Source organism: Neobacillus sp. BP17, from assembly GCF_059579525.1.
The window spans coordinates 97,501-154,642 of the sequence record NZ_CM184198.1 but is presented as its reverse complement, the minus strand read 5'-3'; the positions used below and the strand labels follow the sequence as shown (position 1 = coordinate 154,642).

Here is a 57,142-nt window from a genome sequence, read left to right as displayed (position 1 = left end):
ATTTTCAATCGCTTCTACTGCGTTCGCGACTAAATTGTTGATAAAAGACAGCATAAGGTAAATGTGATAATTTGGATGCTCTCCCCTAATCTGCGAAATAAATTTGATTTTCTTCCCTAACAGCTCTGCATATTTCTGATTGATTCGAACTATTATGTACGCTAATTCATGTACATTCATATATTCCGGCAGACTTTCGCTTGATATGAGCTTTGAAAGTCCCGCAAAGATTCTTTGGTTATCCTTTTTTATTTCATGCACCTCTCCGGCTATCCGTAAAGCTTTTTTCCCCCAATTTTCAATGGGAAGTCCTTGGTCTTGTTTAAAATCAATCATGTTTCGATATAGATTGTAGGATTCTTTTGTGATGGTTTCTGCATTTTGCAGCGTCTTTTTCAAATAAACAGACTCTACATACAAATTGGAAAGGTGCATGAGCATATTCTCATTCTCCCTCCGAGTTTGCGATTCTTTCAGTCGTAGTTCGTACAGTTTCATCATATTGATGAAGGCCAAAACAAAGAAGCTTCGAAACACTGCGATAATAATGATTTTATTCAATGCCCCTATCGTCACAGCCGTTCCCAATACAAAAAGATGAAAAAGCATTAGTTCAATAAGACTGGATGTGATTTCAATTGTAATACCGAAACATCCAATCAGCAAAGGATGTTGAAAACGATTCACCCTCATCAAATAAAACAGGAAGGCATATGTAAAATAGTAGAAAAACGTCGGATAACGTTCGGTAAGAGATACTGCCAGGCTAAAGTCTGCCGACGCCATCCAATCCAATAAAACCCGGAACGCCGATACTGACATTCCTACTAGCAGCCCCATGACTACAGGTGAAATTTTACGAAAGAACAATAAAGAAAAGAAGAAAATAGGTGTTCCGAAACTGACACGAAATACATTATCGAATGGATGAAAGTTCAATTCACCCGCGATTGGTACTATAACCATAAGAGCAATAACGATCCAGGTATCTTTGCTTTGCAGTTGATCCGTTCTCAAATCTGCCACTTCCTGATTTTTGCTACTAACAAACCGCCGCCTTGTAGTTATAAACACAATTGACCCCCATACACTACTAGTTATATAAGAAAATACAGCTTGTTTATCAAAACAAGCTGTATTTTCGCCCATTATACCATAACTGTTTCTTTCGCCGCTTTTATAGGCCGATACACCGGTTCCCACATTGAATTTCGAACTGCTTGCTTAATATCGTCATGTTTTATTCGTGCCACACCATCGGCAACAGCCGCCTTTGCCACTTCTATCGCGACAATTTCTGAAATGGCACGAAGATTCTCAATCTGCGGAAGTAAAGGCGCACCTGGATTGCTTACATCGATCATTCCCGCCACAGCTTCTGCTGCTGCAGCAAACATGCCGTCAGTGATGATACTGGCACGGGAGACGTTTGTTCCAAGTCCAAGCCCCGGGAAAATAAGAGCGTTATTGGATTGTCCGATTTCATATACTGTTCCGTTATATGTAACAGGAGAAAACGGACTTCCTGTTGCTACGAGTGCTCTTCCCTCTGTCCAATGGATTAGATCAGCAGGCTTTGCTTCCGCAAGCGGAGTCGGATTGGACATAGGTAATATTACCGGTCTTTCAACGTGCGCTGCCATGTCTTTCACAATATCCTCAGTGAATGCCCCCGCAACCGTTGAAGTTCCGATCAAAATAGTTGGATGTACTTGATGAACGACTTCAGCTAAGCCTGATCCTGCATTTTTTTCCTCAGCAGGACGCGCATATGGGCGCTGGAAGTCGTACAATTCGTCCATATCATCTGCCAGTAAACCATTCCGGTCAATGCACCAAAATCTTCGGTTCGCCGATTCCCATGAAAGCCCCTCCCGTACCATGGCATCACGAACCTGATCAGCAATTCCAATACCGGCTGTACCCGCCCCGAATACGACTACACGATGCCCACTGAGCGGAATACCGGAAGCGCGCACTGCCGCCAGCACAGCAGCAAGCGATACGGCCCCTGTTCCTTGTATATCATCATTGAATGTACACACTTTATCTCGATACGTTTCTAAAATGCTTCGCGCATTTTGGGAACTGAAATCCTCCCAATGCAGCAAAGCATTAGGAAACATTCTCGCCACCGTACTTACAAACTGCTCAATGAATTCATCATACCGCCCATACCGAACACGGGGATGGCAATTACCGATGTAGAACGGGTTGTTCAGAAGCTCTTCACGATCTGTGCCCACATCTAAGATTACAGGCATGACACGTGCGGGATCGATTCCTGCTGCGGCTGTATAAACAGCTAATTTACCAATCGCGATATTAATACCGCCAACCCCCCAGTCACCGATCCCTAAAATGCCTTCCCCATCGGTAATAACGATTAAATCGATATCTTCCGCACTCGCCCCGAAGTTTTCAAATGCTTGTTCAATGCCGCTTGCATCATTAATAGATAAATACACCCCGCGCGGCCGGCGGTATTCGATGCTGTAACGCTGGATTGCTAACCCGACTGTCGGTGTATATATGATTGGAAGCATTTCTGGTAAATGGTCCGTCAGCACCCGGTAAAACAATACCTCGTTTCGGTCATGCAGTGCCGATAACGCAACATTTTTATGCAAATCGTTCGGCTGCGAGCAGAATTGTTCATAAGCGCGGCGTGCCTGCTCATCGAGCGTTAGTACTGCCGGCGGCAATAATCCTGTTAAATTCAGCTCCTGTCTCTCCTCCTCCGTGAAGGCAACCCCCTTATTCAACAACGGTATAGCCATTAATTCCGCACCTTGTAAGGCAGTTTCCACATCCCCATTCGGACCAACCTTGAATTTATACATATAATCCCTTCCTTTTCCAATCAACCTCTGCTATTGATTCTCAATAAAAATAAGGCAGCCTCGAAGTTCTATCCCTTATGTCAAACAAAAAAGGGCCGCTCCGCCCTCCTTTGCTTGCCATGTACAAGTTTACTGTCTATTTAAAAGAACTGCACCTGCGATACCAGGGTGAGTCATTTCATAAGGGTCTAAAATTAGATCAAGCTCTTCTTTTGATAATACGTCATATTTCAAGCATAATTCGCGAATCGGCTGACCGGTTAAAATCGCTTCTCTCGCTATACGTGCAGCAACCTCATAGCCTATATGCGGATTTACCGCCGTAATAATCCCGGCACTCTTTTCTACATATTCCTTCATTCTTTCTTCATTTGCTTCAATTCCCTTTAAACAATAGTCTGTAAATGCACGAAATGCATTATTCATAATACTGATGGATTGAAGTAAATTAAATACGAGAACAGGCTCCATAACATTCAGTTCCAGCTGCCCTGCTTCAGATGCAAGACAAATCGTATGGTCGTTTCCAATAACTTGAAACGCCACTTGATTAATGACCTCAGCCATTACAGGGTTGACTTTCCCCGGCATAATGGAAGAACCAGGCTGACGGGAAGGCAATGTTATCTCGCCTAATCCCGCGCGAGGACCGGAGGCCATCAATCTCAAATCATTGGCAATTTTGGACATGTTCATCATGCATACTTTAAGTGCTGCCGATACTTCCGTGTAAACATCTGTGTTTTGGGTTGCATCCACAAGGTGCTCAGCACCCACGAGCGATAAGCCGCTAATATCGGCAAGATGCTCCACTACACGCTCAATATAGCGAGGGTCTGCGTTCAAGCCCGTTCCCACTGCCGTAGCGCCCATGTTCACCTCATATAAATGCTGGCGTGATTGTTTGATGCGCTTGATATCGCGGGCAATTACGCGGGAGTATGCTTCAAACTCTTGACCTAATCGAATCGGTACAGCATCCTGCAGATGAGTACGGCCCATTTTGATGACCCGGTCAAATTCCTTTGCTTTTTGCTCGAATACGCCATGCATAGATTCCATTGTGTCTAATAATTTTTCTAACATATTCAATGTTGCGATGTGAATCGCAGTCGGAAAAGCATCATTCGTAGACTGAGCCATATTCACATGGCTGTTCGGACTAATATGGAAGTAGTCTCCTCTTTCTTTCCCAATTAATTCAAGCGCACGATTGGCAATGACCTCATTCGCATTCATGTTCATTGATGTACCTGCGCCGCCTTGAATCGGGTCGACAATGAAATGATCATGCCACTTGCCGTCGATGATTTCTTGAGCGGCCTCTATTATGGCTTTGCCCACCCCTTCATACAGGCGCTTTGTTTCCATATTGGCAAGAGCCGCCGCTTTCTTGACAACGGCCAAAGCTTTAATTAGTTCTTCATGAATTGTATATCCTGTAATAGGGAAGTTCTCGACAGCGCGCAATGTTTGGATGCCGTAATAGGCATTTACAGGCACCTCTTTTTCCCCTAAAAAATCCTTTTCAATCCGAACATTTCCTTTTATTTCAGTTACTGTCATTACATTTCTCCTCCTATCCCTTTATGCAGCCTTTGTTTCTTTAACAGAATCCAAATAGTCCTGAGCTTTTTCTTTATCAAATTCGCCCTCCCATTTCGCCATTGAGATGGCAGCCAATGAGTTTCCTAAAACGTTTACAGCTGAGCGAATCATATCTAAAATACGATCGATTCCAGCAATCAAAGCAATTCCCTCTAACGGTAATCCCATAGATCCGAGTGTCGCCAGTACAACGACAAACGATGCACCTGGGACCCCGGCCATACCTTTTGAAGTCATCATAAGTACAAATAACAATGTGATTTGCTCCATCAATGACATGTGTACGTTATACATTTGCGCAACAAACAGCGAAGCAAGGGCCTGATAAATAGCTGATCCTGTCAGATTGAATGTGTATCCTGTCGGAATGACGAAAGAAACAATCGCCTTAGGACAACCGAATTGCTCCATCTTTTTCATGATGTTCGGGAGAACTGCCTCAGAACTCGCTGTTGTAAAAGAAATGATAAGTTCTTCCTTTAAAATCTTAATAAGTGTAAAAATATTTGTTCCTGTCATTTTCGCGTTTATACCTAAAATCACAATAGCGAAAAACAATACTGTTACATACACAGCCAATACAAGTTTTCCAAGCGGAAGCAATGTGCTCACTCCAAAATGGGCCACCGTCACTGCAATAAGAGCGAATACTCCGAACGGAGCAGCCTTCATTACTTGATTTGTTACCCAAAACATTGCTTCTAATACACCTTCAAAGAAATGAAGCACCGGCTTTCCTTTGTCACCGATTGCCGCAACCCCTAGACCGAATAGAACACTGAAGAAAATAATCGGCAATAGATCCCCTTGCGCCATTGATTCAAACACATTTTTTGGAACGATGTGAACAATTGTTTCCGCAAAGCCTTTGTTTTGTGTAGCGCTTGCTGTTTGTTCGTATGCTGAGATATCTCCTTTTGCCAGATGGCTCATATCTACACCAGAACCTGGATGGAACACATTTGCAGCCAGCAATCCAATCCCCAGCGCAATCGTTGTAATGATTTCAAAATAAAGTATCGTCTTGCCGCCAAGCTTACCTAATTTTTTTATATCACCTACACCCGCCACCGCAACAACAAGTGCGGCTATTACAATCGGCATAACGATCATTTTAATTAAATGAATGAAAATATCACCGATTGGTGCAATGTAGGCAATTGCTGTGTTGTTCCCATAAGTAGCAGCCCCAACCACTATACCTAAAATAAGTGCAATAAAAATTTGCGCAGCTAATCCAAATTTTTTCATGTCCATCCCCCTTGTTACCGCTTCCAATTTTGAATACTTAAATAATTTTAAAAGTAAAACAACAAAACCCTACAAAAATCTACAAAACGATTAAAAAAAAATTTAAAAGAACAAACTGCTGCGAGAATCCATAATTTCCTATACAAAAAAAGACCCCCAACCAATTCGGTTGAGAGTCTTTGAAACGTAAAAATTAACGTTTTGAGAACTGAGGCGCACGACGAGCACCTTTAAGACCGTATTTCTTACGTTCTTTCATACGTGGATCACGAGTTAATAATCCAGCGCGTTTTAATGTTGGGCGGAATTCAGGGTCAGCTTGTAATAATGCACGAGCAACACCATGACGGATTGCTCCAGCTTGACCAGTGTATCCACCACCGCTTACGTTTACAAGAACATCGTAGCTTCCAACAGTTTCAGTAGCTACTAATGGTTGTCTTACAACAACACGTAATGCTTCAAATGGGATATAATCTTCGATTTCACGACCATTAACAATAATTTTACCTGTGCCTGGTACTAAACGCACACGTGCGACAGAACTCTTACGGCGACCTGTACCGATATATTGAACTTGTGCCAAGTTAATTCCCTCCCTCTTTATTAACCGCGAAGTTCGTAAACTTCAGGTTGTTGTGCTTGGTGCGGATGTTCGCTGCCAGCATATACGTGTAATTTTTTGATGATTTGACGGCCAAGAGAATTCTTTGGAAGCATACCTTTAACAGCAAGCTCGATCATTTTCTCAGCATAGTTAGTACGCATTTCTAGGGCAGTTCTTTGTTTTAAACCACCTGGGTGATTTGTGTGACGGTAGTAAATTTTGTCAGTTAATTTCTTACCAGTAAGTTCTACTTTAGAAGCGTTAAGAATGATTACATTATCACCAGTGTCAACATGTGGTGTAAAAGTTGGTTTGTTTTTACCACGTAAAATTGATGCTACTTCAGAAGCAAGACGTCCAAGAGTTTTGCCCTCAGCATCAATTACGTACCATTTACGCTCGATAGTGTTGGCATTTGCCATAAACGTTGTACGCATGAGTTTCCCTCCTAATTTAAATCCAAAAAGATTATTGTCTTCGCACTTTTAAAGCAATTAATGTTCAATTCTGTTCCGGGAATGAACATCTACTACCCTTGTGCGGTTAAGTTTGTATTCATATATTTTCAATCACGATGAAGACTTTCCGGGGCTTTATCGTGGGATTAAAAACACGCACATATAATATAATAAATACTTCAGGGCTATATGTCAAGAAAATGTTACACCAGGTTGTGTTGTATTAAAAATTATTTACTCATAATATACTTCCCAAAGGTATAAACCGTGGCCAGGGGCTGTTTTTCCAGACAAAGTCCGATCATTCTGAGCCAATATATTCGGGATCTCTTCTGGGCTTCGATCACCAGATCCAACTTCTAATAATGTTCCTACTAAAATACGGACCATATTATATAAAAAGCCATTTCCAACAAAACGGATGGTTAACATCTCATTCTCGCGTGAAAAATCAATCGCTTTAATCGTTCGCACTTTGTCTTCCACTTCTGTCTTCGCAGCACAGAAGCTAGAAAAGTCATGTGTACCTAGGAAAAAATTACTTGCCTGTTCCATTGCATTCAAATCGAGACGATATGGATATTGGTAAGCAAATTTCCGCAAAAAAGGATCCCTATTTGAAGATAAATGGAGCTTATAGCGGTATTCCTTCCCTTTAGCATCAAAGCGGGCATGAAACGAATCGTCGACCGTCACAGCAGAAAGGACAGAAATATCGCCTGGAAGCATTGAATTCAACGCTCTTCCCCACTTTTCTTCCGGAATATGGAGCGGCGAATCAAAATGAATGACTTGTCCTTTTGCATGTACGCCGGCATCCGTTCGTCCAGAAGCGAATACCTTCACCGGTTCACCCTTATGCATTTTTGTTAATACAGCTTCTAAAACAGATTGAACGGTCCGCTTATTAGGCTGAACCTGATAACCTGAAAATCCAGAACCATCATAAGAAATGATACATTTATACCTTGGCATAGCTTCGCTCCATTATGAACGTAATAAGAATAATAAGATCGTTACAAGAACTAAAAGAACCATCTGAAAGGAATCAGCTTTTTTCCAAGATAACTCCCGATACTTTGTTCTGCCTTCTCCGCCTCGGTAACCCCTTGCTTCCATCGCGACGGCTAATTCTTCTGCCCGTTTAAATGAACTGACAAACAAAGGGATTAGCAGTGGAATGACGGCTTTAATGCGTTCCTTAAACGGTCCGCTCGCAAACTCTACGCCCCTGGCGATTTGCGCCTTCATAATTTTATCCGTTTCCTGCATAAGCGTGGGAATAAATCGCAGTGAAATGGACATCATTAACGCCATCTCATGGACAGGAAAACGAACCTTATTTAAAGGATGTAAAAGTGTTTCCAAACCATCCGTAATTTCAATCGGAGTGGTTGTCAGTGTCAACAAAGACGTCATTAGAATTAGGAAGAAGAATCGTAACGAAATAAAAATCCCTTGTCTTAACCCTTCCTCATAAATCTTAACTGGCCCTAGTTCATATAAAAGGGCACCTTCTTTAGTAAAAAACAACTGTAGAATAAATGTAAAAAGGACGAGCCAAATAACCGGCTTCAAGCCGCCATACAAAAAGCGCACGGGGACTCGCGACAATCCGAGCATAAAAAAAGTATAAATACCAATAAGTGCATAAGTCACCACATTATTTGCCAGAAAAATAATACAGACAAAAAGAAAGATAATCAATATTTTAGAGCGAGGGTCCATCTTATGAAGAACCGAATCGGCCGGAACATAGCGCCCAAAAATCATTTTATCCATCATAAGCGAACACCTCTACTTAACACCTTAGTGACAGCAGCAGACAGTTCATCAATGGTTAGGAACATTTTCTCTAATTTAATCCCTAATTTGTCCTCAAGTTTCAGTTGAAAACGAACCACTTCGGGTACATCCAGTCCCATTTCAACAAGTTCACCCGGTGCTGAGAAAATCTCTTCCGGTGTCCCTCTTTGAACAACCTTCCCTTGCTGCATTATGACAATTTGGTCTGCATATCTTGCAGCATCCTCCATACTATGTGTGACAAGTATGGTAGAAAGCTTTCTTTCTTTATGAAGATCGTAAAACATATCCATGACCTCTTTACGGCCTCTAGGGTCTAACCCTGCAGTAGGCTCGTCCAGGACAATAACATCAGGTTCCATAGCGAGGACACCTGCAATAGCCACGCGGCGCATTTGGCCCCCAGAGAGATCAAATGGGGATTTTTGAAGGACTTCTTCGCCTAAGCCCACTTGATGTAAGGCAATCCGTGCCCGTTCCTTTGCATCACTCTCAGAAACGTCAAAATTCATGGGCCCGAACATAATATCCTTTTCAACGGTTTCTTCAAACAATTGATGTTCAGGGAATTGAAAAACGATCCCAACTTTTTGACGGATCTTCTTCAAATTTTTATTTTTCAGTCCAGCCTTAATTTCTTGATCACCAATCGAAACTGATCCTTTTGTTGGCTGCAAAAGTGCGTTTAAATGTTGGAGAACGGTGGACTTTCCTGAGCCAGTATGGCCAATTATAGCCAAATACACCCCTGTCGGAATATCAATCGAAACGTCCGCAATGGCCAATCGTTCAAAAGGAGTATTTGCTTGATATCGATAATCTACATGTTTGAGCGAGATGTCCATAGCTCTGTCACCAACTCTTCTTCCGATAAATAATGTCTCGATAGTTGAACACCCTTGTCCCGAAATGATTTCGCCATTTTTACTGAAAAGGGAATATCCAAACCCAGTTGAACTAATTGTTCATCCATAGAGAAAATTTCTTCAGGTGTCCCTTCACGAAAAACTTCTCCTTTGTTCATCACAATAATCCGATCCGCTTTGGCTGCTTCATCTAAGTCATGAGTAATAGATATAACAGTTAAAGATTTCTCTTCTTTTAATAAACGAACCGTCTCCAATACCTCTTCCCGGCCTTTGGGATCAAGCATTGATGTTGCCTCATCTAATATGATAATTGACGGCCTTAGCGCAAGAACACCTGCTATTGCCACACGCTGCTTTTGGCCTCCAGATAGATGGTGGGGCTCTTGATGTAGAAACTTATCCATCTTGACCCTCTTTAACGAATCCTCGACTCTTTTGACCATTTCCTCTCTAGGAATGCCATTATTTTCTAAACCAAAAGCCACATCATCCTGTACAGTTGTACCGACAAATTGATTATCAGGATTTTGAAAAACCATCCCAATTTTTTTTCGGATATCCCATATTGATTCTTCATCAAGTTTAATACCACAAACCTGTAGTTCACCTGATTGAGGAAATTGAAGCCCATTTAGTAGTTTGGCCATTGTCGACTTCCCAGAACCATTATGACCGACGATCGCCAGCCATTCCCCCTCATATATATCAAAAGATACATTATTCAGAGCATAGCGTTCTTGTGTATCGTATTGAAAAGAAATTCCATCAAGAGTCACAATTGGATTTTTCATCAGGATATGCCTCCTCTCAGCTAGACTATTCTCTGCTCAGATGTTTTTACATATAAAAAAAAGCCTGCACCTCGTCCCTATGCAGTTACGTCTTAACTGCAAAAAAGGAATTTCATCAAAGAAATGGGAGGAGGTGCATGAGCTAGACGAGTCGTAATTCAAATCACACATCCATAGATGCGGCAGAAAAAAGCTTATTTAAAACAGTCCACAAAAAGAGGACAATTAAACTTTTTAATTCTCCAACTAATTGGAGTTACGCTCATCATAACACTCTTTTGGGCTTGGGTCTAACATGATATAGAGTTCATTTACAGAAAAAGGGCAAAGAACAAGTTTGTTACAAAACTGTCCAGCGCCCTTGTTGTCTGTTGATAGCTATTAAACTAACTCGATAATAACCATTGGTGCACCGTCACCGCGGCGTGGTCCAATTTTCATAATACGAGTATATCCACCTTGACGCTCAGTATAACGTGGAGCGATATCAGCGAAAAGTTTTTGTAATGCACTTGTATTGTTTTCAGCATCAGCAACTTCGTTACGTACATATGAAGCAGCTTGACGACGAGCATGTAAATCACCGCGTTTACCTAAAGTGATCATTTTTTCAACAGTCACACGAATTTCTTTCGCACGAGTTTCTGTTGTTTCAATGCGCTCGTTGATAATTAAATCTGTAGTTAAATCACGTAGCATAGCTTTACGCTGTGCACTTGTGCGTCCTAACTTTCTGTATGCCATGAAGGGTTCCCTCCTTTGTTGAAGTCATAAGTAGGAATAATTGCTTAACGAAAGACTAGTCGTCTTTACGTAAGCCTAATCCAAGCTCTTCTAGTTTTGCCTTCACTTCTTCAAGTGATTTACGGCCTAAGTTACGAACTTTCATCATATCTTCTTCAGTCTTATTTGCTAATTCCTGAACAGTGTTGATTCCAGCACGTTTTAAGCAGTTATAAGAACGAACAGAAAGATCGAGTTCCTCAATAGTCATTTCAAGAACTTTTTCCTTTTGGTCTTCTTCTTTTTCGATCATAATTTCAGCATTTTGAGCTTCATCAGTTAAACCAACGAAAATATTCAAATGCTCAGTCAAAATTTTCGAACCAAGAGCTATTGCTTCTTTTGGTCCAGTGCTTCCATCTGTCCACACATCAAGTGTCAATTTATCAAAATTGGACATTTGACCAACACGTGTATTTTCTACGTGGAACATTACACGTGAAACTGGTGTAAAGATAGAATCAATTGGAATCACACCAATTGGCTGGTCTTCTCTTTTGTTTTGAACAGCTGGAGTGTAACCACGTCCACGTTTCGCCGTTAAACGCATGCGAAGATGACCATTTGACGCTAAAGTTGCAATATGAAGATCTGGATTTAACACTTCAACATCACTATCATGAGTGATATTGCCAGCTAAAACAGGTCCCTCACCTTGCACATCAAATTCTAGCGTCTTCTCTTCATCAGAGTAGATTTTTAAAGCTAGTTTTTTAATGTTTAAAATGATGGATGTTACATCCTCCACGACGCCTTCAATTGTTGAGAACTCATGAAGTACCCCATCGATTTGAATCGATGTAACCGCGGCACCTGGGAGTGAAGATAATAGGATACGACGTAAGGAGTTACCCAAAGTGGTACCATATCCACGCTCAAGTGGCTCTACGATAAATTTGCCGTACTTGGCATCGTCGTTGATCTCAATCGTTTCGATTTTTGGTTTTTCTATTTCGATCATCAAATAACCCTCCTTCAAAACGTCGAAACTTCAAATTAGCTTGTAAACTAATTAAAGTCCCCATGTATATGTTCCCGTTTTGTGCACAACAACTGGAATAAATCTTCTGTAAGAGTGCAAAAAATTAATATCATATCCCATTATAGACATATGATACAAAATCTATACAGAAAAATTAAACACGACGACGTTTTGGTGGACGGCATCCATTATGAGGAACAGGTGTAACGTCTTTGATAGCAGTTACTTCAAGACCAGCAGCTTGAAGAGCACGGATTGCAGCTTCACGTCCTGCACCCGGTCCTTTAACAGTAACTTCAAGAGTTTTCATCCCATGTTCAATAGAAGTCTTAGCTGCTGTTTCAGCCGCCATTTGTGCTGCAAATGGTGTAGATTTACGAGAACCTCTAAATCCAAGCGCACCTGCACTTGACCATGAAATTGCATTACCATGAACATCAGTAATAGTTACAATCGTATTGTTAAAAGTTGAACGAATATGAGCAATACCAGATTCAATATTCTTTTTAACACGACGTTTACGTGTATTTGTTTTACGTGCCATTTAAATTACCTCCTTTGCCGATTACTTCTTCTTGTTCGCTACAGTCTTACGAGGACCTTTGCGAGTACGAGCGTTGTTTTTCGTATTTTGTCCACGAACTGGTAAACCACGACGATGACGTAATCCGCGGTAGCAGCCGATTTCCATTAAACGCTTAATGTTAAGAGAAATTTCACGGCGAAGGTCACCTTCAACTTTTAACTTGTCGATGATGTCACGGATTTTGTTTAATTCGTCTTCTGTTAAATCACGTACACGTGTATCTTCAGAAACACCAGCTTCTGCTAATACTTTTTGTGCAGTGTTTTTACCAATTCCATAAATGTATGTTAAAGAGATAACTACACGTTTTTCACGTGGAATATCTACACCAGCAATACGTGCCATAGAAAATGCGCACCTCCTTCAAAATTAACCTTGTTTTTGTTTATGTTTAGGGTTTTCACAGATAACCATAACTTTGCCGCGTCTACGGATAACTTTACACTTTTCGCAGATGGGTTTAACAGATGGTCTTACTTTCATTATTATCCTAACCTCCTTAGTAGTACGGAGTGCAAGCATTATTTAAAGCGGTAAGTAATTCTTCCGCGTGTTAAGTCATATGGAGAAAGCTCAACAGTCACTTTGTCACCCGGAAGGATCCGAATGAAATGCATTCGTATTTTACCAGAAACATGCGCTAGCACGGTATGACCATTTTCTAATTCTACCTTAAACATTGCATTTGGCAATGTTTCAATGACTTTACCTTCAATTTCAATTACATCATCTTTGGCCATCGATCTCGTCTCCCTTCTCAATTCAAAAATTGTGAATACAAAACAATATAACTCTTCTTATTCGTACACAAATAGCAACCTTATAATAGTAACATATTGTTCTTCTTCTGTCCGCAAGTAAATACTACATATTTAGGAATAAATTAGTTCCACATGTAAGTCTTACCCAACTCTCGGTCCTACATACTCCGTACAATAGAAAAGCGATATGCTTTCACATATTTTTGAATCAAAATGAAGAGATGGTCGAGAGCCGTTCGTACGGATTTACTTACGGTCATTAATGTAAGTCCCCAAGTAAATGCTCGATATCAGCGAATACCTTATTAATATCCTGCTGTCCATCGATTGTACGAAGATATCCTTTAGTTTCATAAAAAGTTAATAATGGTTCTTGTTGTTTAATATTTACGTCTAAACGATTTTGAACTGTTTCTTCATTATCATCCGCTCTTTGGTATAACTCACCGCCGCAGCGATCGCATACACCCTCTTGTTTAGGAGGATTAAACTCTAAATGATACGTAGATCCACATTCTTTACAGATACGACGTCCAGTCAAACGGGCCATTAATAATTCTTTATCTACATTAATATTAATTACATAGTTGATTTTTTTATTTAAATCAACTAATAGATTTTCCAACGCATCTGCTTGAGGTACAGTTCTAGGGAAGCCATCTAAAAGGAATCCTTTTTGACAATCTTCCTTGCTTAATCGCTCACGAACAATGCCGATTGTTACTTCATCAGGAACAAGTTCGCCTTTATCCATGAATGATTTCGCTTGTAAACCTAGTTCTGTTCCTTCTTTCATCGCTGCACGGAACATATCGCCAGTAGAGATATGAGGGATGCCGTATTGCTCGACGATTCTTTCAGCTTGAGTACCTTTACCGGCACCTGGTAGCCCCATTAATACTAAATTCACACGTGTTCCCCCCTCGTGCTATAAATGGGTTTTAGGGAGCTATGGCCCCTAAAACCATTACTTAATAAATCCTTTATAATGACGTTTAACTAGTTGCGCTTCAAGTTGTTTCATCGTATCAAGTGCAACACCGACAACGATTAACAAACTTGTTCCACCAATTTGCGCTGATTGCGGAAGGTTAGCTATTGAAATAAATAACATTGGCAATACCGCAATAACAGCAAGGAAGATCGCACCAACAAAAGTTAAACGATATAAGACACGCGTTAAGTATTCTTGCGTACTCTTTCCTGGTCGAATACCAGGAATATAGCCGCTTTGCTTTTGTAGGTTCTCCGCTGCTTGTTCAGGGTTAACTTGAATAAAAGCATAGAAATAAGTGAACGCGATAATTAATGCTGCATATAAAGTCATCCCGATTGGATGAGAATAGTCAAAGACCTTAGTAATCCAAAGAGTTACATCATTCGTTGGGAAGAATGACGCAACTGTTCTAGGCGTTACAATAAATGAAACGGCAAAGATAACAGGAATAACACCCGCAGCATTAACTTTTAATGGCATGTGAGTAGATTGTCCTCCAACTGGATTACGTCCAGCAACAACGCGCTTTGCATATTGAATAGGTATCTTACGATTTGCCTGTTGGATAAAGATAACACCAACTACGATAGCAACAACCGCAAGTGCGATTAGAATTACCGTAACAATACGTAAGAATAATGCTTCCCCAGCATTCTCAAATTGTTGAACATAAATTTGATTAATAGTGGATGGCATACCAGCCACGATCCCGGCAAAGATGATAATAGAAATTCCATTACCAACACCTTTTTCGGTAATCTGTTCCCCTAACCACATTAAAAATGCTGTTCCAGCGGTTAATACAACCGCAATCAATAAATAAGTACCAATTCCAGGATTTTCAATCAACTGGCCGCTAGCTAAGTTATTAAAACCGTAGGACATTCCTAATGCCTGGATAAATCCAAGCACGATTGTAAAATAACGAGTAAATTGGGCAATCTTACGACGGCCTGATTCACCTTGCTTAGACCATTCTGTAAACTTCGGTACAACATCCATTTGAAGGAGTTGAATAATGATAGAGGCTGTAATGTACGGCATGATACCCATTGCAAAGATGGAGAATTGTTTTAATGCTCCACCGCCAAAAGTATTTAATATACCGAAAACACTGAGCTTATCTTGGTTTGCTAGAACATCAGCATTTACATTGGGTACTGGGATAAATGTACCTAATCGGAATACGACTAACATTAAAAGGGTGAATATGATCTTACGTCTTATCTCACCCACGCGCATAAAATTGGAGAATGTCTGGAACATTAGATCACCTCAGTGTTTCCACCAGCAGCTTCGATAGCTTCCTTAGCAGCAGAGGAGAATTTGTGAGCTTTTACAGTCAACTTTTTCTCTAGTGTCCCTTTTGCAAGAACCTTGATTCCTGCTTTTTCGTTACTTACTACGCCTGATTCGATAAGAAGTTCTGGAGTAACTTCTGTACCTTCAACAAAGCGATTTAACGTATCAAGATTTACAATTGCATATTCCTTACGGCTGATGTTTGTAAATCCACGTTTTGGTAAACGACGGTATAAAGGTGTTTGACCACCTTCAAAACCTAGACGTACACCGCCACCAGAACGAGCATTTTGACCTTTGTGACCTTTACCAGCAGTTTTACCTTGACCAGATCCGATACCACGACCTAAACGCTTGCGCTCTTTACGAGAACCTTCAGCAGGTTTTAATTCATGAAGTTTCATATTGGCACCTCCTTATGAAAGAAAACAATCAATTATTGTTCTTTTACTGTAACAAGGTGAGCAACTTTGGTAATCATACCGCGAATAGCAGCGTTATCTGGGTGCTCAACTGTTTGATTTAATTTACGTAATCCAAGAGCTTTAACTGTTTCACGTTGATCGCCTGGACGGCCAATCAAACTGCGAGTGAGGGTAACTGATAGTTTATTTGCCATTTTATTTCCCCCCGTATCCTAACAGTTCTTCTACTGATTTACCACGTAGTTTTGCTACGTCTTCAGCACGTTTTAATTGTTTTAAACCGTCAATTGTAGCACGTACCATGTTAATTGGAGTGTTAGTTCCTAATGATTTAGAAAGAATGTCAGCAACTCCGCCTAATTCTAGTACGGCACGAACTGGTCCACCAGCGATAACTCCTGTACCTTCAGAAGCAGGTTTTAGAAGGATTTCACCAGCACCAAAGCGTCCAATTACTTGGTGTGGAATAGACGTTCCAACCATTGGTACCTCGACTAAGTTTTTCTTTGCATCTTCGATGGCTTTACGAATAGCATCAGGTACTTCTTGAGCTTTACCAGTACCGAAACCAACGTGGCCGTTTTTATCGCCTACAACAACAAGGGCTGTAAAGCGGAAACGACGTCCACCTTTCACAACTTTCGCAACACGGTTAACCGTGACTACGCGTTCTTCTAGTTCAAGTTTGTTTGGATCAATACGACGCATCTTTTTGTGTCCCTCCTTTGTCTATTAGAATTGTAAGCCGTTTTCACGGGCAGCATCAGCTAATGCTTGAATACGTCCATGGTATAGGTATCCGCCACGGTCAAAGACAATAGAAGTGATACCTTTTTCTACAGCACGTTTAGCGACTAATTCTCCGACCTTTTGCGCAGCTTCAACGTTGTTTGTAGATTCTAAACCAAAGTCTTTATCTAAAGTAGAAGCACTTGCTAAAGTTACTCCGTTAATGTCATCAATTACTTGAGCATAAATATGTTTGTTAGAACGAAACACATTTAGACGTGGACGAGCAGAAGTACCGCTAAGTTTCGCACGAACACGAGCATGTCTTTTCTTGCGAGTAGCGTTTTTATCTTGCTTCGTAATCATTTACGTCACTCCTTTCGTTTACCTATGCGGCATTACTTACCGGTTTTACCCTCTTTACGACGAACAAATTCACCTTCGTAACGAATTCCTTTGCCTTTATACGGCTCTGGAGGACGAACTCCGCGAATATTCGCTGCTAATGCACCAACACGTTCTTTGTCAGTACCTTTAATAACGATTTTTGTGTTTGCAGGAACTTCGATTTCAAGTCCCTCTTCAGCTTCGATCTCAACTGGATGAGAGTATCCAACGTTTAATACAAGTTTGTTACCTTGCTTTTGAGCACGATATCCAACCCCGATTAACTCTAGGCCTCTAGAGAACCCAGTAGATACACCTTCAACCATGTTCGCAAGAACGGCACGAGTTGTACCATGTAATGCGCGGTGTTCTTTCACATCAGAAGGACGTGTGATTGTTACAAGATTCTCTTCCACACTGATAGTGATATCTGAGTGGAAAGTACGAGTAAGTTCACCTTTAGGTCCTTTAACTGTAACAGTGTTGTTATTTAAAGTTACTGTTACTCCTGCTGGAATAACAATTGGTTTTTTTCCTACGCGAGACATTTAGTGCACCTCCATTCATTCAAAAGCTCAATTACCAAACGTAAGCTAAAATTTCTCCGCCGATTTGTTTTGCACGAGCTTCTTTATCTGTAATAACACCTTGTGATGTTGATACTAATGCGATACCAAGACCGTTAAGAACACGTGGTACCTCAGTTGATTTTGCGTAAACTCTAAGTCCAGGCTTGCTTATGCGCTTAAGACCAGTAATAACACGTTCGTTACTAGCACCGTATTTTAAGAAGATACGGATGATACCTTGTTTGTTGTCTTCAATAAATTCGACGTCACGTACGAAACCTTCGCGCTTTAAAATTTCAGCAATTTCTTTTTTCATATTAGAAGCAGGCACTTCTAACTTTTCGTGACGCACCATGTTCGCATTACGAATGCGAGTAAGCAAATCAGCAATTGGATCTGTCATGACCATTATTTTTACCTCCTTCCCAGACTTGGGTTTTACCAGCTAGCTTTTTTGACACCAGGAATTTGTCCTTTGTATGCTAATTCACGGAAACAAATACGGCAAAGCTTAAATTTACGATATACAGAGTGTGGACGACCACAACGTTCGCAGCGTGTATACTCTTGTACTTTGAATTTAGGCGTGCGTTGTTGTTTCGCAATCATTGACTTTTTAGCCACGTTTTCGCCTCCCTTATTTAAGGATTACTTTTGGAATGGCATTCCAAATTGAGTTAAAAGTTCACGAGATTCTTCATCAGTTTTTGCAGTTGTTACGATAACGATATCCATACCACGAACTTTGCTTACTTTATCGTAATCAATTTCAGGGAAGATTAATTGTTCTTTAACACCTAGAGTGTAGTTACCACGACCGTCGAATGCTTTTTTAGAAATACCACGGAAGTCACGTACACGAGGTAATGAAACGGAAACTAATTTATCCAAGAATTCGTACATGCGTTCACCGCGAAGAGTAACCTTAGCACCGATTGGCATACCTTCACGAAGACGGAAGCCAGCGATAGATTTTTTCGCACGTGTAACGACAGGTTTTTGACCTGTGATAGTTGAAAGTTCTTCAACTGCATTATCGAGTGCCTTTGCGTTTGCAACTGCGTCACCAACGCCCATATTCACAACGATTTTCTCAAGTTTAGGAACTTCCATAACTGATTTATAGTTGAACTTGCTCATAAGAGCAGGAGTAACTTCTTTTACAAATTTTTCTTTTAGGCGGTTCACTTATTGTACCTCCCTTCTAAATTTTAAACTATTTATCTAAAACTTCACCGGATTTTGCTACGCGTACTTTCTTGCCATCAACCGTTGTGGAACCTACACGAGTTGGGTTACCAGTTTTAGGATCGATAGGCATAACGTTTGATACATGGATAGGAGCCTCAAAGCTGATAATTCCGCCTTGTGGATTCACTTGAGAAGGTTTAGAGTGTTTTTTCACAATGTTTACACCTTCAACTAGTACACGGCTGTCTTTAGGATAAGCAGCTAGGATCACACCTGTTTTGCCTTTATCCTTGCCAGAAATAACTCTGACGTTATCACCTTTTTTTACATGCATCAGTAAGCACCTCCTTAAAGGCAATTAATTTTAAAATTATAATACTTCTGGAGCAAGAGAAACAATCTTCATAAAGTTGTTGTCGCGAAGTTCACGGGCAACAGGTCCGAAAATACGAGTTCCACGTGGGCTCTTATCATCTTTGATAATTACACATGCGTTTTCATCAAAACGAATGTATGAACCGTCTGGACGACGAGCACCGCTCTTTGTACGAACGATAACTGCTTTAACAACGTCACCTTTTTTAACAACGCCACCTGGTGTTGCTTGTTTTACTGTACAAACGATAACATCACCAATACCAGCAAATTTGCGACCTGAACCACCAAGAACTTTAATCGTTAGTACCTCACGTGCACCAGAGTTGTCAGCAACTTTTAAACGTGATTCTTGTTGAATCATGTGTGTAACCTCCCTTCGGAATGAAGCTTAATCCGAACAATTAAATAATAACTGCTTTTTCTACAACTTCAACTAAACGGAAACGCTTAGTAGCTGAAAGCGGACGAGTTTCCATAATACGAACTACATCGCCGATTTTTGCTTCGTTTTGCTCATCATGAGCTTTATACTTTTTAGAGTACTTAACGCGTTTACCATATAAAGGATGCTTTTTTTGAGTTTCAACAAGAACTGTTACGGTTTTATCCATCTTGTCAGAAACAACGCGTCCTGTGTAAACTTTACGTTGGTTACGTTCACTCATTGTGTGAACCTCCCTTCAATAATCACTTGTTAACGTTGATTTCTCTTTCACGAACAACTGTTTTCATACGAGCGATCGCTTTACGTACTTCACGTATGCGAGCAGTGTTTTCAAGTTGTCCTGTCGCCAATTGAAAGCGAAGGTTGAAAAGTTCTTCTTTTAAGGATTTTACTTTTTGTTCAATTTCAGCAGTGGTAAGGTCACGAAGTTCATTAGCTTTCATTTGATTCACCACCAATTTCTTCTCGTTTTACAAACTTACACTTAACAGGAAGTTTGTGCATTGCAAGTCGAAGTGCTTCACGAGCGATTTCTTCAGAAACGCCAGCGATTTCGAACATGATTTTTCCAGGCTTAACAACAGCTACCCAGCCTTCAGGTGCCCCTTTACCGGAACCCATCCGTACTTCTAGAGGTTTAGCAGTGTAAGGCTTGTGAGGGAAAATTTTAATCCAAACTTTACCGCCACGTTTCATGTAACGTGTCATCGCAATACGTGCTGCTTCGATTTGGCGGTTCGTAATCCATGAAGCTTCTAAAGCTTGTAGGCCGAATTCACCGAATGTCACTTCTGTACCGCCTTTTGCGTTACCACGCATGTTACCACGATGTTGACGGCGATATTTTACGCGTTTTGGCAATAACATATTATTTGCCTCCTTCCACAGATTTCTTCTTAGTAGGAAGGACTTCTCCCTTATAGATCCATACTTTTACGCCAAGCTTACCATAAGTAGTATCGGCTTCAGCAGTAGCATAGTCGATATCAGCGCGAAGTGTATGAAGTGGAACAGTTCCTTCGCTGTAATGTTCAGCACGAGCGATATCTGCACCGCCAAGACGACCAGATACTTGTGTTTTGATACCTTTTGAACCAGCGCGCATAGCACGTTGAATTGCTTGCTTTTGTGCACGACGGAAAGATACACGGTTTTCTAATTGACGAGCAATATTTTCAGCAACTAATTTCGCATCAACGTCAGCTCTCTTGATTTCAAGGATGTTGATGTGAACTCGTTTGCCAGTTAATTGATTTAATGCTTTACGAAGTGCTTCAACTTCAGTACCGCCTTTACCAATAACCATACCAGGCTTAGCAGTATGAACAGTTACATTCACACGGTTTGCCGCACGTTCGATTTCAACTTTAGAAACAGAAGCATCCTTCAAACGCTTCGTGATGTACTCACGAATTTTAAGGTCTTCGTGTAAAAGAGTAGCGAAGTCTTTACCTGCGTACCACTTAGATTCCCAATCTTTGATGATTCCGATACGCAAACCGACTGGATTTACTTTTTGACCCACAGATTATCCCTCCTTCTTTTCTGATAGAACGATTGTGATGTGGCTAGTGCGTTTGTTGATTTGGCTTGCACGGCCCATAGCGCGAGGACGGAAACGTTTTAAAGTTGGTCCTTCGTCAACAAATGCTTGTGCAACAACTAGATTATTAACGTCCATTTCATAGTTGTGCTCAGCGTTTGCCATAGCTGATTTTAATACTTTTTCTACGATTGGAGAAGCAGCCTTAGGAGTGAGATTTAAAATCGCCACAGCTTCACCAACTTGCTTACCTCGGATTAAATCAACGACTAAACGTGCTTTACGAGGAGCAATACGAACTGTTCTTGCAACAGCTTTAGCTTGCATTTGGATGCCCTCCTCTCTTAACGTCTTGTTTTCTTGTCATCATTACCATGGCCCTTGTAAGCACGAGTTGGAGCGAACTCTCCAAGCTTGTGTCCTACCATGTCTTCTGTAACATATACAGGCACATGTTTGCGACCATCATATACTGCGATAGTGTGGCCAATAAATTGTGGGAAGATTGTAGAACGGCGTGACCAAGTTTTAATAACTTGTTTGCTATCAGTCTCGTTCAACTTTTCTACCTTAACCATTAAATGATCATCAACAAATGGTCCTTTTTTTAAGCTGCGACCCATGAAGGAACCTCCCTTCGTGACTGTTCTACGGTTCTTTCTTTGAACCGTAGGAATATCACGTTATTTTTTACGACGACGTACGATAAATTTATCTGATTTGTTTTTCTTCTTACGAGTTTTGTATCCAAGAGTTGGTTTACCCCATGGAGACATTGGTGATTTACGTCCGATTGGTGAACGTCCTTCACCACCACCGTGTGGGTGATCGTTAGGGTTCATTACAGATCCACGAACTGTTGGACGTTTACCTAACCAACGAGAACGACCTGCTTTACCAATGTTGATTAATTCGTGTTGTTCATTACCTACTTGACCAACTGTAGCGCGGCATTCAGCAAGAATCATACGAACTTCACCAGAATTTAAACGTACTAATACGTATTTACCTTCTTTACCTAGTACTTGTGCGCTTGTTCCAGCAGAACGAACTAACTGGCCGCCTTTTCCTGGTTTTAATTCGATGTTGTGTACTACAGTACCAACAGGAATGTTTGCTAATGGAAGTGCGTTACCCACTTTAATATCTGCCTCTGGACCAGACATTACTTCCATGCCAACTACTAGATTTTTAGGAGCTAAGATATAACGCTTTTCTCCATCCACGTAATTGATTAATGCGATATTTGCAGAACGGTTTGGATCATACTCGATTGTAGCAACGCGTCCTGGAATGCCATCTTTGTTACGTTTAAAGTCAATTATACGATATTGACGTTTATGACCGCCACCTTGATGACGAACAGTTAACTTACCTTGGTTATTACGGCCGCCTTTTCTCTTAACTGGAGCTAAAAGAGATTTTTCTGGAGTACTAGTTGTGATTTCTGCGAAATCAGAAGTAGTCATTCCGCGACGACCATTGGAGGTAGGTTTGTACTTTTTAATCGCCATTTTATTTCCCTCCTCTTCTTGATAGGTTCTTATGCTTCAAAGAATTCGATTTCTTTGCTATCAGCAGTTAATTTTACAATTGCTTTACGACGTTTATTTGTGTAACCACCGAATTTTCCCATACGCTTGAATTTACCTTTGTAGTTCATGATGTTTACTTTCTCAACATCTACACTAAAGATTTCTTCGATAGCATCTTTAACTTGTGTCTTGTTAGCTCTAACATCTACTTCAAAAGTATATTTTTTCTCAGCCATTAGGTCAGTAGAACGTTCAGTGATAACGGGGCGCTTAATGATATCGCGTGAATCCATTATGCAAGCACCTCCTCTACTTTTTCAACCGCTGCTTTAGTCATGATTAATTTCTCATGATTAACAACATCTAATACGTTAATTCCATCAGCAGTTACTACTGTAACGCCAGGAATGTTGCGTGCAGATAATGCTACGTTTTCGTCAAGATCTGCTGTAACGATTAACGCTTTTTTCTCTACAGAAAGACCATTTAGAACAGTCTTGAATTCTTTTGTTTTCGGAGCATCGAAAGTTAATAAATCTAACACTAAGATGTTCTCTTCTAATACTTTAGAAGAAAGCGCAGATTTGATTGCTAAACGACGAACCTTTTTCGGTAATTTGTAAGCGTAGCTGCGTGGTGTTGGACCGAATACAGTACCACCTCCGCGCCATTGTGGAGAACGGATAGACCCTTGACGAGCACGTCCAGTTCCTTTTTGACGCCATGGCTTACGACCACCGCCGCGTACTTCAGAACGAATTTTAGTTTTATGAGTTCCTTGACGTAATGAAGCTCTTTGCATAACAATTGCTTCAAATAATACGTGTTGGTTTGGCTCAATACCAAATACAGAATCATTAAGTTCGATATCTCCAACTTGAGATCCAGCTTGGTTTAATAATGCTACTTTAGGCATTCTTTGTTCCTCCTTTCTAAAAGGGTGACTATGCTTTAATTGCACCTTTGATTTTTAATAATGCTTTTTTAGCGCCTGGAACGTTACCTTTGATTAAAAGTAAGTTACGCTCTGTATCAACCTTAATGATTTCAAGGTTTTGTACAGTGATTTGTTCTCCACCCATACGTCCTGGTAATAATTTACCTTTGAAAACGCGGTTTGGAGCAACAGGTCCCATTGAACCCGGGCGACGGTGATAACGAGATCCGTGAGCCATTGGTCCGCGTGATTGTCCGTGGCGTTTAATTACACCTTGGAAACCTTTACCTTTTGAGATTCCTGTTACATCTACGATATCTCCAGCAGTGAAAATATCAACTTTGACTTCTTGACCAACTTCATAGCTTGCTAAGTCATCCCCGCGGAATTCGCGAACGAAGCGCTTAGGAGCAGTATTAGCTTTAGCAACATGCCCTTTTTCTGGTTTGTTAGCTAACTTTTCACGTTTGTCTTCAAAACCAACTTGAACTGCAACATAACCGTCGCTTTCAACTGATTTCTTTTGAAGTACTACGTTTGGAGCTACCTCAACTACAGTTACAGGAATTAAGTTACCATTGCTAGCAAATACTTGAGTCATACCAATCTTTCTTCCTAAGATTCCTTTGGTCATTTAAGTCACACCTCCTAATATATTTGTGATTTATTTTGATTAAAGTTTAATTTCGATATCAACACCAGATGGTAAGTCTAAACGCATTAACGCATCAACAGTTTGTGGAGTTGGGTTAACGATGTCGATTAGACGCTTATGTGTCCGTTGTTCGAATTGCTCACGAGAATCTTTGTACTTATGAACCGCACGAAGGATTGTGTAAACAGTCTTTTCAGTTGGTAACGGAATTGGACCCGATACTGACGCACCTGAACGTTTTGCTGTTTCAACGATTTTTTCTGCAGATTGATCAAGGATTCTGTGATCATACGCTTTTAAACGGATACGGATTTTTTGTTTTGCCATTATTTTCCCTCCTTTATTCGCCTATTTTCTAAATAGACATTCTCAGTGAAAATTTCCCTCACACACTCGCCATGGCAAAGCGGCCGGGTGTGTCAGCAACCTTTCACATCATCGCAGTCAAAGACCAACATTGTCTATTATACATAAAACATAAAGCAAAAGCAACACCTATTGTGAAGTTTTTTTTATGTTTCTGTTTCGAACACTTTTCCTATTATAGCGGCTGATATTCACTTTTTCAACAGTTATTATTAATCTCCAGAAATATCCTAATGGATGACGCTGCAAAGCTTTGAACAAAACCCAATTATACAATTGCAATATGGGCCGTCTATTTTTCTGAAAGTTCGTAAATTAATGTTCTATGTTTATATAGAAGAAACTCGGATATTATATATTCCAATTTCAATTATTGAGCAACAAAAAAGCAGATGGATCGTCATCCATCTGCTTTCATATCTTTGATCATTATCGACTCAGCGCCATAGGAGCTGCAGTTTCAAATTACTCAGTGATTGTAGTGATTGAACCTGAACCTACTGTACGTCCACCTTCACGAATTGAGAACTTAGTTCCTTCTTCGATCGCGATTGGAGCGATAAGTTCAACAGTCATTTCAATGTGGTCCCCAGGCATTACCATTTCAGTACCTTCTGGTAACATACAAATACCAGTAATATCAGAAGTACGGAAATAGAATTGTGGACGGTAGTTAGAGAAGAATGGAGTATGACGTCCACCTTCTTCTTTTGATAAAACGTAAACTTGTGCCTTGAACTTTGTGTGTGGAGTGATTGACTTTGGTTTAGCCAATACTTGACCACGTTCGATATCTTCACGAGCTACACCACGAAGAAGGGCACCGATGTTGTCTCCAGCTTCAGCGAAGTCAAGAAGTTTACGGAACATTTCTACTCCTGTTACAGTAGTAGATTTTGGCTCTTCAGTGAAACCAACGATTTCAACTACGTCACCAACTTTAACTACACCACGCTCAACACGTCCTGTAGCAACAGTTCCACGACCAGTGATTGAGAATACATCCTCAACTGGCATCATGAATGGCTTATCAGTGTCACGAGTTGGAGTTGGGATGAACTCATCAACAGCGCTCATAAGTTCGAAGATTTTTTCTTCCCAAGCAGCTTCGCCTTCTAAAGCTTTTAGAGCAGAACCTTTGATAACTGGAGTGTCATCGCCAGGGAAATCGTATTCAGTTAATAGATCACGAATTTCCATTTCTACTAATTCAAGAAGCTCTTCGTCGTCAACCATATCACACTTGTTCATGAATACAACAAGGTAAGGTACGCCTACCTGACGAGAAAGAAGGATGTGCTCACGAGTTTGTGGCATTGGGCCATCAGTTGCAGATACTACAAGGATACCGCCGTCCATTTGCGCAGCACCAGTGATCATGTTTTTAACATAGTCAGCGTGTCCTGGGCAGTCAACGTGTGCATAGTGACGGTTATCAGTTTCATACTCAACGTGTGCAGTAGAGATTGTGATACCACGTTCTTTTTCTTCTGGTGCACCATCGATTTGATCGTATGCACGAGCTTCTGCTTTACCAGATTTAGCAAGTACAGAAGTGATTGCAGCTGTTAAAGTTGTTTTACCATGGTCAACGTGTCCGATTGTACCAATGTTAACGTGTGGCTTTGAACGGTCGAATTTAGCTTTACCCATTAGGAAATCCTCCTCTAAATTAGAAAAATTTAATTATTATTATTTTATGTAAGCCGTGAGTAAGGTTGTCCCAAACCCACGACTTCCACTTCTTACATAGTAGTTATACTTTAACAAAGGATGAAAATCAATTATTCACCTTTATTTTTTTTGATGATTTCTTCAGAAACTGATTTTGGTACTTCCTCATAGTGGTCGAAGTGCATGGAGAATACTCCACGTCCTTGTGTACTTGAACGAAGTGCAGTCGCGTAACCAAACATTTCTGAAAGTGGAACCATTGAACGAACTACTTGTGCATTACCACGTGCTTCCATACCTTCAACACGTCCACGGCGAGCAGTGATTTGTCCCATGATATCACCAAGATATTCTTCTGGGATAACTACTTCTACTCTCATCATCGGTTCAAGGATAACAGGACTACACTTAGAAGCAGCATTTTTAAGTGCCATAGATGCGGCAATTTTAAACGCCATTTCAGAGGAGTCAACATCATGGTATGAACCATCAAATAGTCTTGCTTTAATATCAACTAGTGGATATCCAGCAAGAACACCGCGTTGTAATGCATCTTCAAGACCAGCTTGAACTGGAGCGATGTATTCACGAGGAACAACACCACCGACAATACCGTTTTCGAATTCGAATCCTTTACCTTCTTCGTTAGGAGAGAATTCGATCCAAACGTGTCCGTATTGTCCACGACCACCAGATTGACGTGCGAATTTACCTTCAACTTGTGCAGATGCACGGAAAGTTTCTCGGTACGCAACCTGAGGCGCACCTACATTAGCTTCAACTTTAAATTCACGACGCATACGGTCAACGATGATATCAAGGTGAAGTTCACCCATACCAGCGATGATAACCTGTCCAGTTTCCTGGTCAGTGTGTGCACGGAAAGTTGGATCTTCTTCTTGAAGCTTTTGTAGTGCAGTTGTCATCTTGTCTTGATCTGCTTTTGATTTTGGTTCAACAGAAAGTTGAATTACTGGTTCAGGGAATTGCATAGACTCTAAGATAACAAGGTTTTTCTCGTCACATAAAGTATCACCAGTAGTTGTATCTTTCAAACCTACAGCAGCAGCAATGTCACCAGCATAAACCTTTGAGATTTCTTGACGGCTGTTCGCATGCATTTGCAGGATACGTCCGATACGTTCACGCTTGCCTTTTGTTGAGTTTTGGACATATGATCCAGACTCTAGAGTACCAGAGTAAACGCGGAAGAACGTTAATTTACCAACATAAGGGTCAGTCATAACTTTAAATGCAAGAGCAGCAAACGGCTCTTCATCACTTGAATGACGCTCAATAACTTCATTCTCATCATCAATAGCGTGACCTTTGATTGCAGGTACATCTAATGGAGATGGAAGGTAGTCAATAACTGCATCAAGCATTAACTGAACACCTTTGTTTTTGAATGCTGATCCACAGATTACTGGATAAAATTCTACATTAACAGTACCTTTACGAATTGCTGCTTTAAGCTCTTCTTTAGAGATTTCTTCTCCACCAAGGTATTTTTCCATTAATTCTTCATCTAACTCAGCAACTGCTTCTACTAACTTCTCACGGTATTCTTCAGCTTGAGCCATGTATTCTTCTGGAATCTCACGAACTTCAATGTCAGTTCCTAAGTCATTCCCGTAAAATACTGCATTCATTTCCACTAGGTCAATGATTGCTTCAAACTGATCTTCAGCACCGATTGGTAACTGAATTGGATGTGCATTCGCTTGAAGACGGTCATGGATTGTTCCTACAGAATATAAGAAGTCAGCTCCAATTTTGTCCATCTTGTTTACGAATACAACACGCGGTACACCGTAAGTTGTTGCTTGGCGCCATACAGTTTCAGTTTGAGGCTCAACACCAGATTGAGCATCAAGTACAGCTACTGCACCATCAAGTACACGTAATGAACGTTCAACTTCAACTGTGAAGTCTACGTGTCCTGGTGTATCAATGATGTTTACACGATGGCCATGCCATTGTGCAGTTGTTGCTGCGGAAGTAATTGTGATTCCGCGTTCTTGTTCTTGTTCCATCCAGTCCATCTGAGACGCACCTTCATGTGTTTCACCGATCTTATGGATACGGCCAGTGTAATAAAGAACACGCTCAGTGGTAGTCGTTTTACCGGCATCAATGTGAGCCATGATACCGATATTACGAGTATTTGCTAAGGAGAACTCTCTTGCCATTGGGTCTTTCTCCTTCCTAGTTTGAAAGTTTTTATATTGAAGGTTAGATTACCAACGATAGTGAGCAAACGCTTTGTTTGCTTCAGCCATTTTGTGTGTATCTTCACGCTTTTTAACAGATGCACCTGTGTTGTTTGCTGCATCCATGATTTCATTAGCTAAACGCTCTTCCATTGTTTTCTCTCCACGGTTACGTGAATAGTTCACTAACCAACGAAGACCAAGAGTTGTACGGCGGTCAGGACGCACCTCAACTGGTACTTGGTAGTTCGCTCCACCTACACGGCGAGCTCTAACTTCTAGTACAGGCATGATATTTTTCATAGCTGCTTCAAATACTTCCATTGGTTCTTTACCAGAACGCTCACGGATTGTATTGAATGCAGAGTAAAGAATTTCTTGAGATTTCCCTCTTTTACCGTCAACCATCATTTTGTTGATTAAACGAGTAACTAATTTTGAATTGTAAAGTGGATCTGGTAACACGTCTCTCTTTGCTACAGGACCTTTACGTGGCATATTTTTTCCTCCTTTCAACGAAGCTTCTATTTAAGTTGTAATTATTTTTTAGCTGCTTTTGGTCTCTTCGTACCGTATTTAGAACGACCTTGCATACGGTTGTTTACACCAGCAGTATCAAGCGCTCCACGTACGATGTGATAACGTACCCCTGGTAAGTCTTTTACACGTCCTCCACGAATAAGAACAACGCTGTGCTCTTGTAGATTGTGTCCAATACCAGGAATGTATGCTGTCACCTCGATACCATTTGTCAAACGTACACGAGCATATTTACGTAACGCTGAGTTTGGTTTCTTTGGAGTCATTGTACCAACACGAGTACATACACCGCGTTTTTGTGGTGAAGATACATTAGTTTGTGATTTTTTGAAGCTGTTATAACCTTTGTTAAGTGCTGGTGATTTTGACTTTTCCTCTTTTGATTGACGAGGTTTACGCACTAATTGGTTAATAGTAGGCATTTATGTTTCCTCCCTTCATTATTTGTAAGCCCACACATCCAGGTGGTTCATTTTTTTGCAAAAACAAAGTTTTTGCAGACTTTCTATCTACAAAAACGCTTTTAGCTGATAATTGCAACAGTTGAAGCACCAACTTCAATCCCACATGCTTTTCCGAGTTTTCTCATCGAATCCACATAAAGGATAGGAACATTTATTTCAAGAGCTTCATCAACCACTTTTGACGTTAACTTTGGATCAGCGTCGTTAGCGATAATTAACTCTTTCACATTACCTTCTTTAAGTGCCTTTACTGTTTGTTTTGTTCCTATAACGAACTTTTGTGCCTGTAATACTTTTTCATAAGACATCGTTCATATCCTCCAAAGTATCAGGTGAATAGGAGCACCTTTGATATAGTACCATCTTAACAATTAGATGTCAACACGACTTTTAATATTTTCTTAAAATAAGGAATCTGCTAGTTAGCAGATCCCTTACTTTTATTAATCAATTGTAACTGTTTCTTCGGAGGTTGTATCGCGAAGGACAGGCTCTGCTTTGCGGTAACGCTGCATTCCTGTTCCAGCTGGTACAAGCTTACCAATGATAACATTTTCTTTTAAGCCAAGTAATTCATCGCGTTTGCCTTTAATGGCAGCATCTGTAAGAACCCTTGTGGTTTCTTGGAAGGATGCAGCAGAAAGGAATGAATCAGTTTCAAGCGACGCTTTTGTAATACCAAGTAAGACTGGACGTCCTGTTGCAGGCATTTTTCCTGATAACAAAGCCTTTTCGTTCGCATCAGTAAACTGGTGAATATCCAGAAGTGTACCCGGTAGTACATCTGTTTCACCCGCATCACCAACACGTACTTTACGCAACATTTGACGAACCATTACTTCTACGTGCTTATCGCCAATTTCTACCCCTTGCATACGATAAACCTTTTGAACTTCTCGTAATAAGTACTCTTGGACAGATGTAACGTCTTTAACTCTAATTAATTCTTTCGGATCAATAGAACCTTCCGTTAATTCTTCCCCACGAGCCACATTATCATTTACAGCCACTTTTAAGCGGGCAGTATATGGTGCATTGTATGTTCTGGATTCAACTTCACCCTGAATAACAATTTCATGCTGGCGGTCACGGCCTTCGTTAATACCAACGACAACCCCATCAATTTCAGAAATAACCGCTTGCCCTTTAGGGTTACGCGCTTCAAAAATTTCCTGGATACGTGGTAAACCTTGTGTAATATCGTCACCGGCCACCCCGCCTGTATGGAATGTACGCATTGTTAACTGTGTACCTGGTTCACCGATAGATTGGGCAGCAATAATACCAACTGCTTCCCCAACTTCAACCTCTTGACCTGTTGCCAGGTTGCGGCCATAACATTTTTTACAAACACCATGACGGGTATTACATGTAAATGCAGAACGGATTTTTACAGTTTCAATGCCAGCATTCACAATTGCTTCAGCTAAATCTTCTGTAATTAAACCATTTTCAGGAACGAAGACTTCTCCTGTTTCAGGATGTTTAATGGCCTTACGTGCATATCGGCCAATTAAACGTTCGTCTAAGCCTTCAATGATTTCTGTGCCATCTTTAAGGGCGCTTATTGTGAAGCCGCGGTCTGTGCCACAATCGTCTTCACGAACAATAACATCCTGAGCAACGTCAACAAGTCGACGTGTTAAGTAACCAGAGTCCGCCGTCTTAAGTGCTGTATCAGCAAGACCTTTACGGGCTCCGTGTGTCGAGATAAAGTACTCTAATACCGTTAACCCTTCACGGAAACTTGATTTAATTGGTAACTCAATGATCCGTCCAGCCGGGTTGGCCATCAGACCACGCATACCAGCAAGCTGCGTAAAGTTCGATGCGTTACCACGGGCTCCGGAATCACTCATCATAAAGATTGGATTCGATTTATTCAATGATTGCATTAGTTTACCTTGAATGGTATCTTTTGCAGCACTCCAGATGGCAATTACGCGGTCATAACGCTCATCTTCGGTAATGAGACCACGTCTGAATTGCTTCATAACGCTATCTACTTTAACCTGTGCCTCATGAAGAATTTCCTGCTTCTCAGGAAGTACGACAATGTCAGCAACACCAACAGTAAGACCTGCTTTAGTTGAATGTCTAAATCCTAAATCCTTCATGCGGTCAAGCATTTTAGACGTTTCTGTAATCTTGAAACGCTTGAACACTTCAGCAATGATATTTCCAAGGATTTTCTTCTTAAACGGATCAATCAATGGCATCGACTGAATTTTTGCCTTAATATCTTCGCCTTTTTCAACGAAATATTTTACAGGTGTTTCAACTTCTAGATTCTGTCTAGTCGGTTCATTAATGTATGGGAAGGATTTCGGCAGAATTTCATTGAAAATAAGCTTACCAACTGTAGTAATTAATAGCTTATTGTTTTGTTCTTCTGTGAAAGTTTCATTTCCTAATGAACCTGCATGCACTCCTACACGTGTATGCAAATGAACGTAGCCATTTTGATATGCGAGAATCGCTTCACTTGTATCTTTAAAAACCATACCCTCGCCGACTGCGCCTTCTCTTTCAAGAGTCAAGTAATAGTTTCCTAAAACCATGTCCTGGGAAGGAGTAACTACTGGCTTACCATCTTTAGGGTTCAAGATATTTTGTGCTGCAAGCATTAAAAGTCTTGCTTCTGCTTGGGCTTCTGATGATAACGGTACGTGTACCGCCATTTGGTCACCGTCAAAATCGGCATTGTATGCAGTACATACAAGCGGATGCAGACGGATGGCCCGGCCTTCAACTAGAGTTGGTTCAAAGGCTTGAATCCCAAGTCTATGAAGTGTAGGGGCACGGTTTAATAATACTGGATGCTCTTTAATGACATCTTCGAGTACATCCCAAACATCTGGGGATACTCTTTCTATTTTACGTTTTGCAGATTTAATGTTATGCGCTAACCCTTTTTCAACTAATTCCTTCATAACGAAAGGTTTGAATAGTTCTAGTGCCATTTCTTTTGGAAGTCCACATTGGAACATTTTCAAGTTTGGCCCTACAACGATAACCGAACGCCCTGAATAGTCAACACGCTTACCAAGCAAGTTTTGACGGAAACGGCCTTGTTTACCTTTTAACATATGAGAAAGTGATTTCAACGGACGGTTACCCGGTCCTGTAACAGGACGTCCACGGCGGCCGTTATCAATCAAGGCATCAACAGCTTCTTGAAGCATACGTTTTTCATTCTGAACAATAATGCTTGGTGCACCTAAATCTAATAAGCGTTTTAAACGGTTATTACGGTTAATAACACGGCGGTATAAATCATTTAAGTCAGATGTTGCAAATCTACCGCCATCCAATTGAACCATTGGACGAAGTTCAGGAGGGATTACAGGTAGAACATCAAGAATCATCCAAGATGGCTCATTTCCAGAACCGCGGAATGCTTCTAACACTTCAAGGCGTTTGATTGCACGAGTACGACGCTGACCTTGTGCGCTTTTTAATTCCTCTTTTAATCCGTCTACTTCCTTGTCTAAATCGATATCGAAAAGAAGTTTTTTAATTGCTTCTGCACCCATGGCAGCTTGGAATTTGTTTCCGTACTTTTCACGATATGCACGATATTCTTTTTCAGATAATAGCTGCTTCTTATCAAGAGCTGTATCTCCTGATTCCGTTACAACATAGGAAGCAAAGTAAATAATCTCCTCCAAAGCTCTTGGAGACATATCTAATACAAGACCCATCCGGCTTGGAATTCCTTTAAAGTACCATATATGTGAAACTGGCGCAGCAAGCTCAATATGCCCCATACGTTCACGACGAACCTTTGCTCGTGTGACTTCCACACCACAGCGATCACAAACGACACCTTTATAACGGACACGCTTATACTTTCCACAATGACATTCCCAATCCTTTGTTGGACCAAAAATACGTTCGCAGAATAAGCCGTCTTTTTCAGGCTTTAATGTACGATAGTTAATCGTTTCTGGTTTTTTAACTTCTCCGAAGGACCATGAACGGATCTTATCCGGTGAAGCAAGACCAATCTTCATAAACTCAAAATTATTAACATCCAGCAAGGGGCCTACCTCCCTTTTGATATCCAGGTTTTACCCTTATGACGTACAAAAGTGGGAGCGCATAGTGCGCTCCTACTCATATATAGTTACTCTTTTGAACCGACTTTTTCTGATTCAAATGCTTGTTCAGGAACAATGTTTAACGTATCGACTTGTTGTAAGTCTTCGTCATCTTCCGTATCGCGCATTTCAATTTCTTCTTCGTCACCTGAAAGAATTTTTACATCCATTCCTAGACTCTGAAGTTCTTTAATTAATACTTTGAATGATTCTGGAACACCTGGTTCCGGAACATTTTCACCTTTGACAATCGCTTCGTACGTTTTTACACGACCAACCACGTCATCGGATTTAACCGTAAGGATCTCTTGAAGTGTGTATGCTGCACCGTATGCTTCAAGTGCCCAAACCTCCATCTCACCAAAGCGCTGACCACCAAATTGAGCCTTACCGCCCAATGGCTGCTGCGTAACTAATGAGTATGGTCCAGTTGAACGGGCGTGGAGTTTATCATCAACCATGTGTGCAAGTTTAATCATATACATGACACCTACAGAGACACGGTTATCAAATGGTTCCCCAGAACGGCCATCATAAAGGACCGTTTTCGCATCACGAGCCATACCTGCTTCTTCAATTGTTCCCCAAACATCTTCTTCACGCGCTCCGTCAAATACTGGAGATGCAACATGAATACCTAGGTAACGGGCTGCCATTCCAAGATGGAGTTCAAGCACCTGTCCAATGTTCATCCGTGATGGTACCCCTAGTGGATTTAACATGATATCCACTGGTGTTCCGTCTGGTAAAAACGGCATATCTTCTTCCGGTAAAATTCTTGAGATAACCCCTTTGTTACCGTGACGTCCCGCCATTTTATCACCTTCAGAAATCTTACGTTTCTGAACGATGTAGACACGGACAAGTTGATTCACGCCTGGTGGCAGTTCATCACCATCTTCACGATTAAAGACTTTAACATCAAGGACAATCCCGCCGCCGCCATGTGGCACACGTAGAGAAGTATCACGAACTTCACGAGCTTTTTCACCGAAAATTGCATGTAAAAGACGTTCTTCTGCTGTTAATTCTGTAACTCCTTTTGGTGTTACTTTACCAACTAACAAGTCACCATCTTTCACTTCAGCACCAGTACGAATGATACCGCGCTCATCCAAATTACGAAGTGCATCTTCCCCGACGTTCGGAATATCACGTGTAATTTCTTCAGGCCCTAGTTTAGTATCACGGGATTCTGACTCATATTCTTCAATATGAATCGAAGTGTATACATCGTCTTTTACAAGACGTTGATTCATAATAATCGCATCTTCATAGTTATAACCATCCCATGTCATAAAGGCAACAAGGACGTTACGGCCTAGGGCTAATTCTCCTAATTCCATGGATGGACCATCAGCAAGAATTTCACCTTTAGTTACACGGTTACCCACTGCAACGATCGGACGTTGGTTATAACATGTTCCTTGGTTAGAACGGATGAATTTTAACATGCGGTATTTATCAAGATTTCCTTTTACCTCTTGACCGTCAACCACATTAATACGACGCACCCATACCTCACGTGCTTCCACGTGTTCAACAATACCTTCGTGCTTACAGATCACCGCTGCACCCGAGTCTTTACCAGATACATATTCCATACCTGTTCCAACACGAGGGGCTTCTGGCTGCATGAGCGGTACGGCTTGACGCTGCATGTTCGCACCCATTAGGGCACGGTTGGAGTCATCATTTTCAAGGAACGGAATACATGCTGTTGCCGCAGACACGACTTGCTTTGGCGATACATCCATATAGTCAATACGTTCACGTTTAACAACCGTATTTTCACCACGGAAACGAGCAACAACTTCCTCATCCAAGAAAGATCCGTCTTCATCTAAGCGAGAGTTCGCTTGGGCTACTACATAGTTATCTTCTTCGTCAGCTGTTAAGTAATCGATCCGAGCAGTTACCTTACCAGTATCAGGGTCAACCCTGCGGTATGGTGTTTCGATAAATCCAAATCGGTTAACTTTCGCATATGAAGAAAGCGAGTTAATCAAACCAATGTTTGGACCCTCTGGTGTTTCAATCGGACACATCCGGCCATAGTGGGAGTAGTGAACGTCACGAACTTCCATTCCAGCACGTTCACGTGTTAAACCACCAGGTCCTAATGCAGAGAGACGACGCTTATGCGTTAATTCAGCAAGCGGGTTGGTTTGGTCCATGAACTGTGATAATTGCGAGCTGCCAAAGAATTCTTTAATAGACGCAATGACTGGACGAATGTTAATCAATTGCTGTGGAGTAATTGTCGCTGTGTCTTGAATGGACATTCTTTCACGAACCACACGCTCCATACGGGATAACCCAATCCGGAATTGATTCTGAAGCAATTCTCCCACAGAACGAAGACGTCTGTTACCTAAGTGATCGATATCATCCGTGTCACCGACACCGTGCAATAGATTAAAGAAGTAGCTAATCGATGCAATGATATCAGCTGGTGTAATATTTTTAATTGGTTCTTCCACATAGGCATTACCTAAGACATTAATTACCTTTTCATTATCATCACCAGGAGCATAAATCTTAATGTCCTGAAGTGTAATCTCGTCCTCTACAACACCGCCATATGGATTAAAGCCTTTGAAATTAATATTCTTTTCAAGAGCAGGGAGAATTCTATCCAGATTTCTTCTATCTAGAACTAATCCTTTCTCGGCAATAATTTCACCAGTTTCAGGATCCGCTAGGGACTCTGCTAAGCGTTGGTTGAATAAACGATTTTTGATATGAAGTTTTTTATTAATTTTATAACGGCCTACATTAGCAAGGTCATAGCGCTTAGGGTCAAAGAAACGTGACACTAATAAGCTCTTTGCATTTTCAACGGTAGGTGGTTCACCTGGACGAAGACGCTCATAAATTTCTAAAAGGGCCTTTTCGACACCTTCCGTATTGTCTTTCTCAAGTGTATTGCGGATGTATTCGTTATCCCCAATCAATTCAATGATTTCTTGATCAGAGCCGAAACCAAGTGCACGCAAAAGAACCGTAACGGGCAGTTTCCGAGTACGATCTATTCTCACATAAACGACATCTTTAGCATCTGTTTCATATTCAAGCCAAGCGCCGCGGTTCGGAATGACAGTAGCAGAAAAGCCCCGCTTTCCATTTTTATCGAACTTCCCACTATAGTAAACACTCGGAGAGCGCACTAATTGTGAAACAATAACACGTTCTGCCCCATTAATGACAAACGTACCAGTTTCAGTCATAAGTGGAAAGTCACCCATAAATACATCTTGATCTTTTACTTCACCTGTTTCTTTGTTCACAAGACGTACTTTTACACGCAATGGAGCAGAATATGTAACGTCCCGTTCTTTTGATTCCTCTACTGAATACTTTGGATCGCCAAGACTGTAATCAATAAATTCTAGTGATAGGTTACCAGTAAAGTCCTCGATTGGTGAAATATCCTGGAACATTTCACGCAAACCCTCATCAAGAAACCATTGATAAGAAGAGGTTTGGATTTCAATAAGATTTGGTAATTCTAAAACTTCACTGATTCGTGCGTAACTTCTTCGTTGGCGGTGTCGTCCATACTGAACTAGTTGACCTGTCAACTGATTCACCCCTCAAATCAAGCGTTATTATTAAAATCTATTAACGTTTATGGAATAGAAAATGACTTCTCTTCCAGTAAACAAAAAGAAAAAGGGTTTTTAGTTAAAAACCACATTTTCACATTTAGACTATTATTTTGTCATCATTTCCTTAATATCCCTTTTTTATACAAGATAATCAAGTATTTATAGGAATAATTCGGAAATTATTATGATGGCATTTTATAATGCTATCATAGTGACATTTTCAAGTCAACTTTTTTGTGCCCTTATGACAAAATAACCTTTGGATTTGTCAATAGTTTCGACGTGGTTAAATAAATTATTTAATTTTTCAATCGCGGATGGTGCACCTTGTTTCTTTTGAATGACAACCCAGAGCTCCCCCTGTGACACGAGATGATCAAAGCTTTGTTCAAAAATGTCATGAACTGTTTTCTTTCCTGCTCTAATCGGCGGATTTGTTAAAATTGCTGCAAATGTGTTTTCCTTCACATTCAACAACCGGTCACTCTCATAGATTTTAACATTCTGGATCCGATTTAATTCTGCATTTTCCTTTGCCAATTCAATTGCCCGCTCATTAACATCAACCATATGAATCATACGTTCATGATAATATTTTGCAAGCGACAGACCTATTGGCCCATAGCCGCAGCCAACATCCAGGAGGAATCCGTCTGCATTTGGCATTTCAAAAGACTCAATTAATAAACGTGAGCCGAAATCTACTTCTCTTTTTGAAAACACACCGTTGTCCGTTTTAAAACGAAAAGAGTTATTTTTTAAAGTGTAGTCCCAAAATTTCGGGTCACTTTCGACCTTTTGTGTTCGAGAATAGTAGTGTTCAGACAACTGACTCACCTCCGAGGAAGATTAATAATTGAAGATAGACGAGGAAAAGAAACTAAAAATCTAAATTCTATTAAGCCAAAAAAAGCCCGCTTATACAGCGAGCTCGTTTTTGAGATTATTACTTAACTTCAACGTTTGCTCCAACTTCATCAAGCTTAGCTTTGATTGCTTCAGCTTCATCTTTAGAAACGCCTTCTTTAACTGGCTTTGGAGTGTTGTCAACAAGGTCTTTTGCTTCTTTAAGACCAAGACCAGTGATTTCACGTACAACTTTGATAACTTTGATTTTTTGATCGCCAGCGCCAGCTAGGATTACATCAAATTCAGTTTTTTCTTCAACAGCAGCAGCACCAGCGCCGCCAGCCATTGCTACTGGAGCAGCAGCAGTTACGCCGAATTCTTCTTCGATTGCTTTTACTAGATCGTTAAGTTCTAAAACAGTCATAGTTTTAACTGCTTCAATGATTTGTTCTTTAGTCATGATTAATTTCCTCCTTAGTTTTCGTTCGAATTTATTAGTTTAACGCTTTAGAGTGTCTAGCTTAGCTAGACTGCTAACTTACGCGCCTTGTTCTTCTTTTTGTTCTGCAACTGCTTTTGTAACAAGAGCAAGGTTGCGGATTGGAGCTTGTAGTACGCTGAGTAACATAGATAGTAAACCTTCGCGAGATGGTAGGTCAGCAAGAGCTTTAATTTCTTCAGCTGTTGCAACGTTCCCTTCAATTACACCTGCTTTAAGTTCAAGTGCTTCATGCTTTTTCGCAAAGTCGTTCAAGATTTTAGCTGGTGCTACTACATCTTCAGTACTGAACGCAATTGCGTTTGGACCTGTTAATGCAGCGTTTAAATCAGCAAGACCAGCTGCTTCAGCCGCACGGCGTGTCATAGAGTTTTTGTAAACTTTGAATTCCACACCTGCTTCACGAAGTTGTTTACGAAGTTCAGTTACTTCTGAAACAGAAAGACCACGGTAATCAACAACAACGGTTGATACGCTGCTCTTTAATTTATCAGAAATTTCGCTAACGATTTGTTGCTTTAATTCGATTGCACTGCTCATCTTTACACCTCCTGTAGAATTTCTACATTTATACCAGGCAAATAAACGCCTCCATATCGAACGGTGACATGGAGGCAGGATAACAACCGATCTCTCAGTTATTTATATCGCATTACCTCGGCAGGAAATTAAGTGCACTTGGCACACCTGCTGTCTACAGTACAAATGTTATTATTTTAAACAACAAAATAGATTATATAAAATCTATTTTATATTGTCAATTGGTAAAATTTATTTAACAGCTACTGATGAAGGATCAACTTTAACGCCAGGTCCCATTGTAGAAGCAACAGTTACGTTCTTCATGTAAGTACCTTTTGCAGCAGAAGGCTTCACTTTTAGCAAAGTTTCAAATACAGTGTTAAAGTTTTCAACAAGCTTTTCGTTTTCGAAAGAAGCTTTACCGATTGGCACGTGGATGTTACCAGACTTGTCAACGCGGTATTCAACTTTACCTGCTTTAATTTCATTGATTGCACGAGTTACATCAAATGTAACTGTACCAGTTTTAGGGTTTGGCATTAAGCCTTTAGGTCCTAATACACGACCTAATTTACCAACTTCACCCATCATGTCAGGAGTTGCTACGATTACATCAAATTCAAACCAACCTTGTTGGATTTTGTTGATGTATTCAGCATCGCCCACATAATCAGCGCCAGCTGCTTCTGCTTCTTTAACTTTTTCCCCTTTAGCGAAAACTAGAACGCGTTGCGTTTTACCAGTTCCGTTTGGAAGCACTACTGCACCACGGATTTGTTGGTCAGCTTTCTTAGGGTCAACGCCTAAACGGAATGCTGCTTCAACAGTTGCATCAAATTTAGCGAAGTTTGTTTGTTTTGTAAGATCAATTGCTTCAGCAATTGGATATGCTTTTAGGCGATCTACAAGCTTTGAAGCTTCTAAATACTTCTTACCTTTTTTAGCCATTTTAATTTCCTCCTAGAATTGTGGTTTTAGCGAATAATTCTCCCACGGCAAAAGCGGAGGCGCCTTGAACAGGCACCGCAGCTAGCCCACGAAAAAGGTTGCGAGTGTTTATAACGTCGCAACCCCTTCATTTTACAAAAAACAATCAGTTACATGGATTAGTCTTCGATGACGATACCCATGCTGCGAGCAGTACCTTCAACCATACGCATTGCTGCTTCAACGCTAGCTGCGTTTAGGTCAGGCATTTTCTGTTCCGCAATCTCGCGTACTGTATTACGCTTAACTGTTGCTACTTTATTACGGTTAGGTTCACCAGAACCTGACTGAATTCCAGCTGCTACTTTCAAAAGAACGGCAGCAGGAGGAGTTTTCGTAATAAATGTAAATGAACGGTCTTCAAATACCGTAATTTCAACAGGGATGATCAAACCAGCTTGATCTGCTGTACGAGCGTTAAATTCTTTACAGAATCCCATGATGTTAACACCGGCTTGACCTAGTGCAGGACCAACTGGTGGCGCAGGGTTTGCTTTCCCAGCAGGAATTTGTAATTTAACGACTTTAATTACTTTTTTAGCCACGAGACACACCTCCTTAAAGTCCGTGATGTGGTAATAGGGTTTTTTAGGAACCCTCCCACTCAGGCATCTGTCTTTATCTATTGATCATAAAGAACTCGACATAAGTCTTGTCTCATATAGAGACATACTGACCTATGAAATATTACCACTTTTTCAAAATGATTTCAAGTTTTTTTATATTAAAGTTTTTCAATCTGAGTAAAATCAAGTTCTACAGGGGTATCACGGCCGAACATATTAACAAGAACTTTCAGTTTCGCCTTGTCTTTATCCATCTCTTCTACTGATCCTGTAAAGTTAGCAAATGGACCTTCTTTGACGCGAACCGTTTCGCCAATTTCATAATCAGCATCGACACGAGTTTCGGTAACACCCATTCGTTTTAATATAACGACAACTTCTTCTGGAAGTAATGGAGTCGGTTTAGAACCTGATCCTGATGAGCCAACAAAACCTGTTACTCCAGGTGTATTACGCACCACATACCATGAATCATCTGTCATCACAATTTCCACTAGTACATAACCAGGGAACACTTTGCGCTTTACTACTTTTTTCTTGCCGTTTTTTAGTTCGGTTTCTTCTTCTTCAGGGACAACTACTCGAAATATCTTATCTTGCATCCCCATTGATTCGACCCGTTTTTCTAAATTTGCTTTTACTTTATTTTCATAACCCGAGTAAGTATGTAACACATACCAATTTTTTTCCATTTAAGAGGACTAGAACGTCCGTCCCTCCCTATTTATTAGTCATAGACTATTTTTTAAACAAATAAAAAACCCGTTATACGGGCTTTTAGATAAAAATTCCTTTATTATTCACCATTATACCATGAAAGATGATTTATTATTCAAGAATTAAACGAATCAATTTTGAAATTCCTAAATCAAGAACTGCAAAGAACGCTGCAAAAAAGACAACAGTCGTTAATACAGTAATCGTCGAGCGTGTTAGTTCTCCTCGTTTCGGCCAGCTAACTTTCCTCATCTCACGGAATATATCACTGAAGAACTTTGTTATGCGCTGCATGTTAAGTAACCCCCAAAATAAAATAACTATAAGAATATAGGATGACTATTTTGTTTCTCTATGAATGGTATGGGTGGTGCACGTTTTGCAGAATTTTTTTAATTCTAATCGCTCTGTTTGTGTCTGCTTGCTGATTGTCGAATAGTTTCGAGAACCGCAGACAGCACATGCAAGGATAACTTTTTTACTCATTTTCGACACCTTTACCCAATTTTCTATTATATCCTTAAAAATGTACCATGTACCCTAATTATTGTCAATATCCCTTGAAAACGGTTCAAATTTATGCCATTAAGGTAGGTTATTACAGCGAAAACTCGCGAAGTTCGAGATATCGTTCCAATTTTCTTTTCACTCGCTGCAGAGCATTATCAATGGATTTCACATGACGATTGAGTTCTTCTGAAATTTCTTGATAGGATTGACCATCTAAGTAGAGGGCCAATACCTTTCTTTCTAAGTCACTTAATAATTCAGTCATTTTAAATTCAATATGGTCAAATTCTTCTTGATTAATGATTAGCTCTTCAGGGTCAAGTACCTTTGCCCCTGACAAAACATCCATTAATGTTCGATCGGACTCTTCATCATAAATCGGCTTGTCCAAAGAAACATAAGAATTTAACGGAATATGCTTTTGCCGTGTTGCGGTTTTAATGGCTGTTATAATTTGACGAGTAATGCATAGCTCGGCAAATGCCTTAAAGGATGTCAGCTTGTCCTCTCTGAAGTCACGAATGGCTTTGTACAGTCCAATCATCCCTTCTTGGACAATATCTTCTTTATCAGCACCAATTAAAAAATAGGACCTTGCTTTTGCACGCACAAAATTACGATACTTGTGGATTAAATAATCCAATGCTTCACTGTCACCGTGGTGTACCAAATAAACAATTTCTTCATCTTCCATTACGAGAAACTGCTGGTTGACCTTTGTTCCGAAGTCCGTACTCAAAGTAGATCCCCTCCACCGAACAAGCATAGTTAGTAATAGTATACATGACAATTTTTCTAGTGTCCACGCTCACTTTTGACCCCTGCGCCACTTTTCGAAAATTTCTGCCATTTCATCACTCATATTGATTTTCGAGACAGGTTTTTTTTCTTGAATCTTTTTCACTTTCTGTTCGATGCCCCTTTCAATGGAGGACATTTCAATGAGCAGCTCCCGAGCGGATTTTCTTAATGCTCCTTGTCCAAAGATCGCCCATTGCTCTGTATAATCGGAGGTGGCGACATGTATTTGCGTTCTCCGATTACTAAGGCTTATGGCCAATTTTTCTATCCGCTCATCTGCTGTTTCATTTTCTTTCGTAAAGATGACTTCTACTTGATGGTTTTTATATTTTTTCTCTGTTCCTTGCACATAGTAGGCATCAAAGACAACAATCACACGATATCCGGAATAGGCTTGATACTCCGCCATTCTTTCTACAAGACGATCTCTTGCTGCTGGCAGATCTCGATCTTTTAATGTCCTAAGTTCCGGCCAGGCCCCAATAATGTTATATCCGTCGACAAGCAGGATATCCATATGTTACCCCTCAAGCGGGTGTCGTTTTCGATATACCTCATACATGAGTAAAGATGCCGCAACAGAAGCATTTAACGAAGTAACTTTTCCGACCATTGGCAGGTGAATAAGAAAATCACACTTATCGCGGATTAGTCTACCCATTCCTTTTCCTTCACTGCCAATGACTAAGCCAAGCGGCAGGGTCCCATCTAACCTGCGGTAGTCATCTTTTCCTTTGGCATCTGTTCCAGCAATCCAAATGCCCCGTTCCTTTAATTCATCGATTGTTCTCGACATATTTGTCACACGCGCGACTGGAATATACTCAATGGCACCTGTTGAGGCTTTAGCCACTGTCGCGGTTAAGCCCACAGCCCGCCGTTTCGGAATAATGATGCCATGTGCCCCCACAGAATCCGCCGTTCTCATGATTGAACCGAGATTATGAGGATCTTCAATCTCATCAAGCAATAAAAAGAAAGGTGGTTCATTTTTCTTCTCAGCAGCTGCAAACAAATCATCGATTTCCGCATATTGGTAAGCGGCGACATAGGCTAGAACTCCTTGATGATTTTCACCGGATATTTGATCAATTTTTTTCTTTGGCACAAATTGAACAATTACATGTGCTTCCTTTGCTAACTGCGTAATTTGCTGCATTTGGCCGCGCTGTGATCCTTCAGCAATTAAGATCTTATTAATATCCCTTTCTGATTTCAGCGCTTCAATAACTGGATTTTTGCCAACAATATATTCTTGTTCCATCCTAGCGTTCCTCCTTTCTTTCATCCACATATTTAAATGCCAGATTAATCAATTCTTCCATCCGCTCTATTTTACCCGATAAATATAAATAACCCATCAACGCTTCGAATGCTGTACTGTAATGGTAGGTCTGGACATCTGTATTTTTAGGAACAGAGCCTGACTTCGCATTTCGACCGCGCATAATCACCGCTAACTCTTCCTCGTCGAGAAGATGATCATCCATCATTTGAAAAAGTATTTTGCACTGTGCTTTTGCTGAAACGTAAGTTGTTCCCGTCCGGTGTAAATGATTGGGTCTTACCTTCCCGCTATAGAGGAGGTGGCGCCTTACATACGTTTCATAAATGGCGTCACCCATATAGGCAAGAGCTAGACTATTCAATTGTTTGGCATCGACGGTATTTTCATATTCAAGCATGAATTAACCTCTTTTCCACCTTGTACCTTGCGGGGTATCTTCTAAAATAATATTCATTTCCTTCAGCTGATCTCGGATTTGGTCAGACAATTGGAAATTGCGGTCCTTTCGAGCCTGGATTCGCTTTTCAATTAGTGCATCAATTTCTTCATCCAGCATTTCTTCTTTTTCAATCGTCAGCCCTAAGACATGGAATAAGTCTTCAAACTGTTTGGTAAAAGCATCGATTACCGCTACAGCTGTATTTTTTTCTAACAGATAATAATTCGCCAGTTTTGAGAGGTCAAATAAGACAGAAATGGCCTTCGCTGTGTTAAAATCATCATCCATCGCCTCAATAAACTGTTCCTGGGAGCTTGCAATTTTATCAAGCCATTCCTGATTATTATCGGTTAAATCTGTGCTTGCTTCTTTACGATGCTTTAAATTTTGATAGGAGGTGATCAAGCGCTCAAATGCAGCTTTTGTACTTTCCAGTAATTCCTCACTGTAATTGATCGGATTGCGATAATGAACCGATAACATGAAAAAGCGTAACACTTGTGGATTGTGTTTCTTGATAATGTCGTGAACTAATACAAAGTTTCCTAGCGACTTCGACATTTTTTCATTGTCAATATTGATATAGCCGTTGTGCATCCAGTAGCGGGAAAATAGTTTTCCTGATAGTGCTTCTGACTGGGCAATTTCATTTTCATGGTGCGGGAAAGTTAAATCCTGTCCACCCGCATGAATATCAATCGTTTCACCCAGATACTTTTTCGCCATTGCCGAGCACTCAATATGCCAGCCTGGACGTCCAAGTCCCCATGGGCTCTCCCAGAAGATTTCCCCTTCCTTCGCAGCTTTCCAAAGGGCAAAATCTAAGTCATCTTGTTTCCTATCGCCAACTTCAATTCTTGCGCCTACCTGGAGATCATCAATCGATTGATGCGACAGTTTACCATAGCCATCGAATTTTCTTGTCCGAAAATACACATCTCCAGCCGATTCATAAGCAAAACCTTTATCAATTAATTCACTAATAAATTCAATAATAATGTCCATGTTCTCCATTACCCGTGGATGAACATCCGCTTTTTGGCAGCCTAGTGCAGACACATCTTCAAAATAGGCATTGATAAAACGGTCAGCAATAGCTGGTACGTCTTCTCCTAATTGATTGGCAGCTCGGATTAATTTATCATCAACATCAGTAAAATTAGAAACATATTTAACATCGTATCCGCGGTATTCTAAATAGCGTCGAACTGTATCAAAAACGATGGCCGGACGAGCATTACCAATATGAATATAATTATAGACAGTCGGACCGCAAACATACATTTTGACCTTGCCCTCTTCGAGCGGTACGAAAGTTTCCTTTTTACGTGTAAGTGTATTATAAAGTTGAATGGCCATTGACTTCTATCCTTTCTCCTTTTAATTCTTCGAGTTCATACATTAACTTATCCAAGTCGTTTTGCATTTCTCTTAAGCGGTCGGCAACAGGGTCTGGCAAATCACAATGGTTTAAGTCTTTTGTAATTTTTCTTCCATCTTGCATGACTACCCTGCCTGGAATTCCCACCACCGTTGAGTTAGGAGGAACCTCTTTCAATACAACCGAGCCGCCGCCAATTTTGGAATTTTCTCCAACTGTGATTGATCCGAGTACCTTAGCCCCTGTAGAAATTAGAACATTATCCTTAATGGTTGGATGCCGTTTCCCTTTTTCTTTCCCTGTTCCACCAAGTGTTACCCCTTGATATATAGTTACATTATCCCCAATTTCACAGGTTTCCCCAATAACCACGCCCATACCATGGTCAATAAAAAATCTTCTGCCTATTTTTGCCCCAGGATGAATCTCAATACCGGTAAAAAATCGGCTTACCTGCGAAATAACCCTGGCTAGAAAAAATAATTTCCGATTAAAAAGTGCATGTGCAAGACGGTGTGACCAAATGGCATGCAAGCCTGAATAGGTTAAGATGACTTCCAAATGGCTCCTTGCCGCAGGATCTTGCTCGAAAATAACCTCTACATCCTCCCTCAACTTCTTAAACATTACCATTTTCCCCCTATTGTTTGGTAAATAAAAAAGTAAATAAAAAACGCCTCTGTCATGACGACAGAGGCGCTTAACGCGCGGTTCCACTCTGATTAGACCGGAAAGCTAGGATGGTAACAATAGCTCAAAACTTGGTCTCACTCTACCTGTTAACGGATCGGTTCCGCCCATCTCTACTTAGAGTTGACTCTTTTCGAAACAGGGCTCAGAGGTGCATTTCAAAAAACGAGAGGCCTAAACCACTTTCAGCCGGTGATGGTTTTCTCTTTGAAGCATCCTTTTTTTACTTATCCTCTTCTACACTTTCAGAACTATATAATTGTTTACTCTACTATATTACATTTTATTGTCGATGTTAACTAATAATTTTATTAATTCTTGTTTGAACCTTATTTTTTCCTAAAAGTTCAATGGCCTGTGGCAGGTCTGGCCCGTGTGTTTGGCCAGTTACTGCAGCACGAATTGGCATAAATAGGTTTTTCCCCTTTTGGCCAGTCGACTTTTGAACTGCCTTCATTGCAGCCTTTATCCCGTCAGCCCGGAAGTGCTCTAACTGATCCAGTTCATGTGAAAATGCCTTTAACACTTCCGGAACCGTCTCACCTGCTAGAATCTCCTTCGCCTCTTCTTCGTAGTCCACTTCCTCTTTAAAGAACATCTCGGATAATTCCACGATTTCAGCACCAAAGCTCATTTTTTCCTGCAGAAGTTCGATTAACCCTTGGACCCATTGATACTGCTCATCCGTTTGACTTTCACTTAAACGGCCTGCTTTCACTAAGTGAGGTAAAGCCAGTTCAACTACACGATCAATCTCAATCTTCTTCATGTATTGGTTATTCATCCATAGCAGTTTCTGCTTATCAAATAAGGCAGGGGATTTAGATAAGCGATTCGCATCAAATATCTCAATAAACTCATTCTTAGAGTAAATTTCTTCTTCACCTGAAGGCGACCAGCCGAGGAGCGTAATAAAGTTAAATAACGCTTCTGGGAGATACCCTAACTCTTCATATTGTTCGATAAACTGAATGATTGATTCATCGCGCTTACTTAACTTTTTACGGCTTTCATTGACAATCAATGTCATATGGCCGAAAATCGGCGGCTCCCAGCCTAATGCTTCATAGACCATGAGTTGTTTAGGTGTGTTAGAAATATGATCATCGCCACGGAGCACGTGAGAGATTTTCATTAAATAATCATCAATTGTAACCGCAAAATTATAGGTTGGGGTGCCATCCTTTTTAATGATGACCCAGTCGCCCATCCCTTCAGATTCAAAGGACACGCTCCCCTTTACCATATCATCAAAGGTATAGGTTTTCCCTTCAGGTACGATAATCCGAATGCTTGGCTGACGGCCTTCGCTTTCTAATTCACGGCGTTGTTCATCGGTTAAATGACGGCATTTACCCGAATAATGCGGCGTTTCTCCCCTTTCAGCCTGGGCTTCACGCTCTGCCTCAATTTCAGCTTCGGTACAGTAACACTTATAAGCATGACCTTCCGCTAATAATTGGTTATAGTAAATTTTATATATATCATTTCGCTCGGATTGACGATATGGTCCGTATTCGCCGCCGACGTCAACCCCCTCATCCCAATCCATGCCAAGCCATTTTAAGTATTTCAACTGGCTTTCTTCTCCGCCGGCAATATTCCGCTTTTTATCGGTATCTTCAATACGAATGATAAATTTCCCGCCCTGATTACGTGCGAATAAGTAATTAAATAATGCCGTACGAGCGTTTCCAATATGTAAATGCCCTGTTGGACTTGGAGCATATCTTACACGAACTTCATTTGACATCTCAATGCCTCCATTTAGAAAAGCGTAAGTGCCTAGGCGCTGAAGCTAGACAGCTTTCCCAAGAATTTATATGTTTCAACTGATTATTTTATCATTGTCTATGATTTCAAGAAAGACTATTCATGAACCTTTCTTAATAAAACAACCGCTTGAGAGGCGATTCCTTCCCCTCTGCCTGTGAAGCCCAATTTCTCTGTGGTGGTTGCCTTCACATTGATTTGCTCAGGTTCCGCCTCTAGTAATCCGGCAATTCTCACACGCATTTGCTCAATATAGGGTGACATTTTCGGCTTCTGAGCTATGATTGTACAATCCGCGTTTACCAGCTCGTACCCCTTATTTTTCACCAATTCCCACACATGCTCCATTAACTTTGCAGAGTCTGCATCTTTAAAATTGGGATCGGTATCAGGAAAATGTTTGCCAATATCCCCTTCTCCAATTGCACCAAGGCAAGCATCAGAAACCGTATGTAATAAAACATCTGCATCTGAATGACCTAGCAGCCCTTTTTCATATGGTATGTTGATTCCACCGATAATCAACGGTCGCCCTTCCGTTAGTTGATGAACATCAAACCCTTGACCAATTCGAAACATTATGAAAAACTCCTTTTTTTCCTATTGTCTAGCTGCAACGCCTAGTCAAGGCGCTTCCGCTTTTCTAGTATCGCTTCCGCAAAATAAATATCTTCTGGTGTTGTTAATTTGATATTATCGTAGTCGCCTTCAACCATCGCAATAGGATGGCCGATCCTCTCCACTAGACTGGCGTCATCTGTTCCTAGGAAAGAATCCCTTTCTGCTTTCTCATAGGCCTTCTTCAGAAGAGAAATGCGAAAAGCTTGTGGGGTTTGGACCGCCCACAAGCTTGAACGTTCGACAGTTTCCACCACCAAACCATCTTGTACCTTTTTGATGGTGTCCTTTGCCGGTACTCCCAAAATGGCCGCACCTGTATCCATAGCCACTTTTGTCAAACGGTAGATATGTTCATTACTGACAAAAGGACGTGCCGCATCATGAACAAGAATAACCCCGTCTGTTTCCACTGTTTTCAGCGCATTAAAAATGCTATCCTGTCGTTCCTTACCCCCATGCACTAAATGGATTGCTTTGGCAATATTATACTTGGTAAATAAGGCTTTAAATTCCCCTTCATCTTGTGGATGAATCGCTACAATAATTTTGCTGCAGGCATTATCCTGTTCAAACACTTTTAATGTATGGATTAATACAGGTACATGATTAAGCTCTAATAGAAGCTTATTTTTCCCTGCTCCCATTCTTTTTCCCTGGCCTGCTGCCGGGAGAATGACTTGGTAAGTCATATGAAAACCCCACTCTATAATGCTTTTTCTAATAGCTTTGGTTTAGCAAATATCATTCTTCCAGCCGATGTTTGGAGAACACTTGTGACGAGAACCTCAATTCGTTTTCCAATATATTCTCTTCCTTCTTCGACAACGATCATGGTCCCGTCATCCAAGTAAGCAACGCCCTGATGATATTCCTTGCCATCCTTAATCACCTGTACCGTTAATTCTTCTCCTGGAAGAACAACAGGTTTGACGGCATTTGCTAAATCATTGATGTTTAACACTGAAACATTCTGTAATTCGCAAACCTTATTCAGATTGAAATCATTTGTGACTAAGATGCCATTTGTGATTTTTGCCAGTTTCACAAGTTTTGAATCCACTTCACTAATTTCCTCGAAATCACCTTCATAGATTTCGACTTTAATGGCAAGTTCCTTTTGAATTCGATTTAAAATATCTAGACCTCTGCGGCCGCGATTTCGTTTTAATACATCGGATGAATCAGCAATATGCTGTAATTCCTCGAGGACAAACTGTGGAATGACAATCGTTCCTTCTAAAAATCCCGTCTGACAAATATCAGCTATACGTCCATCAATAATCACACTAGTATCTAGTATTTTTAAAGATTGATTCGCTTCTTTTTCATTCTCGTCTTCACTGGATTTTTTCTTATTACTCCGATTTCCAAATAGACCTAGTAGTTCGTCCCTTTTCTTAAAACCTACCTGAAAGCCAAGATAGCCAAATAAAATGGTCAGTATGATTGGGACGACAGCATTTAGAATTGGCACCTGTACCGCATTTAAGGCAAAGCCAATTAAAAAGGCCACCAACAACCCAAATATGAGACCCACACTACCAAAAAGGACATCGGTTACAGGGATTTTGACTAATGAATCTTCAGTCCATTTAACAAAGTTAAAAACATAATCTACTGCCCAAAAGGTAATAAGATAAAAAATAATAGCACCTAAAACAGCAGTGATATACGAGTTGTTAATTAAGGGAATGTCATTAATATGAAGTAGATTGAACAATTCCGGCAATAACAAAATACCAAGCGTACCACCCATAATGAGGAAGCAAGCCTGCACAATACGTTTTAACATTCCTTCACCTCCTCTACTCATTATAAACATATTCATAAAAATGAAACCTTAATTTACTGATTATTTTTCACTTAAAGATTCTTGTTAAAGAGTAGTTCCCGTGAATTATTAATAGATGATTTCTCCATAGGGTAGCATTGGAAAATTCCCATGTCAAACAATTGGATTTTTTTTACTTTTCCATTGTTTTTAAAGGTGACGATCGGTATATAACCGTTCTTTTATTAATTTAAAACCCTCTTTAATTTTTTTAGCCCGGACTTCCCCAATTCCTTCCACATCATCGAGATCTTCCACAGATGCTGAAATAATTTTTGCAAGCTCGCCAAAATGGCTAATTAAGTTTTCAATAATGATTGATGGGAGTCTTGGAATTTTATTAAGAATCCGGTAGCCGCGCGGATTTTTATTTTCCTCGAGATGCACATAGCCCAGATAGCCCATTAATTTTAATAACACCATATCTTCTATTGTTCCATTTGAAGTCATTGACTGCATTCGGGCTAAAACATCTCTTGCCTTGATATCTCTATCAAAGGCATAGTCTTTGATTATGAGCATTGTTTCCTCTTCCAAGTCAGTTAAGATTTCATTCAGTTGTAAACGAATGAGACGCCCCTCAGTCCCTAATTCATGTAAATAGGTTAGTAGTTCGTTTTTAATCTTTAAGACCATTTCAAACCGATGCAGAACCAGTAAAAAGTCATTATAGGTGACAGACTCTTCAAACTCTAAAATACTCAAATTGGTAATACTTTGTTCCAGAACCGTCTTATACTTTTCAAGTGTCTGAATAGCTTGATTGGCCTTTGTTAAAATCACTGCAATATCTTTTAAGGCATAGCGGAAGTTCCCTTGATACAGAGTAATTACATTTCTCCTTTGGGAGATAGCAATGACTAAGGCTTTTGTTTGTTTCGCCGTTCTCTCAGCTGTCCGGTGCCGCATTCCTGTTTCTGTAGAGGGGATATCAGAGTCAGGGGCCAGCTGGGCATTGGCAAACAGAATTTTATTTCCTAATTCATTAAGGATAATCGCCCCATCCATTTTGGCCAATTCATATAAAAAGCTTGGCGAAAAAGGACAATTAATTTCAAAGCCGCCATCAACGATACTTTTTACTTTTTCGTTAAAACCAATGACAATAAGGCCCCCTGTATTGGCTCGAAGGACATTGTCAATCCCCTCACGAATGGGCGTCCCAGGAGCAAGGAATTGTAATATCTCACTTACGGAATGTTCACCTAGCTTTTTATTCTCCATCTGCTACCCTCCCAAAGCTGCTTTCAAAGCTTCACTTACATTCGTTACCCCAATAAGTTCGATTCCCCTCGGTCCCTTCCAACCGCCAAGATTATTAGCAGGCAGAATCACTCGCTCAAAACCAAGCTTGGCCGCTTCCTGGACACGCTGCTCAATTCTCGATACCCTTCTTACTTCCCCAGTCAAACCAACTTCACCGATAATGCAGTCCGTCGGCCTTGTCGGCTTATCTCTAAAGCTCGAAGCAATACTGACAGCAACAGCCAAATCAATGGCTGGCTCATCCAACTTTACACCGCCGGCAACTTTTAAATAGGCATCTTGATTCTGGAGAAGCATCCCCACTCGCTTTTCTAATACTGCCATCAAAAGCGGCACACGGTTATGGTCAATTCCAGTGGCCATTCTTCTGGGATTCCCAAAACTGGTAGGGGAAATTAAAGCCTGGATTTCGACAAGGACTGGTCTTGTCCCTTCCATCGATGCAACTACCGTCGATCCAGCTGCGCCCCGTGAACGCTCTTCTAAGAAGATCTCAGAAGGATTGGCTACTTCTTCGAGGCCCAATTCCTTCATTTCAAAAATACCCATTTCATTCGTTGAACCAAAGCGGTTTTTGACTGCACGCAGAATCCGATAGGTATGGTGTCTTTCTCCTTCAAAATAGAGAACCGTATCCACCATATGCTCTAACAGCCTTGGACCTGCAATGGACCCTTCTTTTGTTACATGTCCAACAATAAAGATCGCAATTCCTTTCGTTTTCCCAATTCTCATTAATTCCGAGGTACACTCACGTACTTGTGAGACACTTCCTGGTGCGCTTGTTACATCGGGGTGAAAGACCGTTTGGATTGAATCGATGATGACAAAGCTAGGATTGGTACTATCGATGGTCCGGTTGATTTCTTCAAGATTCGTTTCAGAATAAACGAGGAGATTTTCAGAAGATATACCTAATCGTTCCGCCCGAAGTTTAGTTTGTCGTAACGATTCCTCACCAGATATGTATAAAACCTGATTTCCTTTATTCGCAAGTTGTGATGAAACCTGCAAGAGCAGCGTTGACTTCCCAATTCCAGGGTCTCCGCCTATCAGCACTAAAGATCCCTTTACCACGCCACCGCCAAGGACACGGTTTAATTCGTTTAAATCCGTTAGAATCCGTGGTTCATTTTCCATTTCAATTGAATTGATCGGCATGGGTTTGGATAACAGTCCTGATCCGCCCTGGGAATGGGCAAATGCACCTCTTCTCGCGGAACCTGTTACTTCAACTTCCTCCACCATCTTATTCCATTCACCGCAGCCAGGACATTTTCCCATCCACTTGGGCGATTCATATCCGCACGCCTGACACATAAACTTCGTCTTTCGTTTTGCCATTATCGTCTACCCTTTCTTAACTAAAAAGAACAAAAGGCGCACGCACCAGATAGCGAAATACGCTGGGTGCAGGAGCCAAATTTTGCTAACTATTTACAGGTTACCATACCTTTTTTATTTTTTCATTTGAAAAAATCGATAGAAAAAGAGGTACACGATTTAACTTTATTTACGTGTACCTCTTCATAGATATTACGACATAGTCCTATTTTACTAAACTCGTTTTCTCAGCCATACGAACAATAAATTCTCCATTATCAACATCAATAATCGCATGCTGTCCGGTTAATAATGTTCCCTTTAATAGTTCTTCCGAAAGTCTGTCTTCAATATGCTTTTGAATCGCACGGCGTAATGGTCGTGCTCCATATTCAGGATCATAGCCTTCCTGAGAAATTTTCTCTTTTGCCGCAGCTGTTAATTCTAAAGAAATATGCTGCTCTTTTAAACGCTTAATTAACTGCTCTGATAATAAAGTCACAATTTCTTCAAGATGCTTCCGCTCTAACGCATGGAAAACAATAATTTCATCGATACGGTTAAGGAATTCAGGACGGAATGCTTTCTTTAATTCTCCCATCACTTTCCCTTTCATATCTTTATAGTCTTGTTCACCATCCTGGATATTAAATCCGACATATTTATTCCGTTTTAGTGCTTCAGCACCAACATTGGATGTCATAATAAGGACTGTATTCCGGAAGTCAACTGTTCTGCCTTTAGAATCAGTCAATCGACCGTCCTCAAGGACTTGCAGCAGGATATTAAATACGTCAGGATGTGCTTTTTCAATTTCATCTAATAGCACAACAGAATATGGCTTTCTGCGAACCTTTTCTGTTAATTGGCCGCCTTCCTCATAACCTACATATCCTGGCGGTGAACCAACTAGACGAGAAGTCGAGTGTTTTTCCATATACTCGGACATATCAATCCGTATCATCGCATCCTCATCACCAAACATCGCTTCAGCAAGAGCACGGGCTAATTCGGTTTTCCCAACACCTGTTGGTCCAAGGAAGACAAAAGAACCGATTGGTCGTTTTGGATCTTTTAATCCAGCACGAGCACGACGGACTGCCTTCGATACAGCTTTTACCGCTTCCTCCTGGCCAATTACGCGAGAATGAAGAACTTCTTCTAAATTAAGAAGCTTCGCCATTTCTGTTTCCGCCAGCTTGGAAACAGGAACCCCGGTCCAACTGGAAACAACACTTGCAATATCTTCAACGGTTACTTCATTATTTTCTTTCCCTTGTTTTTCTTTCCAATTCTTCTTTGTCTCTTCAAGTTGTTCACGTAAACGCTGTTCTGTATCTCTTAAGGATGCAGCCTTTTCAAACTCTTGACTCTGAACAGCAGAATCTTTTTCCTTACGCACTTCTTCCAATTTCACTTCTAATTCTTTTAAATTAGGTGGAGTGGTAAAGGAACGAAGCCTTACCTTAGAACCCGCTTCATCGATTAAGTCAATCGCTTTATCCGGCAGGAAGCGGTCTGAGATATAACGGTCCGAAAGTTTCACAGCCGCTTGAATTGCTTCATCTGTAATTGAAACACGGTGATGTGCCTCATAACGGTCGCGGAGCCCTTCTAAAATCTGAATTGATTCTTCAAGTGTTGGTTCATCTACACGAATTGGCTGGAAACGTCGTTCTAATGCAGCATCTTTTTCGATATATTTACGATACTCATCAAGAGTTGTTGCTCCAATACATTGGAGTTCACCGCGCGCAAGAGATGGCTTTAAGATATTAGATGCATCAATCGCCCCTTCCGCACCTCCAGCACCAATTAAGGTATGCAGCTCATCAATGAAAAGAATAATATTCCCAGCTTGGCGAATTTCATCCATAACCTTTTTTAAACGATCTTCAAATTCTCCTCGATATTTCGTCCCAGCTACCACTGTTCCCATATCGAGAGTCATCACCCGTTTATCACGAAGGATTTCAGGCACTTCGTTATTTACAATTTGCTGGGCAAGACCTTCTGCAATCGCAGTTTTACCGACACCCGGCTCCCCAATTAATACAGGGTTGTTTTTTGTCCGACGGCTTAATACTTCAATGACACGTTGAATTTCTTTGCCGCGTCCAATTACCGGGTCAAGACTGCCCTCACGTGCGATCGAAGTTAGATCCCGTGCAAGGCTGTCAAGTGTTGGGGTGTTCGCACTGGCAGATGCACCGCCTTGATGCCCGCCTGACTCATTGCTTCCTAAAAGTTGAAGGACTTGCTGTCTTGCCTTATTTAAGCTTACACCAAGATTATTAAGGACTCGTGCGGCGACCCCTTCCCCTTCACGGATTAAGCCAAGGAGAATATGTTCAGTGCCTACATAGGAATGTCCTAACTTGCGTGCCTCATCCATCGATAGTTCGATGACCTTTTTAGCCCGTGGAGTATAGTGAATCGTTTGAGAAGCTTCCTGTCCTTTGCCAATTAAGTTTTCTACTTCTTTTTGGATTTTTTCAGAACCTAAGCCTAGCCCATAAAGAGCTTTTGCTGCAATCCCTTCTCCTTCACGAGTTAATCCTAATAAAATGTGCTCTGTTCCAATATTGTTATGTCCAAGACGAATCGCTTCCTCTTGTGCTAATGCTAGAACTTTCTGCGCTCTTTCAGTAAAACGGCCGAACATCATATTCTCTTCCTCCTCACCTATTTTTCTTGCTCCATTTTTATTCGTTCCCTAATTAATGCTGCCCGACGGATATCTCTTTCATGTGGTCTTAATGAACCGCCAGCATATTGCTGCAGGAAACCTGGCTGGGTCAGGATCATTAATTCATTTAATATCGTCTTAGGCATATTTTCAATATAACCCATATCTATTCCAAGCCGAACATCGGATAAGCATCTTGCTGCTTCTTTTGATTCAATAATTCGGCTATTAGATAACACACCCATTGAACGGAACACCCTGTCTTCTAATTGTATGTTTGAAGTTTTCCGTAATGCTTCACGTGCTGACCTTTCTTGTGAAATTAACTGGCTGACAACTCCCTTGAGATCCCGGCAAATGTCCTCTTCCGATTTTCCAAGGGTAATCTGATTAGAAATTTGAAATATATTACCTAAAGCTTCGCTGCCTTCACCATAAATTCCTCTAACAACTAGACCTAATTGATTGATTGCGGGAATAATTCGATTAATTTGCTGTGTTAAGATTAATCCTGGCAGATGCATCATAACCGAAGCACGAAGACCGGTACCCACATTTGTAGGACAACTGGTTAAATAACCATGCTTCTCATCAAATGCATATTGAATATTACTTTCAAGCCAATCGTCAATTTCATTAGCTGCATCTAAGGCTTCAGATAATTGCAACCCAGGAAACAAACATTGAATACGAATATGATCCTCTTCATTAATCATAATACTAACTTCTTCATTTTCGGTTAATAAAACAGCACCATGTGGTGAATCCTCTGCTAGGTTTGGACTGATTAAATGTTTTTCTACCAAAACTCTTTTCTGCAGGGGCTGAAGTTCATTAATTTTCAACAATTCCATTTGGCCAAACTTTTGAATGTCTGACTGTTTTAATATTTCCTCCATTTTTTCAATAATCATCTTTGCTTCTTCGTGTGAAAAAAGTGTTGGAAATTTATATGCCTCAAAGTTACGAGCCAAACGAATA

68 protein-coding genes and 2 other annotated features (2 of these 70 running past the window's edge) are annotated in these 57,142 nt (G+C 40.7%); all 68 genes read right to left on the bottom strand.

The genetic code is table 11. From position 1 onward, the window contains the following. Positions 1-1,017 carry the 5' portion of an ATP-binding protein gene (locus AC4QJR_RS00850; RefSeq protein WP_496526588.1) on the bottom strand. It extends 282 nt beyond the left edge of the window, so the window shows 1,017 of its 1,299 coding nt (coding positions 1-1,017); it begins with the start codon at positions 1,015-1,017; its stop codon lies off the left edge, out of view. Positions 1,018-1,148: 131 nt separating this feature from the next. Next, positions 1,149-2,843 (bottom strand): NAD-dependent malic enzyme, encoded by a 1,695-nt coding sequence (locus AC4QJR_RS00845; protein WP_496524980.1) that lies wholly within the window; start codon positions 2,841-2,843, stop codon positions 1,149-1,151. 129 nt (positions 2,844-2,972) lie between these two features. Continuing rightward, entirely contained in the window at positions 2,973-4,409 is a 1,437-nt protein-coding gene (aspA, locus tag AC4QJR_RS00840) for an aspartate ammonia-lyase (protein WP_496524979.1), read from the bottom strand. A 21-nt stretch (positions 4,410-4,430) separates the two neighbouring features. Further along, positions 4,431-5,702, bottom strand: a complete 1,272-nt coding sequence (locus AC4QJR_RS00835; RefSeq protein ID WP_098573628.1) for a cation:dicarboxylate symporter family transporter — start codon at positions 5,700-5,702, stop codon at positions 4,431-4,433. A 193-nt stretch (positions 5,703-5,895) separates the two neighbouring features. Further along, positions 5,896-6,288 (bottom strand): 30S ribosomal protein S9, encoded by a 393-nt coding sequence (gene rpsI, locus AC4QJR_RS00830; RefSeq protein WP_026565721.1) that lies wholly within the window; start codon positions 6,286-6,288, stop codon positions 5,896-5,898. A 20-nt stretch (positions 6,289-6,308) separates the two neighbouring features. Then, positions 6,309-6,746: a 50S ribosomal protein L13 gene (gene rplM / locus AC4QJR_RS00825; protein WP_098573631.1), complete on the bottom strand. Its 438-nt coding sequence runs from the start codon at positions 6,744-6,746 to the stop codon at positions 6,309-6,311. 255 nt (positions 6,747-7,001) lie between these two features. After that, entirely contained in the window at positions 7,002-7,742 is a 741-nt protein-coding gene (truA, locus tag AC4QJR_RS00820) for a tRNA pseudouridine(38-40) synthase TruA (RefSeq protein ID WP_496524978.1), read from the bottom strand. A gap of 12 nt (positions 7,743-7,754) precedes the next feature. After that, positions 7,755-8,552: an energy-coupling factor transporter transmembrane component T family protein gene (locus AC4QJR_RS00815; RefSeq protein WP_251462613.1), complete on the bottom strand. Its 798-nt coding sequence runs from the start codon at positions 8,550-8,552 to the stop codon at positions 7,755-7,757. Beyond that, positions 8,549-9,418: an energy-coupling factor ABC transporter ATP-binding protein gene (locus tag AC4QJR_RS00810; RefSeq protein ID WP_496524977.1), complete on the bottom strand. Its 870-nt coding sequence runs from the start codon at positions 9,416-9,418 to the stop codon at positions 8,549-8,551. Before AC4QJR_RS00810 ends, AC4QJR_RS00815 begins: the two co-directional genes overlap by 4 nt. Beyond that, the gene (locus AC4QJR_RS00805; protein WP_251462608.1) at positions 9,394-10,233 is read right to left on the bottom strand and encodes an energy-coupling factor ABC transporter ATP-binding protein; all 840 of its coding nucleotides are present in this window, start codon (positions 10,231-10,233) and stop codon (positions 9,394-9,396) included. Before AC4QJR_RS00805 ends, AC4QJR_RS00810 begins: the two co-directional genes overlap by 25 nt. Positions 10,234-10,614: 381 nt before the next feature. Continuing rightward, a complete protein-coding gene (gene rplQ / locus AC4QJR_RS00800) occupies positions 10,615-10,977 on the bottom strand; it encodes a 50S ribosomal protein L17 (protein ID WP_098573645.1) in 363 nt (120 codons plus the stop codon). Positions 10,978-11,032: 55 nt separating this feature from the next. Further along, the gene (locus AC4QJR_RS00795; RefSeq protein ID WP_098573648.1) at positions 11,033-11,977 is read right to left on the bottom strand and encodes a DNA-directed RNA polymerase subunit alpha; all 945 of its coding nucleotides are present in this window, start codon (positions 11,975-11,977) and stop codon (positions 11,033-11,035) included. Between the two features lie 175 nt (positions 11,978-12,152). Then, positions 12,153-12,542 (bottom strand): 30S ribosomal protein S11, encoded by a 390-nt coding sequence (gene rpsK / locus AC4QJR_RS00790; RefSeq protein ID WP_024027886.1) that lies wholly within the window; start codon positions 12,540-12,542, stop codon positions 12,153-12,155. Positions 12,543-12,563: 21 nt separating this feature from the next. Then, positions 12,564-12,929: a 30S ribosomal protein S13 gene (gene rpsM, locus AC4QJR_RS00785; RefSeq protein WP_026565543.1), complete on the bottom strand. Its 366-nt coding sequence runs from the start codon at positions 12,927-12,929 to the stop codon at positions 12,564-12,566. 24 nt (positions 12,930-12,953) lie between these two features. After that, on the bottom strand, positions 12,954-13,067 hold the full coding sequence (gene rpmJ, locus AC4QJR_RS00780; RefSeq protein WP_000868344.1) for a 50S ribosomal protein L36: 114 nt from the start codon (positions 13,065-13,067) through the stop codon (positions 12,954-12,956). 38 nt (positions 13,068-13,105) lie between these two features. After that, positions 13,106-13,324 carry a translation initiation factor IF-1 gene (gene infA, locus AC4QJR_RS00775; protein WP_007085268.1) on the bottom strand — a complete coding sequence of 73 codons (219 nt, stop codon included), beginning with the start codon at positions 13,322-13,324 and terminating at the stop codon, positions 13,106-13,108. A gap of 280 nt (positions 13,325-13,604) precedes the next feature. Next, positions 13,605-14,255: an adenylate kinase gene (locus tag AC4QJR_RS00770; protein ID WP_098573651.1), complete on the bottom strand. Its 651-nt coding sequence runs from the start codon at positions 14,253-14,255 to the stop codon at positions 13,605-13,607. Between the two features lie 57 nt (positions 14,256-14,312). Beyond that, positions 14,313-15,608, bottom strand: a complete 1,296-nt coding sequence (gene secY, locus AC4QJR_RS00765) for a preprotein translocase subunit SecY (RefSeq protein WP_098573654.1) — start codon at positions 15,606-15,608, stop codon at positions 14,313-14,315. Continuing rightward, positions 15,608-16,048 carry a 50S ribosomal protein L15 gene (gene rplO / locus AC4QJR_RS00760; protein WP_098573656.1) on the bottom strand — a complete coding sequence of 147 codons (441 nt, stop codon included), beginning with the start codon at positions 16,046-16,048 and terminating at the stop codon, positions 15,608-15,610. The genes secY and rplO overlap by 1 nt, the downstream gene beginning before the upstream one ends. Before the next feature lie 32 nt (positions 16,049-16,080). Then, positions 16,081-16,263, bottom strand: a complete 183-nt coding sequence (gene rpmD, locus AC4QJR_RS00755) for a 50S ribosomal protein L30 (RefSeq protein ID WP_026565539.1) — start codon at positions 16,261-16,263, stop codon at positions 16,081-16,083. Position 16,264: 1 nt separating this feature from the next. Continuing rightward, positions 16,265-16,777 (bottom strand): 30S ribosomal protein S5, encoded by a 513-nt coding sequence (gene rpsE, locus AC4QJR_RS00750; protein WP_098573658.1) that lies wholly within the window; start codon positions 16,775-16,777, stop codon positions 16,265-16,267. Positions 16,778-16,801: 24 nt separating this feature from the next. Further along, complete coding sequence (gene rplR, locus AC4QJR_RS00745; protein WP_098573661.1) at positions 16,802-17,164, bottom strand: 50S ribosomal protein L18; 363 nt, start codon at positions 17,162-17,164, stop codon at positions 16,802-16,804. 32 nt (positions 17,165-17,196) lie between these two features. Then, a complete protein-coding gene (rplF, locus tag AC4QJR_RS00740; protein ID WP_098573663.1) occupies positions 17,197-17,733 on the bottom strand; it encodes a 50S ribosomal protein L6 in 537 nt (178 codons plus the stop codon). 31 nt (positions 17,734-17,764) lie between these two features. Then, on the bottom strand, positions 17,765-18,163 hold the full coding sequence (gene rpsH, locus AC4QJR_RS00735) for a 30S ribosomal protein S8 (RefSeq protein WP_098573665.1): 399 nt from the start codon (positions 18,161-18,163) through the stop codon (positions 17,765-17,767). 29 nt (positions 18,164-18,192) lie between these two features. After that, a complete protein-coding gene (rpsN, locus tag AC4QJR_RS00730; RefSeq protein WP_007085277.1) occupies positions 18,193-18,378 on the bottom strand; it encodes a 30S ribosomal protein S14 in 186 nt (61 codons plus the stop codon). Between the two features lie 24 nt (positions 18,379-18,402). After that, a complete protein-coding gene (gene rplE, locus AC4QJR_RS00725; RefSeq protein WP_026565534.1) occupies positions 18,403-18,942 on the bottom strand; it encodes a 50S ribosomal protein L5 in 540 nt (179 codons plus the stop codon). Positions 18,943-18,970: 28 nt separating this feature from the next. Beyond that, complete coding sequence (gene rplX / locus AC4QJR_RS00720; RefSeq protein WP_098573668.1) at positions 18,971-19,279, bottom strand: 50S ribosomal protein L24; 309 nt, start codon at positions 19,277-19,279, stop codon at positions 18,971-18,973. Between the two features lie 36 nt (positions 19,280-19,315). Further along, on the bottom strand, positions 19,316-19,684 hold the full coding sequence (gene rplN, locus AC4QJR_RS00715; protein ID WP_026565532.1) for a 50S ribosomal protein L14: 369 nt from the start codon (positions 19,682-19,684) through the stop codon (positions 19,316-19,318). 40 nt (positions 19,685-19,724) lie between these two features. After that, positions 19,725-19,988, bottom strand: coding sequence for a 30S ribosomal protein S17 (gene rpsQ, locus AC4QJR_RS00710; RefSeq protein ID WP_088084990.1), 264 nt, complete (start codon positions 19,986-19,988; stop codon positions 19,725-19,727). Between the two features lie 22 nt (positions 19,989-20,010). Then, positions 20,011-20,211, bottom strand: coding sequence for a 50S ribosomal protein L29 (rpmC, locus tag AC4QJR_RS00705; protein WP_026565530.1), 201 nt, complete (start codon positions 20,209-20,211; stop codon positions 20,011-20,013). Then, positions 20,201-20,635 (bottom strand): 50S ribosomal protein L16, encoded by a 435-nt coding sequence (rplP, locus tag AC4QJR_RS00700; protein ID WP_026565529.1) that lies wholly within the window; start codon positions 20,633-20,635, stop codon positions 20,201-20,203. Before rplP ends, rpmC begins: the two co-directional genes overlap by 11 nt. A gap of 1 nt (position 20,636) precedes the next feature. Continuing rightward, positions 20,637-21,293, bottom strand: coding sequence for a 30S ribosomal protein S3 (gene rpsC / locus AC4QJR_RS00695; RefSeq protein WP_098573671.1), 657 nt, complete (start codon positions 21,291-21,293; stop codon positions 20,637-20,639). A gap of 3 nt (positions 21,294-21,296) precedes the next feature. Beyond that, on the bottom strand, positions 21,297-21,638 hold the full coding sequence (rplV, locus tag AC4QJR_RS00690; RefSeq protein WP_042453964.1) for a 50S ribosomal protein L22: 342 nt from the start codon (positions 21,636-21,638) through the stop codon (positions 21,297-21,299). A gap of 17 nt (positions 21,639-21,655) precedes the next feature. Then, entirely contained in the window at positions 21,656-21,934 is a 279-nt protein-coding gene (rpsS, locus tag AC4QJR_RS00685; protein ID WP_098573673.1) for a 30S ribosomal protein S19, read from the bottom strand. A gap of 60 nt (positions 21,935-21,994) precedes the next feature. Continuing rightward, positions 21,995-22,825, bottom strand: coding sequence for a 50S ribosomal protein L2 (rplB, locus tag AC4QJR_RS00680; protein WP_098573676.1), 831 nt, complete (start codon positions 22,823-22,825; stop codon positions 21,995-21,997). Between the two features lie 29 nt (positions 22,826-22,854). Further along, on the bottom strand, positions 22,855-23,139 hold the full coding sequence (gene rplW / locus AC4QJR_RS00675; RefSeq protein ID WP_098573679.1) for a 50S ribosomal protein L23: 285 nt from the start codon (positions 23,137-23,139) through the stop codon (positions 22,855-22,857). Further along, complete coding sequence (gene rplD / locus AC4QJR_RS00670; RefSeq protein WP_098573682.1) at positions 23,139-23,762, bottom strand: 50S ribosomal protein L4; 624 nt, start codon at positions 23,760-23,762, stop codon at positions 23,139-23,141. The genes rplW and rplD overlap by 1 nt, the downstream gene beginning before the upstream one ends. Positions 23,763-23,790: 28 nt before the next feature. Next, on the bottom strand, positions 23,791-24,417 hold the full coding sequence (gene rplC, locus AC4QJR_RS00665) for a 50S ribosomal protein L3 (RefSeq protein WP_496524976.1): 627 nt from the start codon (positions 24,415-24,417) through the stop codon (positions 23,791-23,793). 39 nt (positions 24,418-24,456) lie between these two features. After that, the gene (rpsJ, locus tag AC4QJR_RS00660; RefSeq protein ID WP_075689935.1) at positions 24,457-24,765 is read right to left on the bottom strand and encodes a 30S ribosomal protein S10; all 309 of its coding nucleotides are present in this window, start codon (positions 24,763-24,765) and stop codon (positions 24,457-24,459) included. Between the two features lie 504 nt (positions 24,766-25,269). Then, entirely contained in the window at positions 25,270-26,457 is a 1,188-nt protein-coding gene (gene tuf, locus AC4QJR_RS00655; protein ID WP_375377177.1) for an elongation factor Tu, read from the bottom strand. A gap of 131 nt (positions 26,458-26,588) precedes the next feature. Further along, complete coding sequence (gene fusA / locus AC4QJR_RS00650) at positions 26,589-28,670, bottom strand: elongation factor G (protein ID WP_098573691.1); 2,082 nt, start codon at positions 28,668-28,670, stop codon at positions 26,589-26,591. Between the two features lie 48 nt (positions 28,671-28,718). After that, entirely contained in the window at positions 28,719-29,189 is a 471-nt protein-coding gene (gene rpsG / locus AC4QJR_RS00645; RefSeq protein WP_098573694.1) for a 30S ribosomal protein S7, read from the bottom strand. A gap of 41 nt (positions 29,190-29,230) precedes the next feature. After that, positions 29,231-29,653: a 30S ribosomal protein S12 gene (rpsL, locus tag AC4QJR_RS00640; RefSeq protein WP_026565517.1), complete on the bottom strand. Its 423-nt coding sequence runs from the start codon at positions 29,651-29,653 to the stop codon at positions 29,231-29,233. A gap of 101 nt (positions 29,654-29,754) precedes the next feature. Next, positions 29,755-30,003 (bottom strand): 50S ribosomal protein L7ae-like protein, encoded by a 249-nt coding sequence (locus tag AC4QJR_RS00635; RefSeq protein ID WP_098573696.1) that lies wholly within the window; start codon positions 30,001-30,003, stop codon positions 29,755-29,757. A 135-nt stretch (positions 30,004-30,138) separates the two neighbouring features. Continuing rightward, complete coding sequence (rpoC, locus tag AC4QJR_RS00630; RefSeq protein WP_496524975.1) at positions 30,139-33,738, bottom strand: DNA-directed RNA polymerase subunit beta'; 3,600 nt, start codon at positions 33,736-33,738, stop codon at positions 30,139-30,141. 86 nt (positions 33,739-33,824) lie between these two features. After that, on the bottom strand, positions 33,825-37,382 hold the full coding sequence (gene rpoB / locus AC4QJR_RS00625; RefSeq protein WP_496524974.1) for a DNA-directed RNA polymerase subunit beta: 3,558 nt from the start codon (positions 37,380-37,382) through the stop codon (positions 33,825-33,827). A gap of 252 nt (positions 37,383-37,634) precedes the next feature. Beyond that, on the bottom strand, positions 37,635-38,237 hold the full coding sequence (locus AC4QJR_RS00620; protein WP_098573701.1) for a class I SAM-dependent methyltransferase: 603 nt from the start codon (positions 38,235-38,237) through the stop codon (positions 37,635-37,637). A gap of 118 nt (positions 38,238-38,355) precedes the next feature. Continuing rightward, positions 38,356-38,718, bottom strand: coding sequence for a 50S ribosomal protein L7/L12 (gene rplL / locus AC4QJR_RS00615; RefSeq protein ID WP_098573702.1), 363 nt, complete (start codon positions 38,716-38,718; stop codon positions 38,356-38,358). A 78-nt stretch (positions 38,719-38,796) separates the two neighbouring features. Next, the gene (gene rplJ / locus AC4QJR_RS00610) at positions 38,797-39,297 is read right to left on the bottom strand and encodes a 50S ribosomal protein L10 (protein WP_098573705.1); all 501 of its coding nucleotides are present in this window, start codon (positions 39,295-39,297) and stop codon (positions 38,797-38,799) included. 33 nt (positions 39,298-39,330) lie between these two features. Beyond that, positions 39,331-39,475: a sequence feature (ribosomal protein L10 leader region), on the bottom strand. A 53-nt stretch (positions 39,476-39,528) separates the two neighbouring features. Beyond that, a complete protein-coding gene (gene rplA / locus AC4QJR_RS00605) occupies positions 39,529-40,227 on the bottom strand; it encodes a 50S ribosomal protein L1 (RefSeq protein ID WP_098573708.1) in 699 nt (232 codons plus the stop codon). 158 nt (positions 40,228-40,385) lie between these two features. Further along, positions 40,386-40,811, bottom strand: a complete 426-nt coding sequence (gene rplK / locus AC4QJR_RS00600) for a 50S ribosomal protein L11 (protein WP_026565509.1) — start codon at positions 40,809-40,811, stop codon at positions 40,386-40,388. A gap of 179 nt (positions 40,812-40,990) precedes the next feature. Further along, entirely contained in the window at positions 40,991-41,524 is a 534-nt protein-coding gene (gene nusG / locus AC4QJR_RS00595) for a transcription termination/antitermination protein NusG (RefSeq protein ID WP_026565508.1), read from the bottom strand. Positions 41,525-41,660: 136 nt separating this feature from the next. Then, complete coding sequence (gene secE, locus AC4QJR_RS00590; RefSeq protein ID WP_098573710.1) at positions 41,661-41,843, bottom strand: preprotein translocase subunit SecE; 183 nt, start codon at positions 41,841-41,843, stop codon at positions 41,661-41,663. Positions 41,844-41,888: 45 nt separating this feature from the next. After that, positions 41,889-42,035 carry a 50S ribosomal protein L33 gene (gene rpmG / locus AC4QJR_RS00585; protein ID WP_098573712.1) on the bottom strand — a complete coding sequence of 49 codons (147 nt, stop codon included), beginning with the start codon at positions 42,033-42,035 and terminating at the stop codon, positions 41,889-41,891. A 112-nt stretch (positions 42,036-42,147) separates the two neighbouring features. Then, positions 42,148-42,798, bottom strand: coding sequence for an RNA polymerase sporulation sigma factor SigH (gene sigH / locus AC4QJR_RS00580; RefSeq protein ID WP_098573714.1), 651 nt, complete (start codon positions 42,796-42,798; stop codon positions 42,148-42,150). A gap of 69 nt (positions 42,799-42,867) precedes the next feature. Continuing rightward, positions 42,868-43,377, bottom strand: coding sequence for an NYN domain-containing protein (locus AC4QJR_RS00575; RefSeq protein ID WP_098573716.1), 510 nt, complete (start codon positions 43,375-43,377; stop codon positions 42,868-42,870). Positions 43,378-43,380: 3 nt separating this feature from the next. Beyond that, on the bottom strand, positions 43,381-44,124 hold the full coding sequence (gene rlmB, locus AC4QJR_RS00570; RefSeq protein ID WP_098573719.1) for a 23S rRNA (guanosine(2251)-2'-O)-methyltransferase RlmB: 744 nt from the start codon (positions 44,122-44,124) through the stop codon (positions 43,381-43,383). A 1-nt stretch (position 44,125) separates the two neighbouring features. Then, positions 44,126-44,545, bottom strand: a complete 420-nt coding sequence (locus AC4QJR_RS00565; protein WP_026565503.1) for a Mini-ribonuclease 3 — start codon at positions 44,543-44,545, stop codon at positions 44,126-44,128. Between the two features lie 3 nt (positions 44,546-44,548). After that, positions 44,549-45,946, bottom strand: a complete 1,398-nt coding sequence (cysS, locus tag AC4QJR_RS00560) for a cysteine--tRNA ligase (protein WP_496524973.1) — start codon at positions 45,944-45,946, stop codon at positions 44,549-44,551. Next, positions 45,927-46,595 (bottom strand): serine O-acetyltransferase, encoded by a 669-nt coding sequence (gene cysE, locus AC4QJR_RS00555; protein ID WP_098573725.1) that lies wholly within the window; start codon positions 46,593-46,595, stop codon positions 45,927-45,929. Before cysE ends, cysS begins: the two co-directional genes overlap by 20 nt. A gap of 62 nt (positions 46,596-46,657) precedes the next feature. Beyond that, positions 46,658-46,907 (bottom strand) — a binding site (T-box leader). 46 nt (positions 46,908-46,953) lie between these two features. Then, positions 46,954-48,411, bottom strand: coding sequence for a glutamate--tRNA ligase (gene gltX, locus AC4QJR_RS00550; protein ID WP_496524972.1), 1,458 nt, complete (start codon positions 48,409-48,411; stop codon positions 46,954-46,956). A 116-nt stretch (positions 48,412-48,527) separates the two neighbouring features. Next, positions 48,528-49,010: a 2-C-methyl-D-erythritol 2,4-cyclodiphosphate synthase gene (gene ispF / locus AC4QJR_RS00545; RefSeq protein WP_496524971.1), complete on the bottom strand. Its 483-nt coding sequence runs from the start codon at positions 49,008-49,010 to the stop codon at positions 48,528-48,530. Positions 49,011-49,051: 41 nt separating this feature from the next. Continuing rightward, the gene (gene ispD, locus AC4QJR_RS00540; RefSeq protein ID WP_496524970.1) at positions 49,052-49,741 is read right to left on the bottom strand and encodes a 2-C-methyl-D-erythritol 4-phosphate cytidylyltransferase; all 690 of its coding nucleotides are present in this window, start codon (positions 49,739-49,741) and stop codon (positions 49,052-49,054) included. A 14-nt stretch (positions 49,742-49,755) separates the two neighbouring features. Continuing rightward, a complete protein-coding gene (locus AC4QJR_RS00535) occupies positions 49,756-50,844 on the bottom strand; it encodes a PIN/TRAM domain-containing protein (protein WP_375377187.1) in 1,089 nt (362 codons plus the stop codon). Between the two features lie 189 nt (positions 50,845-51,033). Further along, positions 51,034-52,107 carry a DNA integrity scanning diadenylate cyclase DisA gene (disA, locus tag AC4QJR_RS00530; protein WP_098573737.1) on the bottom strand — a complete coding sequence of 358 codons (1,074 nt, stop codon included), beginning with the start codon at positions 52,105-52,107 and terminating at the stop codon, positions 51,034-51,036. A 3-nt stretch (positions 52,108-52,110) separates the two neighbouring features. Next, entirely contained in the window at positions 52,111-53,493 is a 1,383-nt protein-coding gene (gene radA, locus AC4QJR_RS00525) for a DNA repair protein RadA (RefSeq protein WP_098573739.1), read from the bottom strand. A gap of 205 nt (positions 53,494-53,698) precedes the next feature. Next, on the bottom strand, positions 53,699-56,140 hold the full coding sequence (gene clpC / locus AC4QJR_RS00520) for an ATP-dependent protease ATP-binding subunit ClpC (RefSeq protein ID WP_098573741.1): 2,442 nt from the start codon (positions 56,138-56,140) through the stop codon (positions 53,699-53,701). Between the two features lie 17 nt (positions 56,141-56,157). Next, a protein-coding gene (gene mcsB / locus AC4QJR_RS00515; protein ID WP_496524969.1) for a protein-arginine kinase McsB crosses the window boundary here: on the bottom strand, positions 56,158-57,142 show its 3' portion. Its footprint extends 86 nt past the window's final position; the window shows 985 of its 1,071 coding nt (coding positions 87-1,071); its start codon lies beyond the right edge, outside the window — the gene reads right to left on this strand; its stop codon occupies positions 56,158-56,160.

Excerpts from the sequence above, each read along its gene's own strand:
- rpsJ (WP_075689935.1), bottom strand. The coding sequence starts at position 24,765 with ATGGCAAAACAAAAAATCCGTATCCGTTTAAAAGCGTATGATCACAGA.
- rplX (WP_098573668.1), bottom strand. The coding sequence starts at position 19,279 with ATGCATGTAAAAAAAGGTGATAACGTCAGAGTTATTTCTGGCAAGGAT.
- rpsQ (WP_088084990.1), bottom strand. The coding sequence starts at position 19,988 with ATGAGTGAACGTAACCAACGTAAAGTTTACACAGGACGCGTTGTTTCT.
- rplJ (WP_098573705.1), bottom strand. The coding sequence starts at position 39,297 with ATGAGCAGTGCAATCGAATTAAAGCAACAAATCGTTAGCGAAATTTCT.
- AC4QJR_RS00565 (WP_026565503.1), bottom strand. The coding sequence starts at position 44,545 with ATGCTTGAATATGAAAATACCGTCGATGCCAAACAATTGAATAGTCTA.
- AC4QJR_RS00805 (WP_251462608.1), bottom strand. The coding sequence starts at position 10,233 with ATGAAAAATCCAATTGTGACTCTTGATGGAATTTCTTTTCAATACGAT.
- rpmC (WP_026565530.1), bottom strand. The coding sequence starts at position 20,211 with ATGAAAGCTAATGAACTTCGTGACCTTACCACTGCTGAAATTGAACAA.
- fusA (WP_098573691.1), bottom strand. The coding sequence starts at position 28,670 with ATGGCAAGAGAGTTCTCCTTAGCAAATACTCGTAATATCGGTATCATG.
- rplQ (WP_098573645.1), bottom strand. The coding sequence starts at position 10,977 with ATGGCATACAGAAAGTTAGGACGCACAAGTGCACAGCGTAAAGCTATG.
- AC4QJR_RS00845 (WP_496524980.1), bottom strand. The coding sequence starts at position 2,843 with ATGTATAAATTCAAGGTTGGTCCGAATGGGGATGTGGAAACTGCCTTA.
- rpsL (WP_026565517.1), bottom strand. The coding sequence starts at position 29,653 with ATGCCTACTATTAACCAATTAGTGCGTAAACCTCGTCAATCAAAAGAG.
- rplO (WP_098573656.1), bottom strand. The coding sequence starts at position 16,048 with ATGAAACTTCATGAATTAAAACCTGCTGAAGGTTCTCGTAAAGAGCGC.
- rplV (WP_042453964.1), bottom strand. The coding sequence starts at position 21,638 with ATGCAAGCTAAAGCTGTTGCAAGAACAGTTCGTATTGCTCCTCGTAAA.
- disA (WP_098573737.1), bottom strand. The coding sequence starts at position 52,107 with ATGGAGAATAAAAAGCTAGGTGAACATTCCGTAAGTGAGATATTACAA.
- ispD (WP_496524970.1), bottom strand. The coding sequence starts at position 49,741 with ATGACTTACCAAGTCATTCTCCCGGCAGCAGGCCAGGGAAAAAGAATG.
- truA (WP_496524978.1), bottom strand. The coding sequence starts at position 7,742 with ATGCCAAGGTATAAATGTATCATTTCTTATGATGGTTCTGGATTTTCA.
- rplR (WP_098573661.1), bottom strand. The coding sequence starts at position 17,164 with ATGATTACGAAGCAAGATAAAAACGCTACTCGCAAGAAAAGACATGCT.
- rpsS (WP_098573673.1), bottom strand. The coding sequence starts at position 21,934 with ATGGGTCGCAGCTTAAAAAAAGGACCATTTGTTGATGATCATTTAATG.
- secE (WP_098573710.1), bottom strand. The coding sequence starts at position 41,843 with ATGCAGCGCATAACAAAGTTCTTCAGTGATATATTCCGTGAGATGAGG.
- cysE (WP_098573725.1), bottom strand. The coding sequence starts at position 46,595 with ATGTTTAAGAAGTTGAGGGAGGATGTAGAGGTTATTTTCGAGCAAGAT.
- rlmB (WP_098573719.1), bottom strand. The coding sequence starts at position 44,124 with ATGGAACAAGAATATATTGTTGGCAAAAATCCAGTTATTGAAGCGCTG.
- rplB (WP_098573676.1), bottom strand. The coding sequence starts at position 22,825 with ATGGCGATTAAAAAGTACAAACCTACCTCCAATGGTCGTCGCGGAATG.
- secY (WP_098573654.1), bottom strand. The coding sequence starts at position 15,608 with ATGTTCCAGACATTCTCCAATTTTATGCGCGTGGGTGAGATAAGACGT.
- rplM (WP_098573631.1), bottom strand. The coding sequence starts at position 6,746 with ATGCGTACAACGTTTATGGCAAATGCCAACACTATCGAGCGTAAATGG.
- AC4QJR_RS00835 (WP_098573628.1), bottom strand. The coding sequence starts at position 5,702 with ATGAAAAAATTTGGATTAGCTGCGCAAATTTTTATTGCACTTATTTTA.
- AC4QJR_RS00795 (WP_098573648.1), bottom strand. The coding sequence starts at position 11,977 with ATGATCGAAATAGAAAAACCAAAAATCGAAACGATTGAGATCAACGAC.
- AC4QJR_RS00815 (WP_251462613.1), bottom strand. The coding sequence starts at position 8,552 with ATGATGGATAAAATGATTTTTGGGCGCTATGTTCCGGCCGATTCGGTT.
- nusG (WP_026565508.1), bottom strand. The coding sequence starts at position 41,524 with ATGGAAAAAAATTGGTATGTGTTACATACTTACTCGGGTTATGAAAAT.
- clpC (WP_098573741.1), bottom strand. The coding sequence starts at position 56,140 with ATGATGTTCGGCCGTTTTACTGAAAGAGCGCAGAAAGTTCTAGCATTA.
- rplL (WP_098573702.1), bottom strand. The coding sequence starts at position 38,718 with ATGACTAAAGAACAAATCATTGAAGCAGTTAAAACTATGACTGTTTTA.
- AC4QJR_RS00810 (WP_496524977.1), bottom strand. The coding sequence starts at position 9,418 with ATGGACATCTCGCTCAAACATGTAGATTATCGATATCAAGCAAATACT.
- rplF (WP_098573663.1), bottom strand. The coding sequence starts at position 17,733 with ATGTCTCGCGTAGGAAAAAAACCAATTGTTATTCCAGCAGGAGTAACA.
- rplC (WP_496524976.1), bottom strand. The coding sequence starts at position 24,417 with ATGACCAAAGGAATCTTAGGAAGAAAGATTGGTATGACTCAAGTATTT.
- rplP (WP_026565529.1), bottom strand. The coding sequence starts at position 20,635 with ATGTTATTGCCAAAACGCGTAAAATATCGCCGTCAACATCGTGGTAAC.
- AC4QJR_RS00575 (WP_098573716.1), bottom strand. The coding sequence starts at position 43,377 with ATGGATATCCTGCTTGTCGACGGATATAACATTATTGGGGCCTGGCCG.
- rpsM (WP_026565543.1), bottom strand. The coding sequence starts at position 12,929 with ATGGCACGTATTGCTGGTGTAGATATTCCACGTGAAAAACGTGTAGTT.
- rplD (WP_098573682.1), bottom strand. The coding sequence starts at position 23,762 with ATGCCTAAAGTAGCATTATTAAACCAAGCTGGATCTCAAGTTGGAGAT.
- rpsE (WP_098573658.1), bottom strand. The coding sequence starts at position 16,777 with ATGCGTCGTATTGATCCAAACAAACTTGAACTAGAAGAACGCGTAGTC.
- rplA (WP_098573708.1), bottom strand. The coding sequence starts at position 40,227 with ATGGCTAAAAAAGGTAAGAAGTATTTAGAAGCTTCAAAGCTTGTAGAT.
- infA (WP_007085268.1), bottom strand. The coding sequence starts at position 13,324 with ATGGCCAAAGATGATGTAATTGAAATTGAAGGTAAAGTCATTGAAACA.
- tuf (WP_375377177.1), bottom strand. The coding sequence starts at position 26,457 with ATGGGTAAAGCTAAATTCGACCGTTCAAAGCCACACGTTAACATTGGT.
- gltX (WP_496524972.1), bottom strand. The coding sequence starts at position 48,411 with ATGTCAAATGAAGTTCGTGTAAGATATGCTCCAAGTCCAACAGGGCAT.
- cysS (WP_496524973.1), bottom strand. The coding sequence starts at position 45,946 with ATGGCCATTCAACTTTATAATACACTTACACGTAAAAAGGAAACTTTC.
- rpsH (WP_098573665.1), bottom strand. The coding sequence starts at position 18,163 with ATGGTCATGACAGATCCAATTGCTGATTTGCTTACTCGCATTCGTAAT.
- rpsK (WP_024027886.1), bottom strand. The coding sequence starts at position 12,542 with ATGGCACGTAAAACAAATACACGTAAACGTCGTGTTAAAAAGAATATT.
- AC4QJR_RS00535 (WP_375377187.1), bottom strand. The coding sequence starts at position 50,844 with ATGTTAAAACGTATTGTGCAGGCTTGCTTCCTCATTATGGGTGGTACG.
- radA (WP_098573739.1), bottom strand. The coding sequence starts at position 53,493 with ATGGCAAAACGAAAGACGAAGTTTATGTGTCAGGCGTGCGGATATGAA.
- AC4QJR_RS00635 (WP_098573696.1), bottom strand. The coding sequence starts at position 30,003 with ATGTCTTATGAAAAAGTATTACAGGCACAAAAGTTCGTTATAGGAACA.
- rplW (WP_098573679.1), bottom strand. The coding sequence starts at position 23,139 with ATGGATTCACGCGATATCATTAAGCGCCCCGTTATCACTGAACGTTCT.
- rpmJ (WP_000868344.1), bottom strand. The coding sequence starts at position 13,067 with ATGAAAGTAAGACCATCTGTTAAACCCATCTGCGAAAAGTGTAAAGTT.
- rpmD (WP_026565539.1), bottom strand. The coding sequence starts at position 16,263 with ATGGCAAATAAACTATCAGTTACCCTCACTCGCAGTTTGATTGGCCGT.
- aspA (WP_496524979.1), bottom strand. The coding sequence starts at position 4,409 with ATGACAGTAACTGAAATAAAAGGAAATGTTCGGATTGAAAAGGATTTT.
- rplN (WP_026565532.1), bottom strand. The coding sequence starts at position 19,684 with ATGATTCAACAAGAATCACGTTTAAAAGTTGCTGACAACTCTGGTGCA.
- ispF (WP_496524971.1), bottom strand. The coding sequence starts at position 49,010 with ATGTTTCGAATTGGTCAAGGGTTTGATGTTCATCAACTAACGGAAGGG.
- rpmG (WP_098573712.1), bottom strand. The coding sequence starts at position 42,035 with ATGAGTAAAAAAGTTATCCTTGCATGTGCTGTCTGCGGTTCTCGAAAC.
- rpsG (WP_098573694.1), bottom strand. The coding sequence starts at position 29,189 with ATGCCACGTAAAGGTCCTGTAGCAAAGAGAGACGTGTTACCAGATCCA.